Source organism: Bacteroides sp. AM23-12 (genome assembly GCF_003434395.1).
Lineage (GTDB): Bacteria > Bacteroidota > Bacteroidia > Bacteroidales > Bacteroidaceae > Bacteroides > Bacteroides thetaiotaomicron.
Genome location: NZ_QTLF01000006.1, coordinates 173,015 through 230,685, shown reverse-complemented (window position 1 = coordinate 230,685; position 57,671 = coordinate 173,015). Strand labels below are relative to the sequence as shown.

The window sequence follows — 57,671 nt, the reverse complement described above, 5'->3', positions numbered from 1 at the left end:
GGAAAGATTACTATTAACAAGAGAGACCTTGCAGAGTACTTTCCATCAACTATACTTCAGTATGTTGTAAAACAACCATTGAACAAGCTGGGTGCTGCTGAGAAGTATGACATCAAAGTAAACTTGTGTGGTGGTGGTTTCACTGGCCAGTCTCAGGCATTGCGTTTGGCAATCGCTCGCGCATTGGTTAAGATGAACGCTGAAGATAAGGCTGCACTTCGTGCTGAAGGCTTCATGACTCGTGACCCACGTTCTGTAGAGCGTAAGAAACCGGGACAGCCGAAAGCTCGTAGAAGATTCCAGTTCAGCAAGCGTTAATGTGCTGCCTGACCGAGGAATATGTTTAGTATCTAAACTACTGGGACTCTGCTCATAGACTACCCAGCGGTTGGTTTAGAAAAAACAAAAAAGAAAGTAAACGATTTAAAGAAAAAACAAGATGTCAAGAACAAATTTTGATACTTTATTGGAAGCCGGTTGCCACTTCGGACACCTTAAGAGAAAGTGGAACCCTGCAATGGCTCCTTATATTTTCATGGAACGCAATGGTATTCACATCATTGATCTCCACAAAACAGTTGCAAAAGTAGACGAAGCTGCTGAAGCTTTGAAACAGATTGCCAAATCAGGCAAGAAAGTTCTTTTTGTTGCTACTAAAAAACAAGCAAAGCAGGTTGTTGCTGAGAAAGCTCAATCTGTTAATATGCCTTATGTAATCGAGCGCTGGCCGGGTGGTATGTTGACCAACTTCCCGACTATCCGTAAGGCTGTGAAGAAGATGGCTACTATCGATAAATTGACTAACGATGGTACATATTCTAACCTTTCTAAGAGAGAAGTTCTTCAGATCTCTCGTCAACGTGCAAAATTGGACAAGACTTTGGGCTCTATCGCTGACCTGACTCGTCTGCCGTCTGCATTGTTCGTTATCGACGTAATGAAAGAAAATATCGCAGTTCGTGAAGCTAACCGTCTGGGTATCCCTGTATTCGGTATCGTTGATACTAACTCTGATCCTACAAACGTTGACTTCGTAATTCCTGCTAACGATGACGCTACTAAATCGGTAGAAGTTATCCTGGATGCTTGCTGTGCTGCAATGATCGAAGGTTTGGAAGAAAGAAAAGCTGAAAAGATCGATATGGAAGCTGCTGGTGAAGCTCCTGCAAACAAAGGCAAGAAGAAATCAGTAAAAGCAAGACTCGACAAGTCTGATGAAGAAGCTATCAACGCAGCGAAAGCTGCTGCCTTCATCAAGGAAGACGAAGAGGCTTAAATATATAAATGTGCCAATTTGCTAGCGTGCAGGCGTGTGGTAGTTACCTCATCCTGCATTGTATTGGCAGATTGGCACATTTTTTGTTTTGAAAATTATTATTCATTTAAATAAAGGAAATTATTATGGCTGTAACTATGGCTGATATTACCAAGCTGCGCAAAATGACCGGAGCTGGTATGATGGATTGCAAGAACGCATTAACAGAAGCTGAAGGCGATTACGACAAGGCAATGGAAATTATCCGTAAGAAAGGACAAGCTGTTGCTGCTAAGCGTTCAGAACGTGATGCTTCTGAAGGTTGCGTTTTGGCTAAGACTACCGGTGACTATGCCGTTGTCATTGCTCTGAAGTGTGAAACTGACTTTGTGGCTCAGAATGCTGATTTTGTGAAACTGACTCAGGATATTCTTGATCTTGCTGTGGCTAACAAATGCAAGACATTGGACGAAGTAAAAGCTTTGCCGATGGGTAACGGTACTGTACAGGATGCAGTGGTTGACCGTAGCGGTATCACAGGTGAGAAAATGGAGCTTGATGGTTACATGACTGTAGAGGGTGCAAGCACTGCTGTTTACAACCACATGAACAGAAACGGTCTTTGTACCATTGTTGCTTTTAACAAGAACGTTGACGAACAGTTGGCTAAGCAAGTAGCTATGCAGATTGCTGCCATGAATCCGATTGCTATTGATGAAGACGGTGTTTCTGAAGAAGTGAAGGAAAAGGAAATTGCTGTTGCTATCGAGAAAACAAAAGCTGAACAGGTACAGAAAGCTGTAGAAGCTGCTTTGAAGAAAGCTAATATCAACCCTGCTCATGTAGATAGCGAAGAGCACATGGAAAGTAATATGGCTAAGGGCTGGATTACAGCTGAAGATATAGCTAAGGCAAAGGAAATTATTGCTACCGTTTCTGCTGAAAAGGCTGCACATCTGCCGGAACAAATGATTCAGAACATCGCTAAGGGTCGTCTGGGTAAGTTCTTGAAGGAAGTTTGTCTGCTGAACCAGGAAGATATTATGGACGCTAAGAAGACTGTAAGAGAAGTATTGGCAGCTGCTGATCCTGAACTGAAGGTTCTTGACTTTAAGCGCTTCACTCTGAAAGCTGAATAATCTATCTCAAAAAGATAATAGAGAAGGGCGGAACTTTGATGGTTTCCGCCCTTTCTCATTATCCTCCGACTCCTTTGGTCTTTGTATATCCTTCTTTTATCAACAGGTCTATCACTTTCTGTTTGAAATCTCCCTGTACGATGATTTCCCCGTCTTTGGCCGAACCTCCGACTCCGCATTTACTTTTTAGCATTTTCCCGAGTTCTTTTTGGTCATTCTCTGTTCCAACGAATCCGGTGATGAGTGTAACTACTTTGCCGCCACGGTTTTTTCTGTCGAGAGAAACCCGAAGGTTCTGTTTATTCTTGTCCAGCGTCACTTGTTCCTGATCGTCATCCATGTCATAGTTGAAATCAGGATTTGTAGAGTAGACCACGTTCAATCTATCTTTCCAATCATTATTTTTCATATACTTCAGCTTTTATTGTGTCAAAAGTAATATTTTGTGGGGAACTTTGCAATCTTTTGTTTACTTTGGCGTCTAATAATAAAACGAAATAAGACTAATAAACAGAAAATGATGAAACGATCCATAGCGTTTGCTCTCATATGTTCTTTTACTATTTCTCTTTGGGCACAAACATTTAAAGGCAGAGTCGTTGATCTTGCAGGAAATCCGATCCCCTATGCGGCACTCTATCTGAAAGAACTTAAAACAGGCTTCACTACCGATGATAACGGCTGTTTTCAGACCTCGCTCCCGGCGGGACAATATACCTGTGAGGTTTCTTCTTTAGGTTTCGCCGGACAAACATTCTCCTTTTCCATATCTGCCGGAGATGTGGAAAAGAATATTGTGCTCTCCGAACAAATATATAGTCTGCGGGAAGTGAATGTGGTGAAAGGTGCGGAAGATCCGGCCTATTCCGTAATGCGTAAGGCGATTGCGAATGCTCCTTATTACCGGACACAGGTGAAGGGATTTAGGGCCGGAACCTATCTGAAAGGCACAGGAAAAATGAAGACTATTCCCGCAATTCTAAAGTTGTCGAAGGAAGTTAGGAAAGAGTCGAAAGAGTTTCTGGGCAAGTTGTTTGTGATGGAGGAACAGAGAGTGGTGACTTTTAAGGCACCCTCTACTTGGGAGAATCAGGTAAAGGCCTATTCCAATTCATTTCCCGAGGAGATGGAGGTCAGAATCGGTCTGACCACTATTAACTTTTACGAGCCTACTATCTTCGATAAAGTATCACCGCTAAGTGCCGGAGCATTCTCTTATTACCGTTTTAAACTGGAAGGCTGCTATAGTGAAGGCAACCATCTGATCAATAAAATAAAAGTCATCCCCAAGCAAGACAGTCCGCGTCTGGTGTCCGGAGATTTGTATATTGTGGAAGATCTTTGGTGCGTCTCTGCGGCTGAATTTTCTATCCGTATGAGTGGCCTGAAAGCTACGGTCAAGGCAACTTGTAAAGAAGTTCAGCCTTCTGTTTTCCTGGCTACCTCCACAAGTATGTCCTGTGAAATCAAAATGATGGGATTTTCTGCAGAGGCTTCCTATCTGGCAGCAGTACATTATACGAATGTGGAAATAGCAGACCGTCAGCAAGTGATGAATGGGGCTTCTGATGCCTCACCGAAACAAAACAGGAAGCAGCAGAAGCTTGTAAAGCAGATAGAAGAACTGTCGACGAAGGAGGACTTGACTTTGAGTGAAGCCTATAAGCTATCTAAGCTGATGGAAAAGAACATTGCCGAATCCGATACTGCACGTTCTCCGCATAAATATGAACGTAAAGTGAGAAAGAGAGAAGTGAATATAAAGACCGATTCGCTGGCGGACAAAAAGGATTCGCTTTATTGGGCAGCTGTCAGAAGTGTTCCTTTGCGTCCGGAAGAAATACAGAGTTATATCCATAAAGAAGAGTTATCCCTCTCCAAAGACTCCCTTCAGGAGAATGATTCGGCTAAAACAACAGTTGGGAAAAAGATCATTCAAACATTCCTGATGGGTAAAACCTATCGTACTTCAGACAAGAAAGCATGGATTGGCTGGAAAGGCTTGCCTTCCTATGTGCCTGAGTATAATTTTGTAGATGGCTTCTGGCTGGGAGCTAAGTTTGAAACAGGGTTGAAATTATCGGAGGCCTCTACTTTGCAATTCACTCCTTCTGCTTATTATACCACTGCCCGTAAAGCGGTAGCAGGGCAAAGTGAACTCTCCTTGAGTTATGCTCCGAGGCGACGGGGATATCTGGAACTGTCCGGCGGAGTTCTTTCTGCCGATTATAATGGAGAAAGTGGAGAATCCCGTCTGATAAATACCGTTGCCTCTTCTTTCTTCGGGCGGAATGATGTGAAACTCTATGAGAAGCGTTTCCTGTCTTTCCAAAATAAGATCGAACTGGCGAATAGTTTGTTGCTTTCTACCTCGCTTTCCTGGCAGCGACGACAGATGCTGGAGAATCATATACACCGGAGCTGGTTCAAGAAAGAAGCGGAGTCGAATATTCCGGACAGCCGGGCATTCTATCCGATGCCGGAAAATGAATTATTGAAAGCTTCCTTTGCCTTGGAATATACACCGGCTCATTATTACCGGATGTACAGAGGAAAGAAAGTATATGAAGAATCCAAATGCCCTACCTTTACATTGCGTTATGACCGTGCTTTCCCGTTGAAAGGGGCTTTGCCTTCTCCGTCCTATCACTTGGCGGAGTTTTCGGCCAGGCAGAGCATAGAGTTCGGAATGTTTAATACACTAGACTGGGCTGTTAATGCCGGAACATTCTGGAATAAGAGCGGTATGCAATTCCCCGATTTCAAGCATTTTGCGACCACAGGTTTGCCGGTGACGGAACGCTCGTTTGATACAGGATTCTCTTTGCTGGATAATTATGCATACTCTACCAATACCCGTTGGGTACAAGCTAATATTTCCTGGTACACACCCTGTCTGTTGCTGAAATTTCTTCCTTTTCTGAAAAAGAAGAACCTCGATGAAGCGCTGCATCTCCGTACACTTGTGGAATACGACCGCCGTCCCTATTCGGAAATCGGTTACTCCATCGGATTCATGAAACTGGCACGGTTAGGCGTCTTCCTTGGCTTCGACAGTTTGAAATACCGCTCGGCGGGAGTTTCCGTCAGCATTCCGTTGTCAACGTTTGCGGGAGAATAGCACCTGTGTAGAAATAGTATGAATCATTCTTGCAATTCCGAAAAAAAACGTATTTTTGTCAATCTTATAACCTGAATAAATAAAAGAAATGGCCGAGAACCAAAAGATACAGCAGATAGATTGTACGAAAGTGCCGGAGCCTACTTTGCGCAGACTGCCTTGGTACTTGTCGAATGTCAAGTTGCTGAAGCAAAGAGGCGAACGTTTTGTCTCTTCTACGCAGATATCTAAGGAAATAAATATTGACGCTTCACAGATAGCAAAAGACTTGTCGTATGTGAATATCTCCGGGCGTACACGTGTAGGGTACGAGGTCGATGCGCTCATTGAGGTTTTAGAGCACTTCCTGGGGTTCACGGAGATACATAAGGCTTTTCTTTTTGGGGTCGGCAGTCTGGGAGGCGCACTTTTGCAGGACTCCGGTCTGAAGCATTTCGGGCTTGAGATTGTGGCTGCTTTCGATGTAGACCCGACTTTGGTCGGCACTAACCTCAACGGGATTCCTATCTACCATTCGGACGACTTTCTGAAGAAGATGGAAGAATATGACGTGCAGATTGGCGTGCTGACCGTTCCTATCGAGATTGCCCAGTGCATCACAGATATGATGGTGGACGGGGGAATCAAGGCAGTCTGGAACTTTACCCCGTTTCGTATCCGTGTACCTGAGGACATAGTGGTACAGAATACCTCCCTTTACGCTCATCTGGCGGTGATGTTCAACCGCCTTAATTTTAACGAAATCAAATAATGAAGATTATTGCCGTAGGAATGAACTATGCCCTGCACAATCAGGAGCTGGGACATACATCCGTAAATAAAGAACCGGTTATTTTCATGAAGCCCGATTCGGCTATTCTGAAAGATGGCAAACCGTTCTTTATCCCCGATTTTTCGAATGAAGTACATTATGAGACGGAGCTTGTAGTACGCATCAACCGTTTGGGAAAGAATATTTCTCCCCGTTTTGCCAGTCGTTATTATGATGCATTGACGGTAGGCATTGACTTTACCGCCCGTGACCTGCAACGGAAATTCCGCGAAGCGGGCAATCCGTGGGAACTTTGCAAAGGTTTTGACTCTTCTGCCGCTATCGGCACCTTTGTTCCGGTAGACCGCTACAAAGATATCCAGTCTCTGAATTTCAATCTGATGATTGACGGCAAGGAAGTGCAGCGCGGCTGTACAGCCGATATGCTTTTCAAAGTTGATGACATCATTGCTTACGTCAGTCAGTTTGTAACCTTGAAGATTGGCGATTTACTATTTACGGGCACGCCTGCCGGAGTAGGGCCGGTCAGTATCGGTCAGCACTTGCAGGGATATCTTGAAGGAGAAAAGCTGCTTGACTTCTACATACGTTGACCCGTGTATTCTTTATTTGACTCATTTATTAAATAGCTTATGAAAATAAGAGTAGGTTTTGGCTTCGACGTACATCAGTTGGTCGAAGGTCGTGAATTGTGGCTGGGCGGTATCCGTCTGGAACATTCCAAAGGGTTGTTGGGACATTCGGATGCTGACGTATTGCTGCATACGGTTTGCGATGCCTTGTTGGGAGCCGCCAATATGCGCGATATCGGTTATCATTTTCCGGATACTGCCGGAGAGTACAAGAATATCGACAGCAAGATTCTTTTGAAAAAGACAGTGGAACTGATTGCGACCAAAGGATACCGTGTCGGGAATATCGATGCGACTATTTGCGCGGAGCGTCCCAAACTGAAAGCCCATATCCCTTTGATGCAGGAAACGATGGCAGCCGTCATGGGAATCGATGCGGAAGATATCTCGATCAAGGCAACTACGACGGAGAAACTCGGTTTTACCGGACGGGAAGAAGGCATTTCCGCTTATGCTACTGTGTTGATAGAGAAGGACTGACAAAGCAGATTACTAACCCCCTTAAACAATAAATAGTATGAATCGAACTTTAAAATTATTCTTAGCACTGGTCTCTTTGTGTATGACCGTCTTCTGCTTCGCCCAAAAGAGCGAATTACGCTTCAATAAAGACGGTAAATTTAAAATCGTACAGTTCACCGACGTCCATTTCAAGTATAAGAATCCCGCTTCCGACATAGCATTGGAACGTATTAATCAGGTACTCGACGAAGAACAACCTGATTTTGTAATCTTCACCGGAGATGTCGTTTATTCTGCTCCGGCAGATAAAGGTATGTTGCAGGTGCTGGAACAGGTATCGAAGCGTAAGCTGCCGTTTGTTGTCACTTTCGGCAATCATGATAATGAACAGGGAATGACGCGGGAACAGCTATATGACATCATCCGTCAGGTACCCGGCAATCTGATGCCGGATCGTGGCTCGGTCCTTTCTCCGGATTATGTCTTGACCGTGAAAGCCTCTTCCGATGCGAAGAAGGATGCAGCCGTCCTGTATTGCATGGACTCTCATTCTTACTCCCCGCTGAAGGATGTGAAAGGTTACGCATGGCTCACGTTCGATCAGGTCAACTGGTATCGTCAGCAGAGCGCAGCCTATACAGCACAGAACGGCGGGAAGCCATTGCCGGCACTTGCTTTCTTCCACATTCCTGTGCCGGAATACAATGAAGCAGCTTCCGACGAAAATGCCATCCTGCGCGGAACCCGCATGGAAGAAGCCTGTGCGCCGAAACTGAATACGGGTATGTTTGCTGCCATGAAAGAATCCGGAGATGTGATGGGAATATTCGTGGGACATGATCATGACAATGATTATGCAGTGATGTGGAAAGGAATCCTGTTGGCTTACGGTCGTTTCACAGGCGGAAATACAGAATACAATCACCTGCCGAACGGTGCCCGTATCATCGTGCTTGATGAAGGCGCCCGCACGTTCACTTCCTGGATTCGTCAGAAAGACGGTATTGTCGACAAAGTGACCTATCCGGCAAGTTTCGTCAAAGACGACTGGACCAAGCGTTAACTATTGCCAGCTTCACATTGCTGAGGCGGGTATATTTGGAACCGTAGCTTTCGAACAGGCGTGACACCCGCGCCGATGCTACATATATAATTTCTCCCGGGCGATATTCATGCTCTATTCCGGATAGAGTGCATGATACCGCACTGGGAGTTTTTGATGGGATGCTCATCGTCACCAGGTTGCCGCTGGCGTCGTTCAGAGTCAGTATCTGCTTGACGAAAAATTGCGGAGTCGTTCCGTATACTCTTGTTTTATACGGATCGTCTTCCAGGCGTACCCGCATGACTTTCAACTTTAAGTCCGTCAGCTTCTCGTTCACTTCTCCCAGATAGCGGCTTTTTCGGCGTACCTCTTTGCTCTTCCGCAGCATCACGTCCAGATGTACCGAATGATATGCCTGCGCTATTTTGACGAAACGCTCCTGTTTGGGAATCTTCGGAGTAAACTTATAGGCGATCCAGCTTAGATAGGCAGGATCGACTTTGAGGATTTCGTGCAGGAAGTGTCCCCTGTATTTGCCGAAAAAGATGAGGTCGTCACCGTTGCTCTGCATTCTCTTCTCGTTGTAATCCATCAGGATGAGGCACCGTCGCGAATAATAAAACATGGTGCTTGCTATCCGCAGGGACTCGTTGATATCCGGAGATAAATCGTGTATATAGAGAATCGATTGCTTTTCGGGCAGGGGAGAGTAGAGCCAAAGGGAATAGTTGGGCTTTCCCGGTCGGGGCAACACCACCAGATAAACCCCTGCCTCTTTAAAGGAGGCTCTGCCTCGGTTGTATTCATTCAGTTTGGCATACAATAAGGCTTGCTCGCTTTCGGAAATTCCCGGTAATTTTGGATTAGCCATAATTGTTCTCGCTTTTGGTATAATTCAAATATACTGATTTTCTTTCAGAAAAGCAAGCCTTGGCGGGAGTTTCTTCGAATAAAGCCTGTTGGTGAAGTTAACTCGTTTCCGATTCAGATTTGAATCAACCGCTGATTCGCATTAATAGCTAATAAAGCGAAAATAAAAATTGAGTCCGAAGATTATTCTTCTCATAACATCATAAGGTGTTCAGATCAATGACACAAAAAGAGAAAGGTAGTATTGTAGCAATAATTCATCGATTTACCTAGAAAATAAAGAATCTTTCAAAATCAGCACCCACATCTATACGAAAGACTTTGACTAATTATGCGGTAACCGCCAATCATTTATTAATAAATTCTTTCATCGTTTATTATAAACGTCCTCCAAGTTTATTATAAACTCTAATTTCGTTATTCCTGCAATAAACATCCATTTTAAGCAACAAAAAGGGCTGCAATTCCCATAAGGAATCGCAGCCCTTAGCTTGTATCAGACTATCCAACAAGCATTACCCGGAGTGGGAATGCCTGCAATCTGTTATTATATAATACTTATTATTGCTCATTTTTCGTCTATATTATCAATGTTATTGAATTTGCTTCCGGTTTACACTTACAAATATACAACATTAAAAGCGGTTTGTCAAGTCCTCCATGCTTCTTTCATACATCTGATTACAAATCATACGGATTTGCGCCGAATGATAGTCAGTAGTATCTTGAATCATTTTTAAACCGTTTTGAATAATTAAAGAGACAGTAGGAAATGATTGTCTGATGATGGCAATGGGGCTGTTGCCTGTTCATTCATTAGGGGACACAAACTTTTCATTTCCTTTTTTATGGCTGTCTGACTATAATCTTGTACTTTTGTATTCTTCTAATGATTGGAAATTCGGATGAAAGAACGAAATAAAAGAGTATTGGTTGGCATGAGTGGCGGTATAGACAGTACCGCTACCTGTCTGATGCTACAAGAGCAGGGATATGAAATAGTAGGAGTCACGATGCGTGTTTGGGGAGACGAGCCTCAGGATGCCCGCGAACTGGCTGCACGAATGGGAATTGAACATTATGTGGCTGACGAGCGTATACCTTTTAAGGAGACCATCGTGAAGAATTTTATCGATGAGTACAAGCAAGGACGTACCCCGAATCCGTGCGTGATGTGCAACCCCTTGTTTAAATTCCGTGTATTGGCGGAATGGGCCGACAAGCTGGACTGCGCCTACATTGCGACCGGACATTACTCCCGGCTGGAAGAGCGGAGCGGGCACATCTATATTGTAGCGGGAGATGATGATAAAAAAGATCAGTCCTACTTCCTATGGCGGCTGGGGCAGGATATACTGAAGCGGTGTATCTTCCCGTTGGGCGACTATACGAAAATAAAGGTGCGTGAGTACTTGGCGGAGAAAGGATATGAAGCTAAGTCTAAGGAAGGCGAAAGTATGGAAGTCTGTTTCATTCAGGGAGATTACCGTGATTTTCTGCGCGAGCAATGTCCGGAACTGGATACGGAGATCGGTCCGGGATGGTTTGTCAACTCCGAAGGAGTGAAGTTGGGACAGCATAAGGGAGCACCTTATTATACCATCGGTCAGCGGAAAGGACTGGAGATAGCCTTGGGAAAGCCCGCTTATGTGCTGAAAATCAATCCGCAGAAGAATACAGTGATGCTGGGAGATGCCGAACAACTGCAGACGGAATATATGCTGGCGGAACAAGACCGGATAGTAGATGAGCAAGAATTGTTCTCTTGTGAGAATCTTGCGGTGAGAATCCGTTACCGCAGCCGACCGATACCTTGTCGGGTGAAACGCCTCGAAGACGGACGCTTGTTGGTGCGTTTCCTTGAGACGGCTTCGGCTGTTGCCCCCGGTCAGTCTGCCGTGTTCTACGATGGACGGCGGGTACTTGGCGGTGCGTTTATCGCTTCGCAGCGGGGGATCGGACTGGTGATCATAGAGAATAAAGACAAATTGTAGAATAAAATAAATAGAGAGATTTAGATGAAAAGATTAGTATTAGCGGCATTGATCCTGACTACAGCGGTGGGAGCATCTGCTCAATTTACCTCTACCGATACCTTGAAATATCGGATCAGCCTCACAGATAAGGCTGCAACCACTTATTCCATCCAGCAACCGGAGGAGTTCCTTTCCAGAAAATCCATCGACCGCAGGTTGAGACAGAAGCTGGCTATCGACTCTACCGACTTGCCGGTATGCAAGAAGTATGTAGATGCCATACGAAAGAAAGGCGTCCATGTGCTTGTCACTGGAAAATGGGATAATTTCGTTACAGTCTCCTGCAATGACAGTATGCTGATCGATGAAATAGCCAAACTGCCTTTTGTCCGTTCCACCGAGAAAGTGTGGCAGGGAAAAGTGTCGGCAGTTACCAAAAGAGATTCGCTGATCAATGATCCGCAGCGTTCGGACAGCCTGTATGGGCCCGCTATCACTCAGATTGAAATGAGCCGAGCCAACCTTCTCCACGATGCCGGATTCAAGGGGCAGGGCATGACGATTGCCGTTATCGACGCCGGATTTCATAATGCGGACAGAATCGAAGCGATGAAGAATATCCGCATACTCGGAACACGCGACTTTGTGAACCCCGAAGCGGACATCTATGCCGAAAGCAACCACGGTATGTCAGTGCTGTCTTGTATGGCAATGAATCAGCCGAATGTCATGGTCGGCACCGCACCGGAAGCCTCCTACTGGTTGCTTCGCAGTGAGGATGAGGCTTCCGAGCATTTGGTAGAGCAGGATTATTGGGCGGCAGCCATCGAATTTGCCGATAGTGTGGGCGTGGATGTTGTGAATACCTCACTGGGTTATTATACCTTTGACGACCCGACCAAGAACTATCGTTACCGTGACCTGAACGGACACTATGCACTGATGTCAAGGGAGGCTTCGAAGGCGGCAGATAAGGGTATGGTCCTCGTTTGCAGTGCCGGTAACTCTGGCAGCGGCTCATGGAAGAAAATCACTCCTCCGGGCGATGCCGAGAATGTACTGACTGTGGGTGCTATTGATAAGAAGAAGTTACTGGCCCCGTTCTCTTCTGTCGGCAATACTGCCGACGGACGTGTGAAACCGGATGTCGTAGCAGTCGGCCTCAAGGCGGATATAGTGGGCACAGACGGTAATCTTCGTCTGGCCAACGGAACCTCTTTCTCTTCTCCTATCATGTGCGGAATGGTAGCTTGCCTGTGGCAGGCCTGCCCGAGGTTGACCGCCAAAGAAGTGATCGAACTGGTGCGCAGCGTAGGCGACAGATCCGATTTTCCGGACAACATCTACGGTTATGGCATTCCGGATCTCTGGAAAGCATACCAAATGAGCAAAGAATAACGAACGGTCCGCTATTCTTCGTTGTTAGGCTATATCAAATTCGCATCTCATTATAGAAATGTGTCATTCATTTATCGTTAATTATGCCTATGGATTCTCTTTCCCTACTAGAGCTAAACGCGCTTGTCCGGCGAAGTCTGGAGCAATGCCTGCCCGATGAATATTGGATACAGGCAGAACTGAGCGATGTCCGTTCCAACACTACCGGACACTGCTATCTGGAGTTTGTGCAGAAAGACCCGCGCAGCAACAATCTCGTAGCCAAGGCACGGGGTATGATCTGGAGTAATATCTACCGCTTGCTGAAACCTTACTTTGAGGAAACTACCGGACAGTTATTTGCTTCCGGCATCAAAGTCCTGGTGAAAGTAACAGTCCAGTTTCACGAACTCTACGGTTACAGTCTGACTGTTCTCGATATCGACCCTGCCTATACGCTGGGCGATATGGCCCGCCGCCGTCGTGAGATACTCATGCAACTCGAAGAAGAAGGAGTACTGACTTTGAATAAAGAATTGGAAATGCCGGTTCTTCCTCAACGTATAGCGGTCATTTCCTCTGCCACCGCAGCCGGATATGGAGATTTCTGTCATCAGTTGCAGCACAATTCTGGCGGATTCTTTTTCTATACCGAACTGTTTCCGGCGTTGATGCAGGGCAATCAGGTGGAAGAGTCCGTATTGGCTGCATTGGATCGCATCAATGACCGGGTGAACGAGTTTGATGTAGTGGTTATCATACGAGGCGGAGGGGCGACTTCGGATTTATCCGGTTTTGATACGTACCTCTTGGCGGCCGCTTGTGCCCAGTTCCCGTTGCCCGTCATCACCGGTATCGGTCACGAGCGGGACGATACGGTGCTCGACTCTGTGGCACATACCCGGGTGAAGACTCCGACAGCTGCTGCCGAACTTCTGATTCACCGGATCACCGAATCGGCAGATCATCTGGAAGAGTTATCCGCCCGTCTGCAACAAGGGGCGTATGCCCTGCTCGAACAGGAAGGACGGAGGCTGGGAATGATTCAGACCCGCATCCCGAACCTTGTTCACCGAAAACTTACAGATGCCCGCTTTGCCTTGCTGGCAGCCGGAAAAGACTTGGCGCAAGCCACTCAGACCCTGTTGTCCCGTCATCGTCACCGACTGGAACTTTTGCGGCAACGTGTGGCGGATGCTTCTCCCGACAAACTGCTGAGTCGTGGATATAGCATCACGCTGAAAGACGGAAAAGCGGTCACGGATGCCGCTTCGCTGAACCCCGGAGACCAGTTAGTGACCCGTCTGGCTAAGGGAAGTTTCACTTCCGAAGTCCGGCTCGATGAGCATTATTATTCATCTTAAATACAATAAATATGGCAGCTAAAAAAGAAACATACTCTCAGGCAATGGAGCGTCTTGAGAAGATAGTCCGTCAGATAGACAACAACGAACTGGATATCGACACTTTGAGCGAAAAAATAAAAGAAGCCAATGAAATTATTGCCTTTTGCACCGAGAAACTGACAAAAGCGGATCGGGAAGTCGAAAAATTGTTGCAAGAAAGGCGGCAGTCTGAATAATAAAAGTTATTTTTGCGAATCAAAGCGTAAAATAAACTAATACATAACGATATGAAAGAAATAGACTGGGCGAATCTGTCGTTCGGATACATGAAGACAGATTACAATGTGAGAATCAATTTCCGTAACGGCGCATGGGGCGAACTGGAAGTCAGCAGTGATGAACATCTCAATCTGCACATGGCAGCTACTTGTCTGCACTATGGTCAGGAAGCTTTTGAAGGTTTGAAGGCTTTCCGCGGCAAAGACGGTAAAGTACGTATCTTCCGTCTGGAAGAAAATGCGGTACGTCTGCAATCTACTTGTCAGGGCATTCTGATGGCCGAACTGCCGACCGAACGTTTCAAGGAAGCGATTCTGAAAGTTGTAAAGCTGAACGAACGTTTCATTCCGCCTTATGAAACCGGTGCTTCTCTATACATTCGTCCGTTACTGATCGGAACAAGTGCCCAGGTAGGCGTACATCCTGCCGAAGAATATATGTTCGTGGTATTTGTAACTCCGGTAGGCCCTTACTTCAAAGGTGGTTTCTCTACCAATCCGTATGTGATTATCCGCGAGTTCGACCGTGCCGCTCCTCATGGAACGGGTATCTACAAGGTAGGCGGTAACTATGCGGCCAGTCTGCGTGCCAACAAGAAAGCGCACGATCTGGGCTATTCCTGCGAGTTTTATCTGGATGCAAAAGAAAAGAAATATATCGACGAGTGTGGCGCAGCCAACTTCTTCGGAATTAAAGATAATACGTACATTACTCCGAAATCATCTTCTATCCTGCCTTCGATCACCAACAAGAGTCTGATGCAGTTGGCAGAAGATATGGGCATCAAGGTAGAACGCCGTCCGATACCGGAAGAAGAACTGGAAACGTTTGAAGAAGCGGGCGCTTGCGGTACGGCTGCGGTAATCAGCCCGATTCAGCGTATTGATGACCTGGAGAACGGAAAGTCATATGTTATCTCTAAGGACGGCAAGCCGGGACCGGTCTGCACGAAACTGTATAATAAGTTGCGTGGCATTCAGTACGGTGACGAACCGGATACACATGGTTGGGTGACGATTGTGGAATAATTGATCTTTAAGTATAATCTCTTTTAATTGCGTAATTACTATGTTGAAACAAAATTCAGAGTTGCGTGCTCAAGCACGTGAAGCCCTTCGTGGAAAGTGGCCTATGGCAGCCGTTGCTGCTCTTATTTATTCGGCTATCGCCGGTGGTTTGTCTTCCATTCCTTTTATTGGATGGATCGGGTCTTTGTTGGTCGGACTGCCTGTTGCATACGGCTTTGCTATTTTGATGCTGGCTGTATTCAGAGGAGCGGAAGAGGTTGATCTGGGAGTGTTGTTTGCAGGATTTCAGGAATATAGTCGTATCTTGACTACTAAACTGCTGCAGGCTGTTTATACTTTCCTGTGGTCATTGCTGTTGTTGATTCCGGGTATCATTAAGCATTATTCTTATGCGATGACGGACTATATTCTGAAAGACGAATCTGAATTGTGTAACAATGCTGCCATTGAAAGAAGTATGGCAATGATGGAAGGCAACAAGATGAAATTGTTCCTGCTTGATTTGAGCTTCATCGGTTGGGCTATCCTTTGCCTCTTTACTTTCGGTATCGGATTCTTCGTTTTGCAACCCTACATGCAAGTATCTCACGCTGCTTTCTATGAAGATTTGAAAGCTCAGCAGGGTGGTATTAATATCAATGTAGAAGTAACTGTAGAAAACTGATAAGCGAATAAATATCATTCTATAGAATGGAGTACGGAGCAATCTGTACTCCATTTATTTTTGTAGTTTACGCCAAAAGTAAGTACCTTTGCGTCCTAATCAGTAATGAGATGGGAAAGAATAAATTAGAGAAGTTTGCCGATATGGCGAGTTACCCGCATGTGTTCGAATATCCTTATTCGGCGGTGGATAATGTGCCTTTTGACATGAAGGGAAAATGGCATCAGGAGTTTTTCGGAAATGATCATCCGATCGTGCTCGAACTGGGTTGCGGACGGGGTGAATATACCGTCGGACTGGGCCGGATGTTTCCCGATAAGAACTTTATAGCAGTTGATATCAAGGGTTCCAGAATGTGGACAGGCGCCACGGAGTCCTTGCAGGCAGGAATGAAGAATGTCGCTTTCCTGCGTACAAATATCGAGATTATCGAACGCTTTTTTGCAGCAGGTGAAGTCAGTGAAATCTGGCTGACCTTCTCCGATCCGCAGATGAAAAAGGCTACCAAGCGTCTGACCTCCACTTACTTCATGGAGCGCTACCGTAAATTCCTGAAACCGGATGGAATCATCCATCTGAAAACCGACAGTAACTTTATGTTCACCTATACAAAGTACATGATAGAAGCCAATCAGTTTCCTGTCGAGTTTATCACCGAAGATTTGTATCATTCGGATTTGGTAGACGATATCCTGAGTATTAAGACTTACTATGAACAACAATGGCTTGATCGTGGTTTAAATATCAAATATATCAAGTTCCGCCTTCCGCAAGAGGGAGTTTTGCAGGAACCGGATGTGGAAATAGAACTTGATCCGTACCGTAGCTATAACCGTAGCAAGCGGAGCGGACTGCAAACGAGCAAATGATAAGTAATAAGTGACAAGTAATAAGTAATAAATAGTAATTGAGTGGAGTTCTTAACTTTCCACTCTCAATTCTGAACTAATTATGGCTCTTTATCCGAAATTAATATTGGATGCGCTGGCAACGGTGCGTTATCCCGGTACGGGAAAGAATCTGGTGGAAGCGGAGATGGTCGCCGACAATCTCCGCATTGATGGCATGGCAGTCAGCTTTTCGTTGATATTTGAAAAGCCGACCGATCCGTTCATGAAATCAATGTTGAAGGCTGCTGAAACAGCTATCCATACATATGTGTCACCAGATGTACAGGTAACTATAACAACGGAAAGCAAGCAGGCAGCCCGTCCGGAAGTGGGCAAACTGCTTCCGCAAGTAAAGAATATAATTGGTATCTCTTCCGGTAAGGGAGGGGTAGGCAAATCTACCGTATCTGCAAATTTGGCGGTGGCTTTGGCTAAATTGGGCTACAAGGTCGGCTTGCTTGATGCTGACATTTTCGGTCCTTCCATGCCGAAGATGTTTCAGGTGGAAGATGCCCGTCCGTATGCGGAAAAGATCAATGGACGTGACTTGATTATTCCGGTAGAGAAATACGGTGTAAAACTGCTTTCTATCGGTTTCTTCGTTGATCCGGATCAGGCTACACTCTGGCGTGGTGGTATGGCGAGCAACGCATTGAAGCAGCTGATTGGCGATGCCGACTGGGGGGATCTTGATTATTTCCTGATTGACCTTCCTCCCGGCACAAGTGACATTCATCTGACTGTTGTCCAGACGTTGGCAATGACGGGGGCAATTGTTGTTAGTACTCCGCAGGCGGTAGCGTTGGCGGATGCCCGCAAGGGAATCAATATGTTTACGAATGATAAAGTGAATGTGCCTATTTTAGGACTGGTTGAGAATATGGCTTGGTTTACGCCTGCCGAACTGCCGGAGAATAAGTACTATATCTTTGGTAAGGAAGGGGCCAAGAAACTGGCGGAAGAAATGAATGTGCCTCTGCTCGGTCAGATTCCTATTGTACAAAGTATCTGCGAAGGTGGGGACAATGGTACTCCGGTGGCGCTGGATGAAGATACGGTAACCGGTCGCGCTTTCTTGTCATTGGCTGCCAGCGTAGTTCGTCAGGTAGATCGCCGGAATGTGGAGATGGCTCCGACTAAGATTGTAGAGATGCACAAATAAGTGCTCTTATTTACTTTAAATATGAAACCTCCCGATGATGTACTTTTGTCTGTCATCGGGAGGTTGTTTTATCTTATGGTATATATTGGTATAGCTTGTTGCTACCTTGCGATTGGTGATTCTACTTTTCCAATGCTTTCATCAATTGTTCTTTCATGGTATCCACTCCGGGGAATCCGGTTTGTTTATAAGTGATGTTTCCTTCTTTGTCAATGACAAAGTAAGTAGGAACGCCCCGGATACTGAACTTCTCGCGCAGATAGCTCCACTGTTCATCCGTCACACGGAAATGTTCTCCGTGAATGTCAGGAATCATGTTTTTCCAGGTTCCCAGCGGAGACGTTTCACCTGTGATGTAAAGGTAGATGATGTCTTTGTCTTTCAGTTCTTTTTTCATCGGAAGAATCTGTTTGTTGGCAGACCGGCATGGACCACACCACGTTGCCCAAAAGTCAACTAACAGCGTATGTCCCCGGAATTTGGAGATAATGGAAGGGAATAAATCTTCATTCGATACTTCTCCTGTCTCATTAACGGTGAAGCCTGTTTTCTTCTTGTTGATTTCTATTTGTTTCAGCAGGTCGTTGTTCATAGCCAGAGCCATGTCGTTGTATGCTGCGGGCATCGTTGCCAGTTCTGCCTTTTGCTTATCGTTAAGTGGATTGAGATCTCTCATGGAGACTCCAATCATCTGTGCCTTCAGATTTTGCGTTAAGTAACTGGCAGCTGTATGATTGCTCAGGCTCTTAAGAATCTTATCATCTATGCCTATACGGCGTATGATGTCAAATAGTATCGGGTATCTGCTGTTGTAACAGGCTTTAGGTGAAAGGATATACGTGAAGTCCTGAAGACTTTCATAATATCCTTGCGGAATATCAATCTTAGTCTCGGCATAGTATTTATTTGCTTTTTCTCCTTCCAGCCCATTCGTCATGATATGAGCTAATTTCAAGTTCCTTTCTGTTTCGATAATCTTTAGTGCGGCAGACAATTCGAGGTCTGTATTAATAATCTCCTTATATGCAGGGCTTCCTTTCGACTGTGTGATTTGTTTTCTGAACTCAGGGAGTCGGGCAAGTATTTGAGCTTTATATTCTTCAGCTGTTTTACCATTCAGCTTTTTAATCTGTTGTTGGTATTCTTCATAACTATTGCCTTCAGTGAAACTGAAACTCATAGGATGATCTGCCAGCTCTTGCTGTACTCCGGCTAAATATCCTCCGTAATAGATTTCTTTTCCGTATGGCTTTTCTGCTTGACGGAGATGTGACTGCTTGCGGGCATTTTCGCGAAGATTGATAACGACCGAAGTGGTTTCCCCCGGTGCTAATAAGTAGCTGACAGCTCCAAAAGGAAACCTGATCATGCATGGGGTGACCATGAAGACATTCATCTCATGATAAAACGTTCCGTCATCCTGGATGCGGATTTTTCCTTCCTGAGCTTCGTCTCTTATTACGTCTTGAAAATAAAGACTGCCTTTGTTGGGCATCCCTTTTTGGTAGTCAAGGATTCTTCCTTTGAGAATTGCTTTGGCGTATTTAACGACTGGTTCGGGCAGCGTCGTTTTATGGTCTGCTTTGGTGACTGTAACGTCTTTTGGCAGTTTGAACTTGCTGAATGTTTTCTTGTCCAGCTGTATGCCCCATATCTTATATGCACCCTCAAAGTCTCCTTCAGAGAAATCCAGGCAAGTCACGTTTTGAGGAATGGGGGGGAAAGTTAATTGGAATTCGGCTTCGCCGGACTCGGGCATCCAGAACTCTTTGTCCAGCGTAATGCCGATTCCCTTCCGGACAGGGTATAGGTTGCCATTGTTGTCTTTCAGTACACTGCCGGTTGCGATCTTTATCCAGTATTTGGGCCGATAGAAAGCTTTGATATACACAGTGGTGACTGTGTCACTCATGACAATTTTGTCTATCTCTATACTTGAGGAACTCTGAGCTAAAAAGGGAGGACGTTCTACGATTCTGTCTTTAGCTTGTGTCATACAAAGTATGCTTAGCAGCAAACTTATCATTAATGCGAATCTTTTCATACGATTAGGCTTTTATCTCCAACAAATGTAATCATATTATTGTAATTATCTATGCGAAAACAGAAAAAGGAGCAGAATCGTTTACGATTGCTCCTTTTTTCTGTTATTTATTTGTTAGGGGAATAATGATATTTTCGGTTTTGCTTATTGAAGTCGGAATGTAATAGGGAATGTATATTCTACGGCAACGGCTTGTCCGTTCTGTTTTCCCGGTTCCCACTTAGGCATACCCCGCACTACACGAATCGCTTCAGCGTCCAACCATGCCGACGCACCTTCTAATATTTTTATATTCGACACGTTACCGTCTTTTCCTATAATAATTTGTACCAGCACTTTTCCTTGTTCCTTATTCTGCTGGGCCATAACCGGATACTTTATATTTTTGGCTAAATAGCGCATTAATCCTTCCTGTCCTCCTGGGAATTTAGGCATCTCGTCTACGACTTTGAAAGTTGGTTCATTATTGGGCGTATCTTCTTTAGGACCATAGCCGGTTACTATGACTTCTTCAAACTTTTCTATCGCTATTGCTTCGGGAGTTTCCGCTGGTTTTGCAGGTTCCGGACCGGACAGACGGAAAGTTACGGGAACCGTAAATCTTACGTTCACAGCTTGTCCTCTTTGCTTGCCGGGTTTCCAATTAGGCATGGCGGTAATCACACGTTCAGCTTCCTTGTCAAGATAGGGGTCTACGCCTCGAACTACTTTAGTATCGCTGATACTTCCGTCTTTTTTAACGACAAAACTGACAATCACACGTCCTTGCTTTCCATTTTCATGAGCTGTTGCCGGATATTTGATATTCTTGGCGAGATATTCCATCAGTGCTGATTGTCCACCGGGGAAGTCGGGCATTTCTTCTACAACTTCAAATACGACAGAATCGTTTACAGTAGCACTTTTAACGGCTGCCGGAGGGGGAGGAGGAGCTACCTCTTTTGTTTTCTGCGTTCCTTTTTTATCCTGTAATGTTGCTACTCCCGTCATTCCATCGGGAAGTTCCGGACCATTGGCGAGTTCGGTTTGCGAAACACCTTGTTCTTCCGGTGCTGCCATCATTTCTTTGGCAAATTCTTTCGTTGTACGAGCTACTACTTCGATGTTGCTGATAATCATCAACAGGGCAGCCAAGGGAAGGAACATCAGATATTTAGTCCTTCCTATTTCTTTGGTTCTTCGTTTATTCATCATTTTGATACGATTTTTAAGTGGTAAAACATTGAAACTATTAGATAAATTTGCTGCAGCCTTGTGATGTGCCAGTCCCAGCAAGTGGTACTGGTATGATTTACTATCATGTCCCGTCTCTAATACCCGGTGATCTGCCATGTATTCCAGATTACCTCTGACTTCCCGTTTCATCAGCCAGACGAAGGGATTGAACCAGCAGAAAGTACATATGATCTCGCTGACGAGTACATCTGCTGAGTGATATTGGCGGGCATGAGTCTCTTCATGCGTGATTATTTCGCTGATCTCGGATTCTGTATGCGATTCCGGATGTATGAATATCCAGTGGAAGAAGGAAAAGGGTCCTGTACCTTTCTTCAATATGTGTACACGTGATCCTTGTATCGTGCTTTTCGGGCATAGGAAATGCAATCGTATGATACTGCCCAGCTGGATCAGGAAGCGTAGGGTAAGAAGTAATACACCGGTCCAGTAGATAAATCCCAGAATTTGTGGGATTAGCTCCTGCCAATTGGCCGTTGTTTCCTGTGGTGCCTCGATGATTTGCTCCGGAAGTATGATCGTAGCATAAAGATCTGCCATTGCCACCATCGGCTCCTGCTCCTTTATCCACTCTTGAATATTCAGTAAGGGATAGAGCAGAGAGATGCCAAAGAAGCATAACAGAGCGGTCCGTCGCCAGTGGAAGAAGGTGTCTTTATGAAAAAACAACCGATAGAAAGCGTAGAACAATGCGATGGCTACGTTTATCTTTAAGAAATAGGCAAGTTCCGGAGTCATATCGATAAAGTTTCAGTTTATTTTTCTTTTCCTTTCTCTATCAGGTCGATAATGTCCTTAAGGTCATCCGTAGATATCTTCTGGTCCTTTGCAAAGAAAGAAACCATTTCCTTATAGGAGTTCTCGAAATAGTTGCGGACAACTCCACTCATGAAGTGGCGTTTGTATTCATTTTCACGAATAGAGGGAGTATACTGGTAGGTGTTTCCTATATGTTTCGATTTAACGTATCCTTTCCGTTCGAGATTTTTCACGATGGACGCAACGGTGGTATAAGGTGGTGCCGGTTGCGGATACTTGGATACGATGTCCTTTACGAAACAGTCTTGTAACTCCCAAATGTAGATCATTACTTCTTCTTCTTGTATAGTTAACTTTTCCATGGAGATGATGTTTAATTACGATTCTTTCGCAAAGCTACGAATATTTCGTAATAAAGCAATAGCTAGTCGGTTAAATATTGTAAATGCCTGTTTGGGATGGGGTGATTTGTGGGTAAAAGCCCCTGATTCTCGTAAGCATGAAAATAATGTGGATAAACGTTATATTCATCCAAATAAACAATCTTTAGGACATTTAGGTGAACAAAAAGCCTATCGTGGCTTTTTTATATAAAATAAATGAAATACTTTTGTAGAGTATAAAACGTATGTTAATAAAAGGAGAGTGCGTTTCAGCACAAGGCAAAGCTTGAAAGATTCCCCGTACTCGATAATGAAGCTATTAACTATGCAGCCCGGAGGGAAGAGGGAGGCGAACTAAAAAATGACTGATATGAAAAAAGGTTTGATTTTTGTGCTGTTTGCACTTGTTTCTATCGTTTCTTATTCTCAGATTTCCTGGAATGCTAAAGTAGGTATGAACATGAGTAATTTCACAGGAGACGCTGATACGGACATGAGAGTAGGTTTTAATGTTGGAGTGGGAATGGAGTATCAGTTTACTGATATGTGGTCTATTCAGCCTTCGTTGATGTTTACTCAGAAAGGTGCAAAACTGGGTGATATCAAGGCTAATCCGATGTACCTGGAACTGCCGGTAATGGCTGCTGCAAGATTTGCTGTGGTAGACGGACAAAATGTAGTTGTAAAAGCCGGTCCGTATCTGGCATGTGGTATTGCCGGTAAATACAAGATAGCTGGCGTTAAAAGTGATTTCTTTGGTGATGATGCAGCGAAAAGATTTGATTTTGGTCTAGGTATGGGTGTTGCTTATGAAATCAATCGGTTCTTTGTTGACTTATCCGGTGAATTCGGATTAGTTAAGATGTACGATGGTGACGGCTCTCCTAAGAACATCAACTTCTCTATCGGAGTAGGTTACAAATTCTAATTGAATTATATTCTCTTTATAATACCATTCATAAAGTCCTCTGCCCAATAGATGGAGCGGAGGACTTTTTCATTTCCTCCCATAAAGAAACTTCTCTTCCTATAAAGAAAAACGATGTATACTTCCGAAGAAGCACACATCGTACTAAACTCTCTCTCTTAATTGTCTCAATCGGTCATCTGTTTGGCCAGATTCTCTTTTTCTTTCAGTTCTTTATATCTCTCTATGGCGTGTTTCCGGCTCATCAGTATTTGCCAGCGGTATACCCAGCAAGTGGTGAGGAAATAAATGCCTGCTTGTATCCACAAAGCTTTATATTCAAAGGCGACTTCGCTTAAGGTAGCTCCCATATTATTGATCTTCACAAAGCCATTGATGCCGAATGTGGACGGGAAAATGTAAGAAACATATTTCCAGAACGGAGGAATGGCAGCTCCCGGCCACGAAATACCGGAAATAAACAGCAACGGTACGGAGGTGAATACAAAAATCAGCATACAGGTTTCCCGGTTGCGAATGGCGATGGAGGTGGTCATTGCAAAGAAAATGCAGGCTGCCAGATAGGGGGCGACGAATAATACTAGTGAACCGGGTTGCCCGATCTGGTTGAGGCTGAATAGTCTTGGCACGATATGCAGCACGTAAAATGATACCAGTACGTACACAAGGAAGTAACTTAGCCCCTTGCCAAGTACAATTCGCAACGTTCCGTTATAATGCCGGTTGATGGGTACAAGGTCTTTAAACCGGTTGTTTTCCCGGGCAGTTCCTGCTGCCAGTCCGATTCCGAGCAATAGCGTCTGCTGTATGATCAGCACCAATACGGCAGGAATCAGGAAAGCGGCAAAACCCGCTGTAGGATTAAAGATGGAAATCTCTTCATATTCTATCGGATAACCGGTGATTTCGTCCTGTCGCTCGGTCGTGTTCCCGCTACGCGCGATCTTTATATCTTTATTCATATCCAGTGATACGGCCGTATTGGCGATCAGCATGGATTTATAGTACAGCAATCCGCTCATGTCGCAATAGATACTGACTTGCGTCTGTTTCCCTTTGGCGATGTTGTCGCTGAAATCAGATGGGATATAGATGATGCCGTATGCAAGCCGGTTCTTCAGCATTTGTTTGGCTTCTTCCATATCGGCACAATAGGCAACAATCTGAATGTCCGGTGTGGCATCCACCTTCCGGAGATATTCGCGGCTCAGGGATGAATGAGAGTCATCGACTACAACGGCCGGAACTTCTCGTACCACTTCATTGTCATAGATAAAGCTGTACAGTAACGGATAGCCCAGTGGGACGAGGATAAAGAAAATCAGTACCCCCTGGTCGCGGAAAGTTGTCTGAAACTCGCGCTTCCAGATATAAAACAGGTCGTTGATGCCTTGGGCTATCTTGTCTTTAAATTTTATATCTTTCATCAGGGTATGTATTTATAGTAAACCAATGCTTCTTTCAAGCGGTGAACCACAAAGAAGGGAAGCATCATGAATATTAATAATGCCATATAGTTGGACCATGAGTAAGCCATGCTGTATCCGTTGAGCGCCTGATCTACATAAATCAGGAAATAATGACGTAACGGAAACAGGTTGCTCAAGGCCTGCAAAACAGGATTCATTGCCATCACCGGAAAAGAAAAACCAGAGATGGAGAATGAAATCACTCCCCACAAGGAGGCAAAACTTAATCCGAGGCGGAGTGTAGGCAGTGTACCTATCATGACGATGCCGCAACACTGGGATGCCAATACAAGGCAGAGCGTGGCGAATATCATCGGGAAGATGCCACTGTTGCAGGGGAAATGCAGAAAACCATACAGGTATACATTATAGAATATCCCCATTATGAAAAAGACCACCGTATGCGGAAGCAGTTTGCCTGCCAAAGCAATGTAAATGGAATTGTTACTCATTCGCAACCACTCACGGGCAGTGCGGTCTTTGATTTCTACACCGATAGAATAAACGGTGACCATGAAGATGAGCAGCATGAGTACTCCCGGTATCAGTGTATTGCAGAGGTATACCGAATAGTTCAGCCACGGATTGTTCAGTGGATGCGTGTCAATCACGATCGGTTGCAGGAAGCCCATTGCCTGATCTTCCGTAGCTCCTTTGGCATATAGTACGCTCCTTGCCGCAGAGCCGGCGGTGAGTTCTCCCATCATTTTCATGTCTCTGAATAGTAAAGAACCCGCAATCAGATAGGAGTAATTGGTGTAGAAAGAGATTTTGGGCTGCCGTTGGCTTTGTGCCTCTGCCGACAAGCCTTTCGGGATATAGAAGAAACCGTAGATCTTGCCTTCCTGCACAGCGATACGCGCATCCGTCACATTGCTGTAATGAGCTACGACACCTGTTTGCGAGAAAGCATCCAGATTGCGGACAATGTTGCGTGAAGTAGACGAATCATCCATGTCTACCACGCCCGCCGGAAGATTCTGCGGAAGTCCCGAATCCATCAGGGTCGTGAAAAATAGGTAGCAGAACAATGGAGCGATGACCATGCAAAAGAGATAGAGCGGGCGTGATACTAACCGCCTGCACTCCCTCTGCATGACTTGCCATAAGGCTACATATTTCTTCTTTCTCTCTTTCATGATTATTTGTTAATGATAACGGACATACCCGGACGAAGATTTTCCACTTTTTCCATCGGAGAAGCTTTGACTTCAAATGTCTTCAGGTCGAACTGACCGGTAGTTTTGGTTGCTTTCCAGGCGGCGTAAGTACCTAAGTCTTTCAGATAGTATACTTTGAGTCTGACTGTTTTATTATCCAGCGCGGGGACAACAGCTTCAAATTCTGCTCCCATAGTCAGGTTTTTGAGCAAGTCTTCGCGTACGTTGAAAGTTACCCACATATCATTGAGTTCGGCTATGTTCATGATAGGAGCACCTGTGCCTACCAGTTCGCCTACTTTCGGGAAAATCTCGGAAACTTCTCCGGCAGCCGGAGCAATCAGATAGGTTTCCTTAATGTAAGATTCTACTTCGGCAACAGCTCCTTTGGCACGGTTCACCAACGCTTCGGCAGCCATCTTGTCTTCACGTTCCGCACCGTTCTTTGCCATAGTATATTGTGCTTTGGCAGCTTTCTCAGTAGCGATGGCAGCGTCGCGTTGTGCGGTTACTTCGTCCAGCTTTTGTGCGGGCATCACTCCTTGTTCATACAGGTTCTTGACTCTCTTGTATGATTTCTCGGCAATTGTAACACCGGCCTGAGCTTTCTGCCACATTTCATAGGCTGCCTGAATCTGTTCCTCACGTGCACCTTTGATTGCTTTTTCGTTTTGTGCCTGAGCGGCAGCTTCGGCGGCACGTGCCTGCTCCATTTTAGCCACTACATCGGGGGCTTCTAGAATAGCCAGTGTATCTCCGGCATTTACGCTTTGTCCTTCTTTCACACGAAATTCCAGTATACGTCCCGGAACTTTGCTTGAAACGCGGTATTCGGTAACTTCAGCCTGCCCCTGAATAATTTCAGGACCTTTGCGGAGCATGAAAAAGCCAACGACTGCAACGATTGCAATAACTCCCAGTAAAGTAAGAAATGCAAGCAGCATATTGCTGTTTTGTGATTTTATAGGTGCCATATTATTGATGAATTATAAATTACGAATAATAAATTGATTGAATACCTCAGTCTTTAATTGTCAATAGTCAACTGTCCATTATTTCAGCGTTCCCAAAGACTTCTTCAGATAAATCTCCGTCAGCTTCACGTCGATTTGTGCGTCAATCTTTTCCGATTGGGCGGACAGCCATGCTGTTTGTGCTTCCAGGACATTGCTGGTGGCAATGACCCCTTCTTTGAAGCCTAAGGTGGCATAACGGAGATTTTCGTCAGCCTTTTCCATATTCTTGGTTGCCATTACCAGTTTTTTGCTGGCTTCCTTTACTTTAAAAGCGGATTGGTTAACTTGCAATTCGATCTTTTCTCTCGCATCCTGAAGCTGATATTGTGCGATTCGTGCTTCTGCCTTGGCGGCTTTGGTCTTGTAAATGCCTTCCCCCCAATGCCAGATAGGTATCTGTACCATAACGCCCACATTCCACATTCCTTTGAATTTATTCTCAAAGCTGTTGAATACGGAAGGATTGGTCACCATATAATTTCCCATCAACGCAATGGACGGAAGATGTTCGGCGCGGGTAACATTTATTTTCTGTTTATAAATCTGAGTAGCCAGTTCAAGACTGCGTATCTCCGGACGGTTGGCGTAAGCGGTGGACATGTCGAAGTGGGTCTCTGGTGTGAGCAGTGGAATGTCCTCCATATTTTCGTCTGCCAACGTGATAGGAGAGCTGAGATCAATGCCACATAGTTGACACAACAACATTCGGGCCAGGCTTAATCCGTCTTCCACTTTAGTCAGTGTCATTTCCGCTTCGTTGACTTTCACACGTACGGACAAACCGTCGGCTTTTGTGGCAACTCCTTCGGCAATCATCTTTTCCACATCGCTGTCCAGCTGCTGCAAAAGTTTGAGATAGCCTTCGGCCAGTTTCTTCTTGTTCACTAAGGATATGACTTGCCAGTAAGCCTGGTCAGTGCTCATGATAACCTCCTGCATGCCTCCTTGATGTTGCTGTTGCGCTAATTCTTCGGCATACTTTGTGATTTTATTATATGCACGGATTTTGCCGCCCATGTATAATGGCTGTGTCAGCGTGATGGCACCTGCATATACATTTCTTGTATCTGTGCGGAGCGCATTCACCAGTGAGTTTCCTGCCTGGTCGAGGGCGGGCAAGGCAGCTCCTAACTTTTCACTTAAAGAAGCGATAAGCGGTCTCAACTCCGGGTGTGCGGTAGCAATCTCTGTAGCCGTCTGTTGTATCGGACCGGCCAAATTGGTCCCCAATCCCGAAAGCGCCGCTTTCTGGTCATTGTTCAATAATGAAAATTCTTTTTGATTTCTCATGTAAGTTCCCGTAGCCGAGAAACTGGGCAGGTAGTTGGTAAATGCAGCTTTGTGCTGATAATGAGCGGCATTTATTTTTTCATTGCTTATCAACAGATCTTTGTTGTTGGCAAGAGCTAATGCGCGGCAACTATCTAGGCTTAGGAAGCTTTGCGCTTTTACTATAAAAGTCAGGCTCAACAGAATTGTCAGAAGAAATAGTTTTTTCATCGCATCTTACATATTAATAAGGTGATACTTCTTTTTTAAATAACCCCGTTATCATATAAATTGTTTATTGAAATAGTTCATTTTTTTGTACTTGTTGACTTAAACAATAATTGCATAAACAACGATGCAAATGTATGTGCTTTCTGTGAAAACGCAAAATGAATTAGCTTTTTTTAAATGCTTCTCTTTGGAAAATATGCTATACTTGCATTTTGAAACATGATAAACATACTATAATGTTATTAAATCTGACAGAAGAACAAATCACTCAACTCGCTCCGGACGCTGCGTCTGTCAAAGCAGGAAAAGGGCTGGCGAACCGGACTAAGTGGGTACTTCTGGAGCATAGTGACCGCGCCATCTGGGGACACTGCCAAGGAAGTGGAAAAACGCCTTATCAAACAGTAGTTGATACAAAGAATATTGCATTCAAATGTTCTTGTCCCAGCCGTAAGTTTCCGTGTAAACATGGGTTGGGGCTTTTATTTATGTATGCTTCCCATGCTGATCTTTTCAAGGAAGCGGAGGAACCGGACTGGGTAACGGCATGGCTCTCCAAACGTGAAGAGAAGGCGGAGAAGAAAGAGCAGAAAGAGAAATCGGAAACTCCGGTGGATGAAGCGGCACAGGCCAAGAGGCAGGCCGTGCGTCATCAGAAGGTATTGGCCGGAATTGATGATCTTCAGATCTGGATGAAAGACTTGCTCCGCAACGGGCTGCTGAATATCCCGGAAAGAGCACATACACTATTTGAACCCATATCCCGCAGGATGATTGATGCACAGGCTGGCGGATTGGCGGGCAGGTTACGATCGCTACAGGAAATCAATTACTATACAGACAGTTGGAAATATGAGCTTACCGACAAATTGAGTAAACTGTATCTTCTGACAGAAAGTTATAAAAATCTGGATTCTCTTTCTGCTGAGTGGCAAACGGAAATCCGTACTCAGGTTGGATATCCGCAGGCGAAGGAAGAAGTGATGTCCGGCGTACCGGTGGCAGACCAATGGATCGTTTTGCATACCAGAAGCCGGAAGATAAATGAGCTGCGGACAGAAACTTTCTGGTTGTACGGGAAGTCCAGTCACCGTATGGCCCTCTATTTAAACTTTCTGGCTCCCGGAGCGTTGCCGGAATTTAATCTGGTTCCCGGTGGCGTCTATGAAGGAGAGTTGTATTTTTATCAGGGCGTTGCTGCCTTGCGTGCCCTACCCCAAAATATGAAATGGCTGGATAGTACCTTCCTGCCTTCATTGTGTGCCGATATACCGGTTGCCATGCAATCTTACAGAGCAGTTATACAGACTCATCCGTTTGCGGAGGAAGTTCCTCTCTTGGTGGACAATGTCAGACTGGTAACAAGCGGAAATACGCACTATCTGCAGGATGCCGGAGGCGTGGCTGTTCCGGTGCATATCGAAGAGACTGCACGTGTTGATATACTGGCTATAACAGGCGGAAAACCCTTCTCGGCTTTTTTGCTGGCAGACGCCGTTTCCTGTGAATTGAAAACAATCTGGTATCAATCTGAATTTTATTTTTGGAAAGATGAACTTAACTGATCATATCATCAATGTGGCATTGCTTGGCACTGCCACCCGTGAACTGATAACGACTGATTTTCCGGAAGAGTTGCAAGAAGCCCTCCGCGACATTCAGGCGAAAGCAGAGGATGCGGAAGCTCTCTTCTATCAGCAGTCCGCTTTGGGCTTTGCCTTTGCACGTGCCGGAGTGGAGGCGCAATCCATTGCAGGAGTTACAAATGTGACAGAAGCTCCGGAAGAAGACAAACCTTACTTCCTCCGTGAAGTGGGAGAGTTGCTTACTTCCCTGTATCTCAATAAAAATCAGTATCTTTTGCTGTATGCTTACCGGAGAGCTGCCGACAAAGGAAAATTGATCCCTCCTGCCTATCTGCAAACTTTATTGCGAAGAGCTTTTGACCGGAATAATCCCTACAGGTATGAGGAACAGCACTGGCTGTCTCTGCTGGCAGGGCAAAGAGGACGTTGGCTTCTTCCGCAAATGGGATTTCCTGTATGGGGAGAATCCGGCAACGAAACTTGGGAAACTGCCTCTCACGAAGAACGGAAACGAATGTTGACTAACCTGCGGAAAAATAGTCCGGAGCAGGGGCTTGCCTTATTGCAGACCGAACTGAAGAATGAGTCGGCTGCCCATCGGGATGAACTGATTCAGTGTTTGCGGTGGGGGTTGAGTAAATCAGACGAAGCATTCCTGCAAGAGATCGTGGCGACCGATCGGAGCAGTAATGTCAAAGAAACGGCCCGGCGATTATTGTGTAGCCTGCCGGACTCCGAACTGGTGAAAATATACGAAGAATTATTGCGGGGGAAATTACATTTCAATTTCCTTTTGGGATGGTCGTATGATAAGATTGAATTTACCCCTGAAATGAAGAAACTGGGACTTGAAGAGGTGAGTTCCAATAAAAACGAGAAGGATGATCGTTTCTTGTTACGCCAGTTGGCGGAACGTGTTCCATTAAGTTTCTGGAGTGAGTTTTATGACTGTCCGCCGGAGAAGGCTGCTAGCAAACTGGCGAAGAACCCTCCTTTTCAGAAACTGTTCGACCTGTCGAAACCGATCCTGAATTTCAGCGACTCCGGTTGGGCATATCATACCTTGAAGGAGAATGCGGATGAAAAAATGGCGGACGCGTTGATGGGTTTATTGCCTTCCTCCCAACGTGAGGAAATAGCTTTTCAGTCAGAGAGAGGCGGCTATATTCCGGATAGCTGGTTCAACGAAGACGGCACTGGATGGGGAATGAAATTCTCCACCCGTGTATTCCAGCGGATGCTTCGGAATAATTACTATCTCCCTAAGGAGACAGCCGAACGACTGGCATTATACTTCCCGTCCGAGATGAGAAAACCCATCGAACAGACAGCGCTTTCAATGGCCGCACAAGAGAATAATACCTCCACCCGTTTTTCCCGGTTGATGATGGAATACATGGATTTGAAGCAGAGAATAGATACCTTATTAAATAATGACTAATAAAAACAGAAAGAAGATATGAGCACTTTATTAAGGCAACATGCTGAACAGCAATTTGCAGAAGAACTTCACGAGTTGAAACAGAATGAAACAAATCCCGTTCCGGAGAATTGGGAGATGTCTCCGCAGTCAGTGGTTACCTACCTGATGGGCGGTAAATTGAAAAACGGATTTGAAGTTTCTCCTAAATATATAGGTAACCGTCGTCTGATGGAAATAGCTGTGGCAACCCTTGTCACCGACCGTGCGCTACTGCTTTACGGACTGCCCGGAACTGCGAAAAGCTGGGTGAGCGAGCATATTGCCGCTGCTATTTCCGGTGATTCCACTTTGATAGTGCAGGGGACGGCCGGCACCGGTGAAGAAGCGATCCGTTATGGGTGGAACTATGCCCGTTTGCTGGCGGAAGGTCCGAGTGTGGGGGCATTGGTGCAAACTCCGGTAATGAAAGCTATGCAGGAAGGTAAGATAGGCCGTATTGAGGAGCTGACACGCATCGGTTCCGATGTGCAGGATACACTGATCACCATTCTTTCTGAAAAGACATTGCCCATTCCGGAGCTGAATACAGAAGTACAGGCAATCCGCGGTTTCAATATCATCGCTACTGCTAATAATCGGGATAAGGGAGTCAATGATCTGTCAAGCGCCTTGAAACGCCGTTTCAATACGGTCATTCTTCCCTTGCCGGATTCTATTGATGAAGAAATAGATATTGTGCGCCGACGGGTAGAGAGCTTTGAGAAAGTAATGCAGCTCCCGGCTGAAAAGCCTGCTTTGGAGGAGATTCGCCGTGTCGTTACTATCTTCCGTGAACTTCGTCAGGGCGCCACTGCCGACGGTAAGACGAAACTGAAGACTCCGAGCGGAACGCTTAGCACGGCAGAGGCTATTTCGGTGGTAAACAATGGACTGGCGATGGCAGGTTATTTCGGTGACGGAGAAATTCATGCCGAAGATCTCGTATCCGGTATTTTGGGTGCAGTGGTCAAAGACCCCGTACAGGATAAAGTCGTTTGGCAGGAATATATGGAAACGGTCGTGAAGAATCGGGACGGCTGGAAAGATATTTACCGTGCTTCAAGGGATATGATTTAAAAAGAAAGGAAGAAATGGCTATTCATTTACTAGGCATCAGGCATCACGGTCCCGGCTCGTGCCGCAATGTGCTGAACTACTTGCAGGAACTGCAACCGGATCTGATTCTGGTAGAAGGTCCGGCAGAAGCCGAAGCGCTGCTGGCCTGTGTGGAAAATCCGCAGATGACGCCTCCGGTAGCTTTGCTGGCATACCAGCCGGACGAGCCTCAGAATGCAGTGTTCTACCCTTTTGCGGAGTTCTCGCCCGAGTGGCAGGCGATGCGTTATGCCGTACAGAACCGGATACCTTTCCGCTTTTTCGACTTGCCTCTGATCTATTCGCTGGCTCTTCGGACAGAAAAGACCTCTGAACAGGAGACGGAAACGACCGCTGAAGTCGCAGAAGCCGGCGACCCGTTCGACTGGCTGGCTCATGCCGCAGGATTTACTGATGGTGAATCCTGGTGGGAAACTATGATTGAACACCGGCAAGAACCTGCCGATATTTTTCAGGCGGTACAAGAGGCTGTGACTGCTCTCCGGGAAGAACTTCCGGGGCACACCTCTCCGCGTGACCTGATACGTGAAGCGTGGATGCGTAAAATGATACGTGCGGCACAGAAGGAGAATTTCGAACGCATTGTCGTCGTCTGTGGTGCATGGCATGTACCCGCACTGGACGATATGCCCAAAGTAAAGGACGATAATGAACTACTGAAGGGACTTCCCAAAGTAAAGGTAGAATGTACATGGATTCCGTGGACGTATGACCGGCTTGCTTTCCGCAGCGGGTATGGTGCGGGAATCGAATCTCCGGGCTGGTATCATTATCTCTGGCATCATCCGGAGGATGATGGCACGCTTTGGGTGAGCCGGATCGCCTCTCTGTTGCGGCAGAAGAATATGGATATCTCGGTAGCCCATGTTATTGAAACCGTCCGTCTGGCACAGGTGACGGCTGCTTTGAGAGATCTGCCTTATCCTTCTCTGAATGAATATAACGAAGCTGTCACTACGGTGATGGGCTTCGGAGATGATATTTTGTTGCAGATTATCAAAGAAGAACTGATCATCAGCAACCGCTTGGGAAGTGTACCTGATGACGTTCCCAAAGTACCTCTGCTGGTAGACGTGGAGAAAATACAGAAACGTCTGCGTGTTCCGTTCACCGCCGAGATCAAAGAACTGATATTAGACCTCCGCAAGCCGAATGATCTGGAGCGAAGTATCTTCTTCCATCGCCTGCAACTGCTGGGCATCGACTGGACTATCCTCGGACGGATAGACGGGAAAGGTACTTTCAAGGAAAAATGGACCTTGTATCACAAACCGGAACAAATCATCCAAATCATTGAACAGGCTATCTGGGGAAACACGGTGATGGAAGCTACGCAGAAATATCTGTTGAAACAGATGGCGGAGATTCAGCATATCCCGGAACTGACAGCTTTGTTGAGTACGGTCCTCCCCGCCGATCTTCCGGCGCTGGTAGAAGCGATGACCGTACAGTTGGACCGTCTTTCGGCTGCTTCTACCGATATTCTGGAAATGATGGAGGCGGTCCCCGATCTGGTGAATATCGTCCGTTACGGAAACGTGCGTGATCTTGATTTCTCGAAGGTCGGTGATATGCTCGAAGCCATGATTGCTCGTATTCTTGCGGGTGGTGTATTGGTGTGTATCAATATCGATGAAGAGGCTGCCGGTGATCTTCTGAATAAATTGGTTGCCACGGACTATGCGCTCTCCATTCTGAATCGGGAAGAACTGAACCTGATGTGGCGCAATTTCATCGGTCAGGTACGTTCTTCTGCCAATGTGCATCCGTTGTTGTCCGGTTATGCTACCCGTCTGCTGAATGACAAAGGGGAAATCTCCGCAGAGGAGATGGAGACGACACTTAGTTTTTATTCTTCTGTTGGCAATGCTCCGGCAGATATGGTATACTGGTTCGAAGGCTTTTTACGTTCATCCGGTTCGATCCTGTTGCTGGACGACCGTCTCTGGAATTTGGTGAATAACTGGGTATGTTCGCAGGACAAAGAAACATTTATGGAATTGTTGCCTGTATTGAGGCGTACTTTCAGCGAATTTACCTCTGCCGAACGCCGTAAGCTGGGTGAGAAAGCCCGTCGTACGGATTCTACGGGCACATCATCTGCCGTAGGAGCTTCGGTAACGGAGAATGAGTGTCTGAATCGGGAAGAAGCAAAGAAGGTAATCCCCGTGATTCGTCAATTATTGGGACTGGAAACAAAGTAAAGGAAAGAAGATGGAAGAAGAATTACTGAAAAGGTGGCGTCTGATACTGGGCGGCGATGAGGCTGACGGTACAGGCGTGACATTGAATCTGGAAGAACAGCGGATAGACCATTCTCTGGAAGCTGTATATGATAGTGACAGAAGAGGGGGGCTGGGTTCCTCGGCTCCCAAAGTAAGCCGATGGCTTGGAGATATCCGTGAGTTCTTTCCGCAGACAGTGGTACAAGTGATTCAGCGGGATGCTATAAAACGTCTGAATCTGACCAGTCTGCTTACCGAAAAAGAAATGCTGGAAACGGTCGTCCCCGATGTTCATCTGGTTGCCACCCTGATGTCGTTAAGCCGGGTGATTCCTGAAAAGAATAAGGAGATGGCACGCCAGGTAGTCCGCAAGGTGGTTGAGGAGTTGCTTCGCAAACTGTCGGCTCCTACGCAACAGGCGGTAACCGGTGCTTTGAACCGTTCCAGCCGTCGCAGGAACCCGCGTTACAATGAGATAGATTGGAAAACGACCATTACCAAGAACCTGAAAAACTACCAACCGGACTATAAGACGATTATTCCCGAAATCCGTATTGGTTATGGGCGTAAACGGAAAGCGATGAAAGACATTATCCTGTGTCTGGATCAAAGCGGTTCTATGGGGACGTCGGTCATTTATTCCGGCATATTCGGTTCTGTGTTGGCATCCATTCCGGCGGTATCTACCCGTATGGTGGTTTTTGATACGGCAGTCGTTGATCTGACGGATGATTTGCAAGATCCCGTGGATCTGCTTTTCGGGGTACAGCTCGGGGGAGGAACCGATATAGCCCGTGCGCTGACTTATTGTCAGGGAGTCATTACCCGTCCGCAGGACACGGTGATGGTGTTGGTGACTGACCTTTACGAAGGAGGAGACTCCAGAGAAATGAGAAAGAAATTTGTCTCGTTGGTCAATAGCGGTGTGCAGTTGATTGCCCTTCCGGCGTTGAACGATGACGGTGCTCCGTCCTACGACAAGGGGCATGCTGAGTTTCTCGCTTCCATAGGGGTGCCGACATTTGCCTGTACTCCCGATAAGTTTCCGGACCTTATGGCGGCTGCTTTGAGTAAACAGGACATTGGAATGTGGGTTTCTCAGAATGTAAAGAGTGAATGACAACTATTGGATAGAAAAGAAAGAAGGCTGTCCCTCATAGCGAAGGACAGCCTTTCTTAGCTTATATAAATGTAAGGGGATTGCTAATTACAGAGCGCCTACTTCTTTCAAAGCGGCGTTTGTTCCGTGAACAGCTTTTGCGCTGGCAGCGAACTTAGCTTTTTCGTCAGCGTTCAGATCCAGTTCAACGATCTTTTCGATACCGTTCTTGCCAAGGATTACAGGAACACCGATGCAAATGTCTGATTCACCGTATTCTCCCTCCAGATATACTGAACAAGGGATCATCTTCTTTTGGTCGTGAAGGATAGATTCAACTACGAATGCTCCTGCTGCACCCGGTGCATACCATGCAGAAGTACCCAGCAACTTAGTCAGAGTAGCACCACCTACCATAGTAGCAGCAGCCACTTCGTTCAGTTTTTCTTCAGAGATGAAGTTAGTTACAGGCATACCTTTGTAAGTAGCGAAGCGAGTCAAAGGAATCATAGTAGTATCACCGTGACCACCGATAACCATACCTTCTACTTCGTTGGCGTTGCAGCCCAAAGCCTGAGACAAGAAATATTTGAAACGAGAGCTGTCCAGTGCGCCACCCATACCGATGATGCGGTTCTTCGGCAAGCCCAGAGCTTTCAATGACAGGTAAGTCATTGTATCCATCGGGTTAGAGATAACAACAAGGATTGCATTGGGAGAATATTTCAAGATGTTTTCTGCCACTGATTTAACGATACCAGCGTTTACACCGATCAGTTCTTCGCGAGTCATACCCGGTTTACGAGGAATACCTGAAGTAATTACAACAACGTCAGAGTTAGCAGTCTGAGCATAGTCGTTAGTGCAGCCTACTACAGTTGTGTCGAAACCCAACAGTTGAGCTGTCTGCATCATATCCATTGCTTTACCTTCTGAAACGCCTTCTTTAACGTCCAGCATTACTACTTCGTCTGCTACTTCATTGAAAGCAAGTACATTTGCACATGTAGCACCTACGTTACCTGCGCCTACTACGGTTACTTTTGACATAATACTATATATTTAAAAAGTTGATAATTTATTTCATGCTTTTTAGCGCGACAAAATTACAACGATAATCCTAATTAAAGAAATTTTTCCGTAATAATTTTCGTTAAAGAAAATGCCCAAGACTATGTTACTCTGTTACGAAATGATTACTTTTGTGCCCGTTATCGATTAACAATTGGAACTATGAACAAAAAAAGCCTTCTTATTGCAGCTGTAGCTGTTTTGGTGATAGCGATTATCGGCATCACTTATTTGTTGTTTACTGAAAAGAAAGCCAATCGCGAGCTGGTACAGGAATTTCAGTTGGATAAGGAAGATTTGGAGAATGAATATAGCCAGTTTGTGCAAAAGTATGATGAGTTAAAGTTTACGGTAACTAATGACTCTCTCGCACTGTTGCTGGAGCAGGAACAATTGAAAACTCAACGATTGCTCGAAGAACTCCGTACCGTGAAAAGCTCGAATGCAACGGAAATCCGTCGTTTGAAAAAGGAGCTTGCCACTTTGCGTAAGATATTGGTAGGCTACGTCAATCAGATAGACTCACTGGACAGAATCAATAAGCGCCAGCAACAGGTGATTGCAGACGTTACTCAGAAATACAACACTGCTTCACAGCAAATCAGTACACTTTCCAAAGAAAAGGAGAATCTGGATAAGAAGGTGACACTGGCTGCCCAGCTCGATGTGACCAATATCCGTATCGAACCGCGCAATAAACGGGGGAAGGTTGCAAAGAAAGTGAAAGACATCGTGAAGCTGGCTATCAGCTTTACAGTCGTGAAGAATATTACGGCAGAGAATGGCGAACGTACCATCTATATACGTATCACCAAACCGGATAATGACGCACTGACCAAGAGTGCATCCAACACTTTCTCTTACGAAAACCGTACACTGACTTACTCCATCAAAAAGTATATCGAATACAACGGTGAGGAACAGAACGTGAATGTATTCTGGGATGTGGAAGAGTTTTTGTATGCCGGAAACTATCGTTTGGATATCTTCGAGGGCGGAAATCTGATCGGCTCTCAGAAGTTTACGCTGGACTAACCGATATAAATTCAAGAAAAAAATGCGCCAATAAGCAGTAAAAGGCTTTTTGGCGCATTTTTCTATTAGAAAAAGGTTAACTTTGTGAAAACTAATAGAATAATACGTATGAAAAAGCACTTGACTCAGCTACTGCTATCATTACTGTTTTTGGTGGTGACAGCCATGACTTGCGATGAACAGGATTTGGCTGAACCGATAGACATCTCCTGTACTTTGAAAGAAGTGAAGTTATATCATTGGGATAATGCAGGTGAGAAACCTAAGGAGGCTCTTGATAACAAAGTTCTCAAAGAAGCTTATATGATGGAGATTCGTTTGCTGACAGATGCGGGGGAAAAAGATCCGGAATCTTATGACGCCGATCATTATCTTCGCCATGTATTATCGGATGGCATCAAAAAGATTCAGATATTTACGGAAACGGCTTTTAATGAAGAATTTCCCGCAGGAGCAGAAGTCACTTCCTGCTTTTATGACTATCCAAAGACGTTTGTTAAAGATCAGCAGACAGATTATACTGTTAATGGAGGGGTTATATCCATGATAGATGAAGTAAACAAGATATATAAGGCGTTATTGACCATTCCCCAATCAGGCGGAGAGTTCCGTTTTCGTGTAGTGCTGACAATGGAAAGCGGTGAAGCGGTTGAACGGCTGAGCGATCCGGTTACTTTCTATTAAATCTGCTGTCTATGAAGAAAATACATTTATTAGCCATGCTATTGTTTACTGCATGTGTTGTGCCTGTATCGCAGGCGCAGGAAAGCCTGTTTCTTAAAGATCCATCTACCAAGAATAAGTTGCTACAGTTAGACTTGGATGTGGGAACCTGTTTTGACCTGGCTTATCGGGGGAAGGGAAATATGTACACTGCAATGTCGGACCGGAAATCTGTGTTTCCTGCTATCAACCTTCGTTTGCAACATTTCTTTTCGCGTAAATGGGGATGGTATACGAATATCCGTTTGGGGATTCCCGTGAAATATAGGCGGGATTGTTATACTGAATTAGTCCATGCAGTCGAAGCGAATTACTATGTGAATAATCTCATACCGGGAACGCAAAAACCGGACGTTAATCCCTGTCTGGATTTTGGTGTTGCTTATCGCTTTGAAAATTCCCATTGGGCTTTTTATCCTCGTTTGGGGATTGGTGTGAATAGCATTTCCTATCAGCGTGTTTGTGCGGAACTAAAGAAAAAAGGAGGAAATGAATTATATAAGATAGAGTATAGAGGAGATGATGAAAGTAACTATGGTAGTGAGAGTATCGATGCTTTTATTCTTTCGGCAGGTATTACCGCCAACTATAAGCTCAGTCGAAATTGTTTTTTACTGTTGAATGTCAATTATATACAGCCATTGGGGAGATTTACTTATCGTAAATATGTAACAGACCTTTATACGGGAGAAAAGGTGGAGAGAGGAGTCTATAAAAGTTCTACATTCGCCCGTGATCTGAATGTAAGTGTCGGATTCGGATTCCCTTTTTATTTGGGAAGAAAGACTAATAGAAAATCATCGCATAGAGAAAGAACCAGGCAGCTAATGGAACAGAAACGGAAAACATACGGGTTGTTTCCGGGAAATAAGTAGCCATTTAATCATTTCTTTGCAATGATGAGCGAATAGAATTTAGCCTTTATACAAAGTTTGAAAAAGAAAAAACTCTGCCATTCACAACAATTGGATTAACATTCTTATGATATACTTACGTGTCAGCTAGTCTCTCTATAAAAATAAAAACTATAAATTGCTGTCATCTGTCACTTTGTTGGGTATAATATCTTGAATATGAGTGATTAATGAGGTGACGGCAGTAGGTGACGGCAGTGTGACGGCAAATTTTGCTGTCACACTGCCTTGTTTTCAATGGTTCCTTATGGTCTGTTTGTAGTTCTATATAGAGCTTTTTAGTTTCTCCCGTTTGAAACTTTTGTTTCTTCAGCTTGGAACTAAAGTTTCAAAGCCTTGAAACCAAAGTTTCGGACGCTTGAAAACATTGGTTCCAGCGTATGGAAACTAGTTATACTAGAGTGTATGATGTCAAAAGTCAATAGTAGCGAGTTCAGTGTAGTCGATGTGCGTGTGACGGCAATAGTTGTCATCACCGTGCCGTCACCTGTTGCCGTCACAGCGTTAAGCCTTGACTATGAGTGTGTTATTTGTGTTTTTGTGATGGGTGACAGCAATAATTGGATAAACAATACATAGAGAGAGAAGCCGGTTGATACATCTATTATGATAGGATTTATCAGATTGATAATCGTTTAAGAGCTTTTTAGGTGCCTTAACGACAAAACAAGTGGCTGATTGTGTTATATTCCCTAAGTAACCAAATAAAAATAACAAGATTATGAAACAGAAAAGAGCTAAAATTGGATTTACCGGATGTGCCAAAGCGTATATCCGGAGTTTGCAGGAAGAAGGGCGCTATTCTACGGCACATGTGTATAAGAATGCGGTTCTTTCATTTACGAGATTTCATGGCAGTACGTATATTGCATTCGAGCAGATCACTCGCGAGTCTTTGCGACGTTACGGACAATATCTGTACGATTGCAAACTGAAACTCAATACGATCTCTACCTATATGCGAATGCTGCGCTGTATTTACAATCGTGGTGTGGAAGCTGGTATCGCCCGTTTTATCCCCCGATTGTTTCGTGATGTATATACCGGTGTGGATGTCCGGCAGAAAAAGGCAATGCCCGTAAAGGAACTGCATACACTTCTTTATAAAACACCCCAGTCTAAGCACTTGCGGCGTACTCAGGAGATTGCCCGACTGATGTTCCAGTTCTGCGGAATGCCTTTTGCGGATTTTGCGCATTTGGAAAAGTCGGCATTGGCACAAGGGGTATTGAGATATAACCGTATCAAGACAGGCACTTCTGTTAGTCTTGAGGTGCTGGAGTCATCTCTGCCAACGATCAGTAAACTTCGCAATAATGACCCTGTTCGGGAAGATGGAACGAATTATTTATTCAGTATTCTGAGAGGGAATAAAAGCCCAAAAGGTGAAAGCATGTATAAAGAATACCAGTCGGCGCTTCGTCGGTTCAATAATCAGCTGAAAAGTCTTTCAAGGGAACTTCACTTAAAGTCGGCTGTCACCTCATATACCATCCGTCATTCTTGGGCAACGAATGCCAAATACCAGGGTATACCTATTGAAATGATCAGTGAATCATTGGGACACAAATCTATTAAGACGACTCAAATCTACCTGAAAGGTTTTGAACTGGAAAAGAGAACAGAAGCAAATCGGTTGAATTGTTTTTACGTTGAAAACTGCAATAATTAGAATAGAATATAATCAGAGTGCTGACTATTAGTGTGTTATCATGTCTATTACTTCTTAGGTAACGGAAATAAATACGACGCAAAGATATATAAAAAGAATCTCATATCCCAAACTTATTATACATTATTTTATTTCTCTGACTTAAGAAAATAAAATAACACTATGAGAACACGAATACCACTGACTTCATGTTCCGAACCCTTATTGTTTGTCATCCGACAAAATCTCCTTCATAACCCTTTTATACAGTGCTTCTCGCAAAGGCCGCTGCCTTTTTCGCTTCTTTTCCCCTATGTGTAAAGTCCGGTAATGGACTTCCGTTACCTAAGAAGTAATAGATAAATGTAAGTAGTAAATTGTGACACGCAATTCAAACAACAAGCTCATTTTGCATGCCTTCTATTTACTTTGGTTCTGAATTTATCCATTGGGATATATGCTTGTAAAGGTACACACACAGTGACAAAATAAAGAGAATGAACATTGCTTCGATGTGGGCAATGTCTTAAAAAGGGTTTTTAGTTTACTTATTTAAAAGTAAAAGAAGAAATGGAAAGTTTATGGAAAGTCTGGTTCTCCAGAAGGAGAAAGGTGTATGTTCGGATAGCCCGTCAATATGGTTCCACTCCGTGGCGGGTGTATTATTTAGGACATGGAGGCAGGTGCAGGTCGCTCAAAGACATGCAGATATTGGAAGCGTTACAGCGGCAGGGAGTTATTTCGCATATTTACCCTTGGTGATAATTGCCTGAAAAATACTTGAACATATTTAATTATGTGTCCGACAGAAATATGAATAATTATAAAATATGGGGTGAGATGTTTTTCTAAAAAGGTTACTGTGAAGTACCCGAACGGGGATAAACCCTTTATAGCATGTGTATGTTTCCCACAACATGCTTATTGCTTATATAAACGGAGTCTCTTGGATGTCCGTTTTATATAATTGTTTGTTTTTGTTTAAGTACATTCTGTCCTGGTGAGGAAGGATGTACTTTTTTGCGTCCGAAGGTCCGGAATCTGATAGTCGCGAAGGTCCGGTCGGAAGATCAACGCCTTCCGTCCGCTCCCCACATCATCTTGCTGCGGAGGGTATCGAAGAAAATATGATTGAACCGTTTCACTACTTTTATACTGTAGTCTGCCCGGCGAATGGTCAGCTGAGTCGTCTCCTTGCACGTTTCGCTGCTGCCGTCGATGGCAACGAGGAAGTTATGGCTGCGGCTTTCCACGTCCAGCGTGATTTCCCAGTCGTCACGAATGACGATAGGACGGACGTTGAGGCTGTGCGGAGCTACCGGGGTAATGGCGATCGTATTGGAATGAGGAACGATGATCGGGCCGCCTACGCTTAATGAATACGCAGTAGAACCGGTAGGAGTGGCAATCACCAGTCCGTCTGCCTGATAAGTATTCAGATAAGCACCGTTGATCGCAGTGCGGATGCTGATCATGGAAGAACTGTCCCGCTTGAGCACCGCAATTTCGTTGAGGGCATAGGGCGATTCCTGAAGATTTCTGTCATTGCAGATAAGTTGTAATACACTTCGTTCCTCCACACTGTATCTGCCTGCCTGAATCTCTTCGAAAGTCACCTCCATCTCTTCGGGTGAAACATCGGCAAGAAATCCCAGTCGCCCTGTGTTGATGCCGAGAATGGGGATTTGTTTTCTACCCACCCGGCGGGCAGCTTTCAGAAATGTGCCGTCACCTCCGATGCTGATAACCATATCGGCTGTGAAGTCGTTGCCTTCGAGCAGGGCGTCGACAGGCACTTCCATTTTTAAATCTGCCGTCAGGAACTGGTAAAACTCCCGGCACATACAGATTTCCGCTCCCTGCTTCTTGAGAAGCTCGAACAGTCTGAGTGCATGCAAAGACTTTTTAGGCTGATACGTATTTCCGAAAATGGCAAATTTCATAAGCTGTTTCATTAGTTTCGGTTGCAAAATTGGCATTTTTTCTTGGATTTCTACTTTAAATAACCAAAAAAGAACTGAGAATGCGTTTCGTATTATTAGGCAACTAATAATAATATTTGTATTTTTGCGGCAAATATTGCGTAAAACTATGACTAAATTAAGTGTAAACATAAACAAGGTTGCTACATTGAGAAATGCACGCGGAGGGGATATCCCCAATGTGGTGAAGGTAGCACTTGATTGTGAAGCTTTCGGGGCTGACGGTATTACGGTTCATCCCCGTCCCGACGAACGCCACATCCGCCGGGCAGATGTATATGATCTGCGTCCGTTGTTGCGGACCGAATTCAATATCGAGGGCTACCCGTCGCCGGAGTTTATAGACCTGGTATTGAAAGTGAAACCTCATCAGGTGACGCTGGTTCCTGACGATCCTTCGCAGATTACTTCCAACTCCGGTTGGGATACAAAAGCAAATCTGGAATTTCTGTCGGAAGTTCTCGATCAGTTCAACAGCGCGGGCATCCGTACTTCCGTCTTTGTTGCCGCCGACCCGGAGATGGTGGAATATGCGGCAAAAGCAGGTGCCGACCGTGTGGAACTTTATACGGAACCCTATGCTACGGCATATCCGAAGAATCCGGAAGCGGCTGTTGCCCCATTTGTGGAAGCAGCCAAAACAGCCCGCAAGCTGGGCATCGGCTTGAACGCCGGACACGACTTGAGTCTTGTGAATTTAAACTATTTCTATAAAAACATTCCTTGGGTGGACGAAGTATCCATAGGTCATGCCTTGATCAGCGACGCATTGTATCTGGGACTGGAACGTACTATTCAGGAATATAAAAACTGTCTACGCTAATGAATGTATTGATGTTATTGGCCCAGGGTGCCATGAATATGGCCGACTCGCTGGCAACTGCCAACCCGGTGCTGACTCCGGTCAGCGCTCCCGAGATGAATATGCTTGATATGGCTATCAAGGGTGGTTGGATTATGATTGTACTGGGTGTACTGTCTGTAGTCTGTTTCTACATCTTATTTGAACGTAACTATATGATCCGTAAAGCGGGAAAAGAAGACCCGATGTTCATGGAACGGATCAAGGATTATATCCATAGCGGTGAAATCAAAGCGGCTATCCAGTATTGCCGCACGATGAACACTCCTTCGGCACGCATGATTGAAAAAGGAATCAGCCGTCTGGGACGTCCCATCAACGATGTGCAGGTAGCCATCGAGAATGTCGGTAATCTGGAAGTTGCCAAACTGGAAAAAGGCCTGACCGTCATGGCAACAATCTCCGGTGGTGCTCCGATGCTCGGATTCCTCGGTACGGTGACCGGTATGGTACGCGCATTCTACGAAATGGCGAATGCGGGAAGCGGAAACATCGATATAACCTTGCTTTCCGGCGGTATCTACGAAGCCATGATCACCACCGTAGGCGGTCTGATCGTGGGTATCATTGCCATGTTTGCTTACAACTACCTGGTGATGCTGGTAGACCGTGTAGTAAACAAAATGGAAGCTCGTACGATGGAATTTATGGACCTCTTGAACGAGCCTGCCCAAAAGTAACCCTGAGACGTTAATCACTATCATTAACCACTAATCAATAATAAAGTGGGATTAAAAAGAAGAAATAGAGTATCGCCCAATTTCAGTATGGCATCCATGACGGACGTCATCTTCCTGCTGCTGATATTCTTTATGATTACCTCTACGGTGGTGTCGCCCAATGCCATAAAGGTGTTGTTGCCGCAAGGCAAACAGCAGACTTCGGCCAAACCGCTGACAAGAGTCGTGATCGATAAAGACCTGAACTTCTACGCTGCTTTCGGCAATGAGAAGGAAAAGCCGCTGTCGTTGGACGAACTGACTCCGTTCCTGCAAGGTTGCGCGGAGAAAGAACCGGAGATGTATGTGGCATTGTATGCAGATGAGTCGGTGCCTTACCGTGAAATCGTGCGGGTGCTGAACATTGCGAATGAGAATCATTTTAAAATGGTGCTGGCTACACGCCCGCCGGAAAACAAATAAAGTAAGTAGTTGCTACTTAACTACTAAAAAAAGAAACAATTATGGACGACAGAAGAAAAAAGGGTGAATTCGTCGGCGCGCTGGGTGCACTGTTGGTACACGTGGCAGTGATAGCTCTTTTGATTCTGGTGAGCTTTACGGTTCCCCAGCCGGATGAAGACGCAGGCGGCGTACCTGTGATGCTGGGAAATGTGGAGTCTGCCCGAGGCTTTGACGACCCTTCGCTGGTGGACGTGGATATACTGCCCGAAGAACCGGAAGCACCTGCACCTGCGGAAACGCAGCCGGAACTGCCCTCGGAACAGGATCTGCTGACACAGACCGAAGAAGAAACGGTAGTGCTGAAACCGAAAACGGAACCTAAAAAGGAGACCGTGAAACCCAAAGAGGTAGTGAAGCTCAAAGAACCGGTGAAGAAACCCGAAAAGACAGAGGCGGAGAAAGCTGCCGAAGCGAAACGTCTTGCCGAAGAAAAAGCGGAACGTGAACGGAAAGCCGCCGAAGAAGCTGCGAAGAAAAAGGTTGCCAACGCTTTCGGAAAGGGAGCGCAGATGGGAGGCAGCAAAGGTACTTCCGCCAGCGGCACGGGAACAGAAGGCAGCAAGGACGGCAATTCATCCACCGGAGCGAAGACCGGAACCGGAGGTTACGGAACATTTGACCTTGGCGGACGTTCTTTAGGTACGGGCAGTCTGCCAAAGCCTGCCTATAATGTGCCCGAAGAAGGACGTGTGGTAGTCAATATCACCGTGAATCCGGCGGGAGTAGTCATTGGAACCAGTATCAATCCTCAAACGAACACCGTGAACTCCACCCTGCGGAAGGCAGCGGAAGACGCGGCGAAGAAGGCTCGCTTCAACACCGTGGAAGGACCGAACAACCAGACTGGAACCATCACTTATTATTTTAACCTGAGATAGTATCACTAATCAAAAATATAGGATTATGGGAACTGTATATGCTTTTTTTGCAGATGGCTTTGAAGAAATAGAAGCCTTTACTGCTGTCGACACTTTGAGACGTGCCGGACTGAATGTGCAAATTGTATCTGTCACTCCGGATGAAATTGTAATGGGCGCTCACGATGTGTCATTGCTCTGTGATATAAACTTTGAAAACTGCGATTTTTTTGATGCCGATCTGCTGTTGTTGCCCGGAGGAATGCCGGGAGCGGCTACGCTCGATAAACATGAAGGGCTGCGAAAACTGCTTCTTGACTTTGCAGCCAAAGGAAAACCGATCGCAGCGATCTGTGCGGCTCCGATGGTATTGGGCAAATTAGGTTTGCTGAAAGGTCGGAAAGCAACTTGCTACCCCAGCTTTGAACAATATCTGGAAGGTGCGGAATGTGTCAGTGAACCCGTAGTTCGGGACGGAAATATCATCACAGGTATGGGGCCGGGCGCTGCTATGGAGTTTGCTCTGACCATCGTAGATCTGTTGGTCGGCAAAGAAAAAGTAGACGAACTGGTAGAAGCGATGTGTGTAAAACGCTAAGCTGTCTATGAAACAATCTGTGATTATTGTCGCCGGTGGAAAGGGCTTGCGAATGGGAAGCGATCTTCCCAAACAATTTCTTCCTGTCGGTGGCAAACCTGTGCTGATGCGTACGCTGGAAGCATTCCGCAAGTACGATGCGATGCTTCAGATCATTCTGGTACTTCCCCGTGAACAGCAGGACTTTTGGAAACAGCTTTGCGAAGAACATCATTTTTCGGTGGAACATCTTGTGGCAGATGGCGGCGAGACCCGTTTTCATTCGGTGAAGAACGGGCTGGTACTTGTGCAGGCTCCCGGCTTGGTAGGGGTGCACGACGGAGTTCGTCCGTTTGTAACCCTAGAAGTGATTCGCCGGTGTTACGAGCTGGCGGAGCAATATAAAGCAGTGATTCCGGTGGTGGATGTAGTCGAAACGCTGCGCCATCTGACGGATGCCGGAAGCGAAACGGTGAGCCGTACTGAATATAAGTTAGTGCAGACTCCTCAGGTCTTTGAGGTGGAGCTGCTGAAACAGGCTTATGGACAGGAGTTTACTCCGTTCTTTACGGACGATGCTTCGGTGGTCGAAGCAATGGGCGTACCCGTACATCTGGCAGAAGGTAATCGTGAAAACATAAAAATAACAACTCCCTTTGACCTGAAGATCGGGAGTGCTCTCTTGTAAATGTTCGATTTAACCACACGCGACATCAAATTTATCTCCGGTGTAGGGCCTCAGAAGGCCGCAGTATTGAACAAGGAGTTGGAAATCTACTCGTTGTACGATCTGATTTATTATTTTCCTTATAAATATGTTGACCGGAGCCGCATCTATTACATTCACGAAATAGATGGCAATATGCCGTATATCCAGCTGAAAGGAGAGATTCTCGGCTTCGAGACGATAGGCGAAGGGCGGCAACGGCGGCTGACGGCCCATTTCTCCGACGGAACGGGAATCGTCGACCTGGTGTGGTTTCAAGGCATCAAATATATATTAGGTAAGTATAAACTTCACGAAGAATACATCATCTTCGGTAAGCCTACCGTGTTTAACGGGCGTATCAATGTGGCACATCCCGACATCGATAAGCCGGATGATCTGAAACTTTCTTCCGTCGGACTGCAACCTTATTATAATACGACGGAGAAAATGAAACGGAGTTTTCTCAATTCGCATGCGATTGAGAAGATGATGGCTACGGTGATCCAGCAGATACAGGAACCCCTGCCGGAAACGCTTTCTCCCAAAATCCTGTCGGACCATCATCTGATGCCTCTGACGGAGGCACTCCGGAATATCCATTTCCCGACGAATCCCGATTCGCTGCGCAGGGCTCAGTATCGTCTTAAATTCGAAGAACTGTTCTACGTGCAGCTGAATATCCTCCGCTATGCGAAAGACCGCCAAAGACGATATCGTGGATATATCTTTGAACGGGTAGGGGATGTTTTCAATACTTTCTATTCGCAGAACCTTCCTTTTCAGTTGACGGGTGCACAGAAACGGGTACTGAAAGAAATAAGGAATGATGTGGGAAGCGGGCGGCAGATGAACCGTCTGCTTCAAGGGGACGTGGGTAGCGGTAAAACCCTGGTAGCGTTGATGAGCATGCTGCTTGCACTGGACAACGGTTTTCAAGCGTGCATGATGGCTCCCACCGAAATTTTGGCGAACCAGCATTACGAGACAATCAAGGAGCTGCTTTTCGGTATGGATATCCGTGTCGAACTGCTGACCGGATCTATCAAAGGAAAGAAGAGGGAAGCGATCCTGACCGGACTGCTGACGGGAGACGTGAAAATCCTGATAGGTACGCACGCGGTCATTGAAGACACGGTGAACTTCTCTTCTTTGGGACTGGTCGTTATTGACGAACAACACCGCTTCGGAGTGGCGCAGCGTGCCCGCCTCTGGACGAAAAACATACAGCCGCCCCATGTGCTGGTGATGACCGCCACGCCTATTCCGCGTACATTGGCGATGACGTTGTATGGCGATCTGGATGTTTCTGTCATTGACGAGCTGCCGCCGGGACGGAAACCGATAACCACCATTCATCAGTTTGACAACCGTCGGGAAAGTATGTACCGCGCCGTACGCAAGCAGATAGAAGAAGGACGGCAGGTGTACATCGTCTATCCTTTAATAAAGGAAAGCGAGAAGATCGACCTCAAGAACCTGGAAGAAGGTTACCAGCATATCCTGGAAGAGTTTCCCGGCTGTACCGTTGCCAAAGTTCACGGCAAGATGAAGTCTGCGGAGAAAGATGAGCAGATGCAGCTCTTTATTTCCGGACAAGCTCAGATTATGGTTGCCACTACCGTGATCGAAGTCGGGGTGAATGTGCCCAATGCTTCTGTGATGATCATTGAGAATGCCGAACGCTTCGGACTTTCGCAACTCCATCAGTTGCGCGGTCGGGTGGGACGGGGTGCTGAACAGTCTTATTGTATCCTTGTGACGAACTACAAACTGACCGAAGACACGCGGAAACGGCTGGAAATAATGGTGCGCACCAACGACGGCTTTGAAATAGCGGAAGCAGACTTGAAACTGCGCGGTCCCGGTGATTTGGAGGGGACGCAGCAAAGCGGCATTGCCTTCGATCTGAAGATTGCGAACCTTGCCCGTGACGGTCAGTTGTTACAGTACGTCCGTTCGATAGCCGAAGATATCGTAGATAACGACCCGTCGGCTCAAAGTCCGGAGAATGAGATTCTGTGGCGGCAACTGAAATCTCTCCGGAAAACGAATGTTAACTGGGCGGCTATAAGTTGAAAAACGGTTAAACATGCAGTTTATTTGCGGGAATGTGTTGCAAAACATGTTTCGTTTCTATTCCTCCTATTTATAGGGCTTTAACGCTGCTTTTTCTGTTCTTTTCATCTCCGTACTTCTGAAAAATAGTTAATGACTTACTTGCCCTTTCATCGGAAAATACTATCTTTGGGGGAATTTTTTATAGTAAATGTATAGTTTAATCTTTTGAAAGTCACACATCATGATCGAAAAAACGCTGGTTATTTTGAAGCCGTGTACCCTTCAACGGGGATTGGTTGGTGAGATCACTCATCTCTTTGAACGTAAAGGACTACGGTTGGCCGGCATGAAAATGATGCAACTGACGGATGAATTATTAAGCGAGCATTATGCCCACCTGAGCAGCAAGCCTTTCTTTCAGCGCGTGAAAGATTCGATGATGGCAACTCCTGTCATTGTTTGTTGTTACGAAGGTGTGGATGCTATTCAAGCAGTCCGTACGTTGGCGGGACCAACTAATGGACGTCTGGCTGCGCCGGGAACCATTCGTGGGGATTATAGTATGAGTTTTCAAGAAAACATCGTTCATACTTCCGATTCTCCGGAAACTGCGGCTATCGAATTAACGAGATTTTTTAAACCTGAAGAGATATTCGACTACAAACAGGCGACTTTTGACTACCTGTATGCGAACGACGAATATTAATTGAATTGACAAGAACGAATGAATTTCAATTGCATTATTAAAACAGGATTGGTAGCTGTAGCAGCTATGGTCAGCCTGAGCTCTTTCTCTCAAGACCTGATTGCCCGCCAAGCTCCGATAGACAAGAAATTAAAAACCGTAGACTCTTTGGCACTGCAGAAACAGATCCGTGCCGAACAGTCGGAATATCCCGCCTTAAGTCTTTATCCAAACTGGAACAACCAGTATGCACATGCTTACGGCAATGCTATCATCCCCGACACTTATACCATCGACCTCACAGGCTTCTGTATGCCGACTCCGAGTACGAAGATTACTTCGCCTTTCGGTCCCCGCTGGAGAAGAATGCACAATGGTCTGGACCTGAAGGTGAACATCGGTGACACGATTGTAGCTGCCTTTGACGGTAAAGTACGTATCGTGAAGTATGAACGCAGAGGATATGGTAAATATGTAGTGATTCGTCATGACAATGGATTGGAAACCATATACGGACACTTGTCCAAACAACTCGTTGAAGAAAATCAATTGGTAAAAGCCGGTGAAGTGATCGGTCTGGGTGGTAACACCGGACGTTCTACCGGTTCTCATCTCCACTTTGAAACCCGCTTCCTGGGAATCGCCATCAACCCGATTTATATGTTCGACTTCCCGAAACAGGATATCGTAGCCGATACTTATACTTTCCGCAAGACGAAAGGTGTGCGTAGTGCCGGTTCTCACGACACTCAGGTAGCCGACGGAACGATCCGTTATCATAAAGTGAAGAGCGGAGATACATTGTCACGTATCGCTAAAGTGCGTGGAGTATCGGTCAGCACGCTTTGTAAGCTGAACCGTATCAAGCCGACGACCACCTTGCGTATCGGACAAGTTTTACGTTGTTCGTAAAGATGTAATACAATAATAGCTTTGGAAGAGGGCACTTTAATATAATTTAGAGTGCCCTCTTTCTGTTTTTACTTAATTATTGTTACCTTTGCGCACTATTTGGAAGAAGATGAAAGATACCAAGCAACAATTTGAACATGTCATCGCCTTGTGCCGTGACTTATTCTCCAAGAAGCTGCACGATTACGGGCCTGCATGGCGTATCCTGCGTCCGGCTTCGGTTACTGACCAGATTTTTATCAAAGCTAACAGGATTCGTAGTATCGAAACCAAAGGGGTGACTCTGGTTGACGAAGGAATCCGTTCGGAATTTATTGCGATAGTCAATTATGGCATTATCGGTCTGATCCAGCTGGAACTGGGCTATGCCGAATCTGCCGACATCAGCAATGAGGAGGCTTTGGCTTTATATGACAAGCATGCAAAGGAAGCGCTGGAGCTGATGCTTGCCAAAAATCATGACTATGATGAGGCTTGGCGCAGTATGCGTGTGAGTTCCTACACAGACTTGATTCTGATGAAGATATACCGTACCAAGCAGATTGAAAGTCTGGCAGGGAACACGTTGGTGTCGGAAGGTATCGATGCTAACTATATGGATATGATTAATTATTCAGTATTCGGATTGATCAAGATAGAATTTGAAGGATAAGAACTTACATATCATCCAGAAGACAGGAGCGAATGTCTGCCGTTTCCTTTTAGCGGCATCGTTCATCTTTTCCGGTTTTGTGAAGGCTGTCGACCCGCTGGGCTTCCAGTATAAGATACAGGACTATCTGACCGCCTTCGGGGTGATTTCATGGTTTCCTTCTTTCTTCCCGTTGTTGGGAGGCATTATATTATCCGCCATCGAATTTTCAATCGGTATCTTCCTGTTCTTCGGTATCAAGAAAACAATCTCTACCACATTGGCGTTGGTGCTGATGATTTTCATGACACCGCTGACGCTGTATCTGGCGATTTTCGATCCGGTGTCGGACTGCGGCTGTTTTGGCGATGCCTGGGTGTTGACTAACTGGGAGACATTTGCAAAGAACATCGTACTGCTGCTTGCCGCGATTGCTACATTCCAGTGGAGGAAAATGCTGATCAGATTCGTTACCCGAAAGATGGAATGGCTGATTTCTCTGTACACGATATTCTTTGTATTTACACTGTCGTTTTACTGTCTGGACCGTCTGCCTGTGCTGGACTTCCGTCCTTACAAGATCGGACAGAATATCATGAAAGGCATGAGTATTCCCGAAGGAGCGAAACCGAGTGTATATGAGAGTGTCTTTATCCTGGAAAAGAACGGGGAAAAGAAAGAGTTTACACTGGACAATTATCCGGACAGCACATGGACCTTTGTCGATACGCATACCATTCTGAAAGAAAAAGGATACGAGCCTTCGATCCACGACTTCTCCATGATGGATATGAGCACGGGTGATGATATCACGGAAGACGTGCTGACGGATATGGGATATACCTTCCTGCTGGTGGCACATCGTATCGAAGAGGCGGACGACAGTAACATTGATTTGATTAATGAGATATATGACTACTCGGTAGAGCATGGTTACAGATTCTACTGCCTCACTTCCTCACCGGAAGAGCAGATAGAATTGTGGAAGGACAAGACCGGTGCGGAATATCCTTTCTGCCAGATGGATGACATTACGCTGAAGACGATGATTCGCTCTAATCCGGGACTGATGCTGATAAAAAACGGTACGATTCTGAACAAATGGAGTGATGAAGACATTCCGGATGAATATGTACTGACTGACAAACTGGAGAATCTGGAACTCGGTCAGCAGAAGGTCCGGAGTGACGTACATACGATTGGATATGTTTTCTTGTGGTTTGTCATTCCGCTGTTGCTGGTGTTGGGAGTGGACATTCTGATTGTCCGCCGACGCGAACGGAAGAACGAAAAGCGGAAGCAGCAACAGGAAGTAAAAGAATAATAAATTTATTAACCCTTTAAATAAAGAACAAAATGAGAAAGAACATTGTTGCAGGAAACTGGAAAATGAACAAAACCCTTCAAGAGGGTATCGCTTTGGCAAAAGAACTGAACGAAGCATTGGCTAACGAAAAGCCTAACTGTGATGTAATCATCTGTACTCCGTTTATTCACCTGGCATCTGTAACTCCGTTGGTAGACGCTGCTAAGATCGGTGTAGGTGCTGAAAACTGTGCAGACAAGGCATCCGGTGCATATACAGGTGAAGTTTCTGCTGAAATGGTAGCTTCTACAGGTGCAAAATATGTAATCCTGGGTCACTCAGAACGTCGTGCTTACTACGGTGAAACTGTTGCTATCCTCGAAGAAAAAGTAAAATTGGCTCTGGCTAACGGTCTGACTCCGATCTTCTGTATCGGTGAAGTGCTGGAAGAACGCGAAGCTAACAAGCAGAACGAAGTAGTAGCTGCTCAGATGGAATCTGTATTCTCTCTGTCTGCTGAAGACTTCTCTAAGATCATCCTTGCTTACGAACCGGTTTGGGCTATCGGTACAGGTAAAACAGCTTCTCCCGAGCAAGCTCAGGAAATCCACGCTTTCATCCGTTCAATCGTAGCTGACAAGTATGGCAAGGAAATCGCTGACAACACTTCTATCCTTTACGGTGGTAGCTGCAAGCCTTCTAACGCTAAAGAACTGTTCTCTAACCCCGACGTAGACGGTGGACTGATTGGTGGTGCTGCTCTGAAAGTTTCTGACTTCAAGGGTATCATCGATGCGTTCAATGCATAATTAGAATATCTTTCGGGAACTGACTAAAAAGTAGATAGTAACTCTAAACTCTCCTCCTTCCAGAAGGAGGGGAATTGCAGATAGTATCGACTTTTTAGCCACTTCCTGAAATTAAACTTTTATCGAATGAGAAAACTAGGTTTACTTTTATGGATGCTGGCTTTTACCGCTGTTGGTGCACAGGCGCAGAACATCATCAAGAGTCTGGAACGTACAGTGCCGGGACAGGGAAAGGTGACGATTCATCAAGACCCTAAGATAGAGGCATTGATAGGCGTGGAACGTCCTTCTATGGGCGAACAGAAAGTGTTGAAGGCAGCCGGATTCAGAATACAGGCGTATGCCGGTAATAATACCCGTGAGGCAAAGAATGATGCTTATCGTGTAGCTTCCCGCATCAAAGAGTATTTCCCCGAACTGACGATTTACACTTCGTTCAATCCTCCCCGCTGGCTTTGTCGTGTGGGTGATTTCCGGAGCATTGAAGAGGCGGACGCGATGATGCGTAAACTCAAGGCAACCGGTGTATTCAAAGAGGTCTCTATCGTCAAAGACCAGATCAATATTCCTTTATAATTGTATCATGTTAGAAAAAGAAGAAATTGTCTCTCCGAATCTGGAGGAGTTGAAAAGTCATTATCACAGTATTATTACTTTGTTGGGTGAAGATGCCGGAAGGGAAGGTTTGCTGAAGACCCCCGAACGTGTTGCGAAGGCTATGCTGAGTCTGACAAAAGGTTATCACATGGACCCTCATGAAGTGTTGCGTTCGGCTAAGTTTCAGGAAGAATACAGTCAGATGGTGATAGTGAAAGACATTGATTTCTTCTCTCTCTGCGAACACCATATGTTGCCGTTCTACGGAAAAGCACATGTGGCATATATCCCTAACGGCTATATCACGGGATTGAGCAAGATTGCCCGGGTAGTCGATATCTTTTCCCATCGCCTGCAAGTGCAGGAACGCATGACGCTGCAAATCAAAGATTGTATCCAGGAGACACTGAACCCATTGGGAGTGATGGTGGTAGTGGAGGCAAAGCATATGTGTATGCAGATGCGCGGCGTAGAAAAACAAAATTCTATTACTACTACTTCAGACTTTACAGGAGCTTTCAATCAAGCCAAGACTCGCGAAGAGTTTATGAATCTGATTCAGCACGGCAGGGTGTAATACGCTTTACAAAATGTGGACGATGTAGTTCCCCGTCAATGAGGATTGCCTCCGGTACCGATGAAGGGGTGTCTCGGCACCGATGAGAAATTTAGCGTAATACAACGCGGTCGCCCAGGCGCTTCGCCATCAGACTTTGCACTTCCCGCATCTCATTGTAACGCTGCATCAGCGAATTACATTTCTCATTGTCATGAGCGAGTGCCGGATCTTGCAGGGCATAAAGCATATGTTTCAGTTCTTCCGTGACAATCGCATACTTGAAGTTGATCATCAACATAGGGACGAGTTCGTACAGCCGTTCTTCATCTGTCACGATCTTCTGTGATTTCGAGTGATATTTACTTAGCTGATAACGTACATTGATCAAGTCCACGCTCAACCGGCTGATGGTCTGGTCGGGATGTGCCAGGAAATAGCGTTCCGCGATAAAACCGGCATCGTGTATATGCGTGGCGGCTTCTGTCAGAATCTGTCGGTGCAACGGATTATGGAAAGCCAGGTCGTCTTCCTTCAGATCATTCACCACATATTCGATAACGGTTACCGGAATTTCATTTCCTTCTTCGTCGGTAAGGTTGCACATCACTTTTTCACCATAACGGACTACTGCCTGCAGGATCAATCGCTCAAACTTATAGAACTCCTGACCTTCTTTTCCTTCCTGCGGAATAAAGGAGGTATAAGAATCTCCGGGAACAGTGGTATCCGTAGTGGAGGCAGGTGCATTGCCGGGAGGAAATCCTGCTGCACCTCCTGTAGCAGCGGACATCGGATCTGCGAAAGATACGATATTGCCATCGTCATCATATTCGGGTTCCGGTGGCATTCCTGCATTGGCGTAGGGACTTGATGGAGTAGAATAAGTCGGAGCACCGGAATAAGCCGGTGTGCCGGAAGCGGCAGCTGTACCGGAAGTATCTCCGGTTGTTGAAGATGAATGATTATAGCTGGGACGATTGGCTTTTTCAGCCTGCGCCTCTCTTAATTTGGCGACTTCCGCTACCAGCAGTTTTTCTTCGATGCGCAGATGTTGGCTGCATTCTTTGATGTAGACATCCCGTATAATGGCTTCCGGTATGACGGAAATGCTTCGTACGATATTCGAAATCAGTTCCGCGCGTTTGATCGGATCTCTTCCCGCGTCTTCCATCAGAAGGTCGGTCTTGAAGCGGATGAAATCTTTCTCGTGCTCACGGATGAATGCCTGGAATTCTTCCGAATTATGTTTGCGGGCGAAGGAGTCCGGGTCGTCTCCGTCCGGAAGCAGGCATACTTTGATGTTCATGCCTTCTTCCAGCAGCATATCGATTCCGCGGATAGAGGCTTTGATACCGGCTACGTCACCGTCATAGAGTACGGTAATGTTATTGGTGAAACGGTGGATCAGACGAATCTGTCCCGGCGTCAATGCGGTGCCCGATGAAGCGACTACGTTTTCTATGCCCGACTGGTGCATGGAGATAACGTCCGTGTATCCTTCCACAAGGAAACATCTGTCCTGCCTGACAATCGCCTGTTTGGCAAAATAGATTCCGTATAGCTCGTTACTCTTGTGGTAAATTTCCGACTCGGGAGAGTTGACATATTTCACCTTTACCCCTTTGGTGGCGGTGCTGAGCACACGTCCGCCGAAGGCGACCACCTTTCCGGAAAGGGTATGGACGGGGAAAATCACACGTCCCCAGAAGCGGTCACGAAGACGGTGGTCATCCGTTTCGTAGCAGATTCCCGTTTTCACCAGGAATTCTTTCTTGTAGCCTTTGCGCAATGCTTCTTGTGACATGGCATCATGGCTTTCCGTACAGTAACCCAACTGGAATTTCTCAATGATGTCATCACGAAATCCACGCTGACGGAAATAAGCCAGACCGATGCTGCGCCCGTCCACATGATTCTTTAAGATATTCTGAAAGTAATCGCGGGCGAAGTTGTTGACAATGAACATACTTTCGCGCGTTGTCTGCGCCTGTTTCTCTTCATTGGTCAGCTCCCGTTCTTTGATTTCGATGTTGTATTTCTTGGCGAGATATTTCAGTGCCTCGTAATACGACATCTGTTCGTGCTCCATGATGAAGTGGACCGAGTTTCCGCCCTTACCGCAGCTGAAACACTTGCAAAGTCCTTTGGCAGGGGAGACGCTGAATGACGGAGTCTTTTCGTTGTGGAACGGGCACAGACCTACATAGTTCACTCCGCGTTTGCGCAGGGTGACAAACTCAGACACTACATCTACAATCTGTGCGGCATCTAAAATTCGGTCTATGGTAACTTGATCTATCATTCTTCTTTTCTCCTGTGATTCCGTTTTTGCGGATACAAAGGTACATATAAAAAAATCCCCTGCAAAGAACTTTCTTGCAGGGGATGGTTAAATCTTATCGAAGGAGAGGATGATTTACTTGATCTTTTCCCGAATCTTGGTGAGGTAGGCTTTCATACCTTCCGCATCTTTCTTTTCGATGATTTCGAGAAGATTCTTCAGCTCTGTACGGATATTGGCCACTTGTCCCGGGGTGCGTGGGTTGAA

General features: G+C 45.6%; 55 protein-coding genes (2 of these 55 running past the window's edge). 42 read left to right on the top strand and 13 right to left on the bottom strand.

The window, feature by feature from the left end; genetic code table 11:
- From rpsI to tsf, 3 genes are all read left to right on the top strand, one after another.
- A protein-coding gene (gene rpsI, locus DW640_RS08710) for a 30S ribosomal protein S9 (RefSeq protein ID WP_008760801.1) crosses the window boundary here: on the top strand, positions 1-318 show its 3' portion. It extends 69 nt beyond the left edge of the window; only the last 318 of its 387 coding nucleotides appear in the window; the start codon falls outside the window, past its left edge; its stop codon occupies positions 316-318.
- A 121-nt stretch (positions 319-439) separates the two neighbouring features.
- Positions 440-1,276 carry a 30S ribosomal protein S2 gene (rpsB, locus tag DW640_RS08705; RefSeq protein WP_008760802.1) on the top strand — a complete coding sequence of 279 codons (837 nt, stop codon included), beginning with the start codon at positions 440-442 and terminating at the stop codon, positions 1,274-1,276.
- A 125-nt stretch (positions 1,277-1,401) separates the two neighbouring features.
- Positions 1,402-2,394 carry a translation elongation factor Ts gene (gene tsf, locus DW640_RS08700; protein ID WP_016269412.1) on the top strand — a complete coding sequence of 331 codons (993 nt, stop codon included), beginning with the start codon at positions 1,402-1,404 and terminating at the stop codon, positions 2,392-2,394.
- Positions 2,395-2,452: 58 nt separating this feature from the next.
- Here tsf and DW640_RS08695 read toward each other — a convergent pair whose 3' ends face one another.
- Positions 2,453-2,803: a translation initiation factor gene (locus DW640_RS08695; RefSeq protein ID WP_022470914.1), complete on the bottom strand. Its 351-nt coding sequence runs from the start codon at positions 2,801-2,803 to the stop codon at positions 2,453-2,455.
- A gap of 111 nt (positions 2,804-2,914) precedes the next feature.
- Here DW640_RS08695 and DW640_RS08690 point away from each other — a divergent pair, with 111 nt between their 5' ends.
- From DW640_RS08690 to DW640_RS08670, 5 genes are all read left to right on the top strand, one after another.
- Positions 2,915-5,515 carry a DUF5686 and carboxypeptidase regulatory-like domain-containing protein gene (locus tag DW640_RS08690; protein ID WP_199610305.1) on the top strand — a complete coding sequence of 867 codons (2,601 nt, stop codon included), beginning with the start codon at positions 2,915-2,917 and terminating at the stop codon, positions 5,513-5,515.
- Between the two features lie 88 nt (positions 5,516-5,603).
- Positions 5,604-6,266 carry a redox-sensing transcriptional repressor Rex gene (locus tag DW640_RS08685; RefSeq protein ID WP_008760805.1) on the top strand — a complete coding sequence of 221 codons (663 nt, stop codon included), beginning with the start codon at positions 5,604-5,606 and terminating at the stop codon, positions 6,264-6,266.
- Positions 6,266-6,880 carry a fumarylacetoacetate hydrolase family protein gene (locus tag DW640_RS08680; RefSeq protein WP_008760806.1) on the top strand — a complete coding sequence of 205 codons (615 nt, stop codon included), beginning with the start codon at positions 6,266-6,268 and terminating at the stop codon, positions 6,878-6,880. The genes DW640_RS08685 and DW640_RS08680 overlap by 1 nt, the downstream gene beginning before the upstream one ends.
- A 39-nt stretch (positions 6,881-6,919) precedes the next feature.
- A complete protein-coding gene (gene ispF, locus DW640_RS08675; protein ID WP_008764145.1) occupies positions 6,920-7,399 on the top strand; it encodes a 2-C-methyl-D-erythritol 2,4-cyclodiphosphate synthase in 480 nt (159 codons plus the stop codon).
- Between the two features lie 37 nt (positions 7,400-7,436).
- Positions 7,437-8,444, top strand: coding sequence for a metallophosphoesterase family protein (locus DW640_RS08670; RefSeq protein WP_008764146.1), 1,008 nt, complete (start codon positions 7,437-7,439; stop codon positions 8,442-8,444).
- Here the strand turns inward: DW640_RS08670 and DW640_RS08665 are convergent.
- Complete coding sequence (locus tag DW640_RS08665) at positions 8,419-9,297, bottom strand: hypothetical protein (RefSeq protein WP_072067761.1); 879 nt, start codon at positions 9,295-9,297, stop codon at positions 8,419-8,421. The two genes, DW640_RS08670 and DW640_RS08665, sit on opposite strands and share 26 nt — an antisense overlap.
- 904 nt (positions 9,298-10,201) lie before the next feature.
- On the opposite strand from DW640_RS08665, the gene mnmA reads away from it, so the two are divergent.
- The 8 genes from mnmA to DW640_RS08620 all read left to right on the top strand — a co-directional run bounded on the left by mnmA (position 10,202) and on the right by DW640_RS08620 (position 18,018).
- A complete protein-coding gene (gene mnmA / locus DW640_RS08655) occupies positions 10,202-11,290 on the top strand; it encodes a tRNA 2-thiouridine(34) synthase MnmA (RefSeq protein WP_061473354.1) in 1,089 nt (362 codons plus the stop codon).
- 24 nt (positions 11,291-11,314) lie between these two features.
- On the top strand, positions 11,315-12,670 hold the full coding sequence (locus DW640_RS08650) for a S8 family serine peptidase (RefSeq protein WP_008764149.1): 1,356 nt from the start codon (positions 11,315-11,317) through the stop codon (positions 12,668-12,670).
- 89 nt (positions 12,671-12,759) lie between these two features.
- The gene (xseA, locus tag DW640_RS08645; protein WP_117577860.1) at positions 12,760-14,013 is read left to right on the top strand and encodes an exodeoxyribonuclease VII large subunit; all 1,254 of its coding nucleotides are present in this window, start codon (positions 12,760-12,762) and stop codon (positions 14,011-14,013) included.
- An 11-nt stretch (positions 14,014-14,024) separates the two neighbouring features.
- Complete coding sequence (xseB, locus tag DW640_RS08640; protein ID WP_008760813.1) at positions 14,025-14,231, top strand: exodeoxyribonuclease VII small subunit; 207 nt, start codon at positions 14,025-14,027, stop codon at positions 14,229-14,231.
- Between the two features lie 51 nt (positions 14,232-14,282).
- Positions 14,283-15,302 (top strand): branched-chain amino acid aminotransferase, encoded by a 1,020-nt coding sequence (locus tag DW640_RS08635; protein ID WP_117577844.1) that lies wholly within the window; start codon positions 14,283-14,285, stop codon positions 15,300-15,302.
- Between the two features lie 40 nt (positions 15,303-15,342).
- Entirely contained in the window at positions 15,343-15,966 is a 624-nt protein-coding gene (locus DW640_RS08630; RefSeq protein ID WP_016269418.1) for a DUF975 family protein, read from the top strand.
- Positions 15,967-16,076: 110 nt separating this feature from the next.
- Positions 16,077-16,835 (top strand): tRNA (guanosine(46)-N7)-methyltransferase TrmB, encoded by a 759-nt coding sequence (gene trmB, locus DW640_RS08625; RefSeq protein WP_008760816.1) that lies wholly within the window; start codon positions 16,077-16,079, stop codon positions 16,833-16,835.
- Positions 16,836-16,917: 82 nt separating this feature from the next.
- Entirely contained in the window at positions 16,918-18,018 is a 1,101-nt protein-coding gene (locus DW640_RS08620) for an Mrp/NBP35 family ATP-binding protein (protein ID WP_055229262.1), read from the top strand.
- 121 nt (positions 18,019-18,139) lie between these two features.
- Here the strand turns inward: DW640_RS08620 and DW640_RS08615 are convergent, their stop codons facing one another.
- From DW640_RS08615 to DW640_RS08605, 3 genes are all read right to left on the bottom strand, one after another.
- The gene (locus DW640_RS08615; protein WP_199610298.1) at positions 18,140-20,062 is read right to left on the bottom strand and encodes a TlpA disulfide reductase family protein; all 1,923 of its coding nucleotides are present in this window, start codon (positions 20,060-20,062) and stop codon (positions 18,140-18,142) included.
- Positions 20,063-20,206: 144 nt separating this feature from the next.
- Positions 20,207-22,036 (bottom strand): M56 family metallopeptidase, encoded by a 1,830-nt coding sequence (locus tag DW640_RS08610; protein WP_117577840.1) that lies wholly within the window; start codon positions 22,034-22,036, stop codon positions 20,207-20,209.
- A gap of 17 nt (positions 22,037-22,053) precedes the next feature.
- Positions 22,054-22,419, bottom strand: coding sequence for a BlaI/MecI/CopY family transcriptional regulator (locus tag DW640_RS08605; protein WP_054960127.1), 366 nt, complete (start codon positions 22,417-22,419; stop codon positions 22,054-22,056).
- Between DW640_RS08605 and DW640_RS08600 the strand changes: the two genes are divergently transcribed.
- Together DW640_RS08600 and DW640_RS08595 are read left to right on the top strand one after the other, a co-directional pair.
- On the top strand, positions 22,418-22,651 hold the full coding sequence (locus DW640_RS08600) for a hypothetical protein (RefSeq protein WP_061473357.1): 234 nt from the start codon (positions 22,418-22,420) through the stop codon (positions 22,649-22,651). The genes DW640_RS08605 and DW640_RS08600 overlap by 2 nt on opposite strands.
- A 159-nt stretch (positions 22,652-22,810) precedes the next feature.
- Entirely contained in the window at positions 22,811-23,368 is a 558-nt protein-coding gene (locus DW640_RS08595; RefSeq protein WP_008764158.1) for a porin family protein, read from the top strand.
- Positions 23,369-23,535: 167 nt separating this feature from the next.
- On the opposite strand, the gene DW640_RS08590 is transcribed toward DW640_RS08595, so the two are convergent.
- The 4 genes from DW640_RS08590 to DW640_RS08575 form a co-directional block, all read right to left on the bottom strand.
- Positions 23,536-24,795, bottom strand: coding sequence for an ABC transporter permease (locus DW640_RS08590; RefSeq protein ID WP_055298826.1), 1,260 nt, complete (start codon positions 24,793-24,795; stop codon positions 23,536-23,538).
- Positions 24,795-25,976 carry an ABC transporter permease gene (locus DW640_RS08585; RefSeq protein ID WP_008760823.1) on the bottom strand — a complete coding sequence of 394 codons (1,182 nt, stop codon included), beginning with the start codon at positions 25,974-25,976 and terminating at the stop codon, positions 24,795-24,797. The genes DW640_RS08590 and DW640_RS08585 overlap by 1 nt, the downstream gene beginning before the upstream one ends.
- A 2-nt stretch (positions 25,977-25,978) precedes the next feature.
- On the bottom strand, positions 25,979-26,971 hold the full coding sequence (locus DW640_RS08580) for an HlyD family secretion protein (protein ID WP_008764160.1): 993 nt from the start codon (positions 26,969-26,971) through the stop codon (positions 25,979-25,981).
- A 78-nt stretch (positions 26,972-27,049) separates the two neighbouring features.
- A complete protein-coding gene (locus DW640_RS08575; protein ID WP_072066394.1) occupies positions 27,050-28,513 on the bottom strand; it encodes a TolC family protein in 1,464 nt (487 codons plus the stop codon).
- A 236-nt stretch (positions 28,514-28,749) separates the two neighbouring features.
- Between DW640_RS08575 and DW640_RS08570 the strand changes: the two genes are divergently transcribed.
- From DW640_RS08570 to DW640_RS08550, 5 genes are read left to right on the top strand one after another with little or no spacing between them, the layout of a single operon-like run.
- The gene (locus DW640_RS08570; RefSeq protein WP_117577838.1) at positions 28,750-30,078 is read left to right on the top strand and encodes an SWIM zinc finger domain-containing protein; all 1,329 of its coding nucleotides are present in this window, start codon (positions 28,750-28,752) and stop codon (positions 30,076-30,078) included.
- Complete coding sequence (locus DW640_RS08565; protein ID WP_117577836.1) at positions 30,065-31,540, top strand: DUF5691 domain-containing protein; 1,476 nt, start codon at positions 30,065-30,067, stop codon at positions 31,538-31,540. The genes DW640_RS08570 and DW640_RS08565 overlap by 14 nt, the downstream gene beginning before the upstream one ends.
- Positions 31,541-31,558: 18 nt before the next feature.
- On the top strand, positions 31,559-32,638 hold the full coding sequence (locus DW640_RS08560; RefSeq protein ID WP_008760828.1) for an AAA family ATPase: 1,080 nt from the start codon (positions 31,559-31,561) through the stop codon (positions 32,636-32,638).
- 14 nt (positions 32,639-32,652) lie between these two features.
- Entirely contained in the window at positions 32,653-34,881 is a 2,229-nt protein-coding gene (locus DW640_RS08555; RefSeq protein ID WP_117577834.1) for a DUF5682 family protein, read from the top strand.
- A gap of 10 nt (positions 34,882-34,891) precedes the next feature.
- Positions 34,892-36,022: a VWA domain-containing protein gene (locus DW640_RS08550; protein WP_117577832.1), complete on the top strand. Its 1,131-nt coding sequence runs from the start codon at positions 34,892-34,894 to the stop codon at positions 36,020-36,022.
- An 87-nt stretch (positions 36,023-36,109) separates the two neighbouring features.
- Here the strand turns inward: DW640_RS08550 and mdh are convergent, their stop codons facing one another.
- Complete coding sequence (gene mdh, locus DW640_RS08545; protein ID WP_008760830.1) at positions 36,110-37,051, bottom strand: malate dehydrogenase; 942 nt, start codon at positions 37,049-37,051, stop codon at positions 36,110-36,112.
- Positions 37,052-37,234: 183 nt separating this feature from the next.
- Here mdh and DW640_RS08540 point away from each other — a divergent pair, with 183 nt between their 5' ends.
- From DW640_RS08540 to DW640_RS08515, 5 genes are all read left to right on the top strand, one after another.
- Positions 37,235-38,107: a hypothetical protein gene (locus DW640_RS08540; protein WP_008764168.1), complete on the top strand. Its 873-nt coding sequence runs from the start codon at positions 37,235-37,237 to the stop codon at positions 38,105-38,107.
- Between the two features lie 108 nt (positions 38,108-38,215).
- Entirely contained in the window at positions 38,216-38,791 is a 576-nt protein-coding gene (locus tag DW640_RS08535) for a DUF5034 domain-containing protein (RefSeq protein WP_055298815.1), read from the top strand.
- Positions 38,792-38,802: 11 nt separating this feature from the next.
- Positions 38,803-39,705, top strand: a complete 903-nt coding sequence (locus DW640_RS08530; protein ID WP_055298812.1) for a hypothetical protein — start codon at positions 38,803-38,805, stop codon at positions 39,703-39,705.
- A 760-nt stretch (positions 39,706-40,465) separates the two neighbouring features.
- Positions 40,466-41,416, top strand: a complete 951-nt coding sequence (locus tag DW640_RS08520) for a tyrosine-type DNA invertase cluster 3b (RefSeq protein ID WP_010536539.1) — start codon at positions 40,466-40,468, stop codon at positions 41,414-41,416.
- Between the two features lie 549 nt (positions 41,417-41,965).
- Complete coding sequence (locus DW640_RS08515; RefSeq protein WP_008764174.1) at positions 41,966-42,157, top strand: hypothetical protein; 192 nt, start codon at positions 41,966-41,968, stop codon at positions 42,155-42,157.
- A gap of 308 nt (positions 42,158-42,465) precedes the next feature.
- Here the strand turns inward: DW640_RS08515 and DW640_RS08510 are convergent, their stop codons facing one another.
- Complete coding sequence (locus tag DW640_RS08510; RefSeq protein WP_008760837.1) at positions 42,466-43,374, bottom strand: NAD kinase; 909 nt, start codon at positions 43,372-43,374, stop codon at positions 42,466-42,468.
- 112 nt (positions 43,375-43,486) lie between these two features.
- On the opposite strand from DW640_RS08510, the gene DW640_RS08505 reads away from it, so the two are divergent.
- The 14 genes from DW640_RS08505 (at position 43,487) to folE (ending at position 55,141) form a co-directional block, all read left to right on the top strand.
- Positions 43,487-44,200, top strand: coding sequence for a pyridoxine 5'-phosphate synthase (locus DW640_RS08505; protein ID WP_048697017.1), 714 nt, complete (start codon positions 43,487-43,489; stop codon positions 44,198-44,200).
- Positions 44,200-44,919, top strand: a complete 720-nt coding sequence (locus tag DW640_RS08500) for a MotA/TolQ/ExbB proton channel family protein (protein ID WP_008760839.1) — start codon at positions 44,200-44,202, stop codon at positions 44,917-44,919. The genes DW640_RS08505 and DW640_RS08500 overlap by 1 nt, the downstream gene beginning before the upstream one ends.
- A gap of 45 nt (positions 44,920-44,964) precedes the next feature.
- The gene (locus DW640_RS08495; RefSeq protein ID WP_008760840.1) at positions 44,965-45,381 is read left to right on the top strand and encodes a biopolymer transporter ExbD; all 417 of its coding nucleotides are present in this window, start codon (positions 44,965-44,967) and stop codon (positions 45,379-45,381) included.
- A 41-nt stretch (positions 45,382-45,422) separates the two neighbouring features.
- Entirely contained in the window at positions 45,423-46,301 is an 879-nt protein-coding gene (locus tag DW640_RS08490) for a TonB family protein (protein ID WP_117577830.1), read from the top strand.
- A 25-nt stretch (positions 46,302-46,326) separates the two neighbouring features.
- A complete protein-coding gene (locus DW640_RS08485; RefSeq protein ID WP_016269433.1) occupies positions 46,327-46,878 on the top strand; it encodes a DJ-1 family glyoxalase III in 552 nt (183 codons plus the stop codon).
- Positions 46,879-46,885: 7 nt separating this feature from the next.
- Positions 46,886-47,545, top strand: a complete 660-nt coding sequence (locus DW640_RS08480) for a 2-C-methyl-D-erythritol 4-phosphate cytidylyltransferase (RefSeq protein ID WP_117577828.1) — start codon at positions 46,886-46,888, stop codon at positions 47,543-47,545.
- Positions 47,546-49,642 carry an ATP-dependent DNA helicase RecG gene (gene recG / locus DW640_RS08475; protein ID WP_008760844.1) on the top strand — a complete coding sequence of 699 codons (2,097 nt, stop codon included), beginning with the start codon at positions 47,546-47,548 and terminating at the stop codon, positions 49,640-49,642. It abuts the gene before it with no gap.
- Between the two features lie 223 nt (positions 49,643-49,865).
- The gene (ndk, locus tag DW640_RS08470; protein ID WP_008760845.1) at positions 49,866-50,330 is read left to right on the top strand and encodes a nucleoside-diphosphate kinase; all 465 of its coding nucleotides are present in this window, start codon (positions 49,866-49,868) and stop codon (positions 50,328-50,330) included.
- 18 nt (positions 50,331-50,348) lie between these two features.
- Positions 50,349-51,221 (top strand): peptidoglycan DD-metalloendopeptidase family protein, encoded by an 873-nt coding sequence (locus DW640_RS08465; RefSeq protein ID WP_008760846.1) that lies wholly within the window; start codon positions 50,349-50,351, stop codon positions 51,219-51,221.
- 109 nt (positions 51,222-51,330) lie between these two features.
- Positions 51,331-51,873 carry a DUF1599 domain-containing protein gene (locus DW640_RS08460; protein ID WP_008760847.1) on the top strand — a complete coding sequence of 181 codons (543 nt, stop codon included), beginning with the start codon at positions 51,331-51,333 and terminating at the stop codon, positions 51,871-51,873.
- The gene (locus tag DW640_RS08455; RefSeq protein ID WP_008764181.1) at positions 51,863-53,176 is read left to right on the top strand and encodes a BT_3928 family protein; all 1,314 of its coding nucleotides are present in this window, start codon (positions 51,863-51,865) and stop codon (positions 53,174-53,176) included. The genes DW640_RS08460 and DW640_RS08455 overlap by 11 nt, the downstream gene beginning before the upstream one ends.
- A 32-nt stretch (positions 53,177-53,208) precedes the next feature.
- On the top strand, positions 53,209-53,967 hold the full coding sequence (tpiA, locus tag DW640_RS08450) for a triose-phosphate isomerase (RefSeq protein WP_008760849.1): 759 nt from the start codon (positions 53,209-53,211) through the stop codon (positions 53,965-53,967).
- 126 nt (positions 53,968-54,093) lie between these two features.
- Positions 54,094-54,543, top strand: coding sequence for an SPOR domain-containing protein (locus DW640_RS08445; protein WP_008760850.1), 450 nt, complete (start codon positions 54,094-54,096; stop codon positions 54,541-54,543).
- A 7-nt stretch (positions 54,544-54,550) separates the two neighbouring features.
- Positions 54,551-55,141 (top strand): GTP cyclohydrolase I FolE, encoded by a 591-nt coding sequence (gene folE / locus DW640_RS08440; RefSeq protein ID WP_008760851.1) that lies wholly within the window; start codon positions 54,551-54,553, stop codon positions 55,139-55,141.
- Between the two features lie 91 nt (positions 55,142-55,232).
- Here folE and dnaG read toward each other — a convergent pair whose 3' ends face one another.
- Positions 55,233-57,425 (bottom strand): DNA primase, encoded by a 2,193-nt coding sequence (gene dnaG, locus DW640_RS08435; RefSeq protein ID WP_011109025.1) that lies wholly within the window; start codon positions 57,423-57,425, stop codon positions 55,233-55,235.
- A 114-nt stretch (positions 57,426-57,539) separates the two neighbouring features.
- Positions 57,540-57,671 carry the 3' end of a prephenate dehydrogenase/arogenate dehydrogenase family protein gene (locus DW640_RS08430; RefSeq protein WP_008760853.1) on the bottom strand. Its footprint extends 642 nt past the window's final position, so only the last 132 of its 774 coding nucleotides appear in the window; its start codon lies off the right edge, out of view — the gene reads right to left on this strand; its stop codon occupies positions 57,540-57,542.

Excerpts from the sequence above, each read along its gene's own strand:
- rpsB (WP_008760802.1), top strand. The coding sequence starts at position 440 with ATGTCAAGAACAAATTTTGATACTTTATTGGAAGCCGGTTGCCACTTC.
- tsf (WP_016269412.1), top strand. The coding sequence starts at position 1,402 with ATGGCTGTAACTATGGCTGATATTACCAAGCTGCGCAAAATGACCGGA.
- DW640_RS08695 (WP_022470914.1), bottom strand. The coding sequence starts at position 2,803 with ATGAAAAATAATGATTGGAAAGATAGATTGAACGTGGTCTACTCTACA.
- DW640_RS08690 (WP_199610305.1), top strand. The coding sequence starts at position 2,915 with ATGAAACGATCCATAGCGTTTGCTCTCATATGTTCTTTTACTATTTCT.
- DW640_RS08685 (WP_008760805.1), top strand. The coding sequence starts at position 5,604 with ATGGCCGAGAACCAAAAGATACAGCAGATAGATTGTACGAAAGTGCCG.
- DW640_RS08680 (WP_008760806.1), top strand. The coding sequence starts at position 6,266 with ATGAAGATTATTGCCGTAGGAATGAACTATGCCCTGCACAATCAGGAG.
- ispF (WP_008764145.1), top strand. The coding sequence starts at position 6,920 with ATGAAAATAAGAGTAGGTTTTGGCTTCGACGTACATCAGTTGGTCGAA.
- DW640_RS08670 (WP_008764146.1), top strand. The coding sequence starts at position 7,437 with ATGAATCGAACTTTAAAATTATTCTTAGCACTGGTCTCTTTGTGTATG.
- DW640_RS08665 (WP_072067761.1), bottom strand. The coding sequence starts at position 9,297 with ATGGCTAATCCAAAATTACCGGGAATTTCCGAAAGCGAGCAAGCCTTA.
- mnmA (WP_061473354.1), top strand. The coding sequence starts at position 10,202 with ATGAAAGAACGAAATAAAAGAGTATTGGTTGGCATGAGTGGCGGTATA.
- DW640_RS08650 (WP_008764149.1), top strand. The coding sequence starts at position 11,315 with ATGAAAAGATTAGTATTAGCGGCATTGATCCTGACTACAGCGGTGGGA.
- xseA (WP_117577860.1), top strand. The coding sequence starts at position 12,760 with ATGGATTCTCTTTCCCTACTAGAGCTAAACGCGCTTGTCCGGCGAAGT.
- xseB (WP_008760813.1), top strand. The coding sequence starts at position 14,025 with ATGGCAGCTAAAAAAGAAACATACTCTCAGGCAATGGAGCGTCTTGAG.
- DW640_RS08635 (WP_117577844.1), top strand. The coding sequence starts at position 14,283 with ATGAAAGAAATAGACTGGGCGAATCTGTCGTTCGGATACATGAAGACA.
- DW640_RS08630 (WP_016269418.1), top strand. The coding sequence starts at position 15,343 with ATGTTGAAACAAAATTCAGAGTTGCGTGCTCAAGCACGTGAAGCCCTT.
- trmB (WP_008760816.1), top strand. The coding sequence starts at position 16,077 with ATGGGAAAGAATAAATTAGAGAAGTTTGCCGATATGGCGAGTTACCCG.
- DW640_RS08620 (WP_055229262.1), top strand. The coding sequence starts at position 16,918 with ATGGCTCTTTATCCGAAATTAATATTGGATGCGCTGGCAACGGTGCGT.
- DW640_RS08615 (WP_199610298.1), bottom strand. The coding sequence starts at position 20,062 with ATGAAAAGATTCGCATTAATGATAAGTTTGCTGCTAAGCATACTTTGT.
- DW640_RS08610 (WP_117577840.1), bottom strand. The coding sequence starts at position 22,036 with ATGACTCCGGAACTTGCCTATTTCTTAAAGATAAACGTAGCCATCGCA.
- DW640_RS08600 (WP_061473357.1), top strand. The coding sequence starts at position 22,418 with ATGGAGATGATGTTTAATTACGATTCTTTCGCAAAGCTACGAATATTT.
- DW640_RS08605 (WP_054960127.1), bottom strand. The coding sequence starts at position 22,419 with ATGGAAAAGTTAACTATACAAGAAGAAGAAGTAATGATCTACATTTGG.
- DW640_RS08595 (WP_008764158.1), top strand. The coding sequence starts at position 22,811 with ATGAAAAAAGGTTTGATTTTTGTGCTGTTTGCACTTGTTTCTATCGTT.
- DW640_RS08590 (WP_055298826.1), bottom strand. The coding sequence starts at position 24,795 with ATGAAAGATATAAAATTTAAAGACAAGATAGCCCAAGGCATCAACGAC.
- DW640_RS08585 (WP_008760823.1), bottom strand. The coding sequence starts at position 25,976 with ATGAAAGAGAGAAAGAAGAAATATGTAGCCTTATGGCAAGTCATGCAG.
- DW640_RS08580 (WP_008764160.1), bottom strand. The coding sequence starts at position 26,971 with ATGGCACCTATAAAATCACAAAACAGCAATATGCTGCTTGCATTTCTT.
- DW640_RS08575 (WP_072066394.1), bottom strand. The coding sequence starts at position 28,513 with ATGAAAAAACTATTTCTTCTGACAATTCTGTTGAGCCTGACTTTTATA.
- DW640_RS08570 (WP_117577838.1), top strand. The coding sequence starts at position 28,750 with ATGTTATTAAATCTGACAGAAGAACAAATCACTCAACTCGCTCCGGAC.
- DW640_RS08565 (WP_117577836.1), top strand. The coding sequence starts at position 30,065 with ATGAACTTAACTGATCATATCATCAATGTGGCATTGCTTGGCACTGCC.
- DW640_RS08560 (WP_008760828.1), top strand. The coding sequence starts at position 31,559 with ATGAGCACTTTATTAAGGCAACATGCTGAACAGCAATTTGCAGAAGAA.
- DW640_RS08555 (WP_117577834.1), top strand. The coding sequence starts at position 32,653 with ATGGCTATTCATTTACTAGGCATCAGGCATCACGGTCCCGGCTCGTGC.
- DW640_RS08550 (WP_117577832.1), top strand. The coding sequence starts at position 34,892 with ATGGAAGAAGAATTACTGAAAAGGTGGCGTCTGATACTGGGCGGCGAT.
- mdh (WP_008760830.1), bottom strand. The coding sequence starts at position 37,051 with ATGTCAAAAGTAACCGTAGTAGGCGCAGGTAACGTAGGTGCTACATGT.
- DW640_RS08540 (WP_008764168.1), top strand. The coding sequence starts at position 37,235 with ATGAACAAAAAAAGCCTTCTTATTGCAGCTGTAGCTGTTTTGGTGATA.
- DW640_RS08535 (WP_055298815.1), top strand. The coding sequence starts at position 38,216 with ATGAAAAAGCACTTGACTCAGCTACTGCTATCATTACTGTTTTTGGTG.
- DW640_RS08530 (WP_055298812.1), top strand. The coding sequence starts at position 38,803 with ATGAAGAAAATACATTTATTAGCCATGCTATTGTTTACTGCATGTGTT.
- DW640_RS08520 (WP_010536539.1), top strand. The coding sequence starts at position 40,466 with ATGAAACAGAAAAGAGCTAAAATTGGATTTACCGGATGTGCCAAAGCG.
- DW640_RS08515 (WP_008764174.1), top strand. The coding sequence starts at position 41,966 with ATGGAAAGTTTATGGAAAGTCTGGTTCTCCAGAAGGAGAAAGGTGTAT.
- DW640_RS08510 (WP_008760837.1), bottom strand. The coding sequence starts at position 43,374 with ATGCCAATTTTGCAACCGAAACTAATGAAACAGCTTATGAAATTTGCC.
- DW640_RS08505 (WP_048697017.1), top strand. The coding sequence starts at position 43,487 with ATGACTAAATTAAGTGTAAACATAAACAAGGTTGCTACATTGAGAAAT.
- DW640_RS08500 (WP_008760839.1), top strand. The coding sequence starts at position 44,200 with ATGAATGTATTGATGTTATTGGCCCAGGGTGCCATGAATATGGCCGAC.
- DW640_RS08490 (WP_117577830.1), top strand. The coding sequence starts at position 45,423 with ATGGACGACAGAAGAAAAAAGGGTGAATTCGTCGGCGCGCTGGGTGCA.
- DW640_RS08485 (WP_016269433.1), top strand. The coding sequence starts at position 46,327 with ATGGGAACTGTATATGCTTTTTTTGCAGATGGCTTTGAAGAAATAGAA.
- DW640_RS08480 (WP_117577828.1), top strand. The coding sequence starts at position 46,886 with ATGAAACAATCTGTGATTATTGTCGCCGGTGGAAAGGGCTTGCGAATG.
- recG (WP_008760844.1), top strand. The coding sequence starts at position 47,546 with ATGTTCGATTTAACCACACGCGACATCAAATTTATCTCCGGTGTAGGG.
- ndk (WP_008760845.1), top strand. The coding sequence starts at position 49,866 with ATGATCGAAAAAACGCTGGTTATTTTGAAGCCGTGTACCCTTCAACGG.
- DW640_RS08465 (WP_008760846.1), top strand. The coding sequence starts at position 50,349 with ATGAATTTCAATTGCATTATTAAAACAGGATTGGTAGCTGTAGCAGCT.
- DW640_RS08460 (WP_008760847.1), top strand. The coding sequence starts at position 51,331 with ATGAAAGATACCAAGCAACAATTTGAACATGTCATCGCCTTGTGCCGT.
- tpiA (WP_008760849.1), top strand. The coding sequence starts at position 53,209 with ATGAGAAAGAACATTGTTGCAGGAAACTGGAAAATGAACAAAACCCTT.
- DW640_RS08445 (WP_008760850.1), top strand. The coding sequence starts at position 54,094 with ATGAGAAAACTAGGTTTACTTTTATGGATGCTGGCTTTTACCGCTGTT.
- folE (WP_008760851.1), top strand. The coding sequence starts at position 54,551 with ATGTTAGAAAAAGAAGAAATTGTCTCTCCGAATCTGGAGGAGTTGAAA.
- dnaG (WP_011109025.1), bottom strand. The coding sequence starts at position 57,425 with ATGATAGATCAAGTTACCATAGACCGAATTTTAGATGCCGCACAGATT.